This window comes from Saonia flava (assembly GCF_011927795.1).
Lineage (GTDB): Bacteria > Bacteroidota > Bacteroidia > Flavobacteriales > Flavobacteriaceae > Saonia > Saonia flava.
In genome coordinates, this window is sequence record NZ_JAATJJ010000001.1 from 2,012,432 (window position 1) to 2,070,102 (window position 57,671).

Sequence of the window (57,671 nt, forward strand, 5' to 3'; positions counted from 1 at the left end):
AGAACAATCTAAAAATCAAGAACAAAGTATAAAATACCAGTATACCTTTAAGGAAAGGCCCAGTTTTAATATACTCACCAAATCCGGTGTGTTATGGGGAACAAACAGGGAAAATGCACTTTCAAAAGGTAATACGCTCCACCATATCATGGGGCATATAGAAACCATAAAGGATGTGGACAAAGCTTTTGATTCTCTAGTCCAAAATGGAGATATAACAGAAGAGGAAATTAATTTTCTTAAAAACCAAGTATTCCAAATCATTCATCACCCACTATTGTCACCCTATTATGACATTGGTGTTCTAGTTAAAAATGAAACCGACATTATTATCAAAGATGGGAATATACTGCGACCGGATCGAGTTGTTTTTGAAAATAAGAACGCAACGGTAATTGATTATAAAACTGGTTTAAAAAACCCGAAGTACAAACAACAACTGTATTCATATTCAGATGCCTTGGAAGATATGGGGTTTTATGTTGAAAATAAGATTATTGTCTATATTAATGATACAATTACACCAGAATTCATTTGATTTTCTTCATCAATATAATTGATTCAACATTCACCCCTGATTCAATATTCGACAATGTTTTATGATAATAAAAGAGAAAAAATCGTTTAAATGCATCTTTTTTAGTATGAAATGCGTTAAAAAAAATGGGAAATTGATTTTGTTAATAATATTTAACAACTTACATTTGCAGCTAATAAACACTTAAAACTTAAATTTTTAAACATGAAACATCTTAGCAAATTATTAGTTGTTGCCTTACTTCTTGTAGGTTTTAGCAACGTACAAGCGCAAGACGAAAACAACCCATGGCAGATTAGCTTTGGTGTAAACGCAGTGGACGTTTATCCTACGAGTGATGTTAGTTCTTTTGGTAATGAGTTCTTTAATGCAACTGACCACTGGAATATCTTGCCATCTATTTCTTATGTTGGCTTATCTAAGTCTGTAGGTGATGGGTTTTCTGTAGGCGCTAGAGGTTCTTTAAACAGAATCAGCAAATGGGGCGATGTTGCAGTAGATGATTTATCATACTATGCCGTAGATGGTACCATTAAATACAATCTTCTAAAAAACACTGTAGTTGATCCATTTATTGAAATTGGTGGTGGTTACACTTGGATTGATGAAGTTGGTGCCGGTACTGTAAACGGTGGTGTAGGTCTTAACTTCTGGTTTTCAGAAAACATGGGTCTTACCTTACAAACTCAATACAAACATGCATTTGAGGACTATTTAGCTCCTCACTTCCAACACTTGGCTGGTCTTGCTATCAAATTTGGTGGTACTGATACAGATGGTGATGGTATTTATGACAAAGATGATGCTTGTCCAGAAGTTGCTGGTCTAGAAGCTTTCAACGGTTGTCCAGATGCTGACGGTGATGGTATTGAAGACAGCAAAGATGCTTGTCCAAATGCTGCAGGTTCAAAAGAAATGAACGGTTGTCCAGATGCTGACGGTGATGGTATTGCTGATAAAGATGATGCTTGTCCTAGCGAAGCTGGTTTGGCTGCCTTAGCTGGTTGTCCAGATGCTGACGGTGACGGCGTTGCTGATAAAGATGATGCTTGTCCTAGCGAAGCTGGTCCAGCTGAAAACAAAGGTTGTCCTTGGCCAGATGCTGACGGTGACGGAGTATTGGATAAAGATGATGCTTGTCCAGATGTTGCTGGTACTGTTGCCAACAAAGGTTGTCCAGAAGTAACTGAAGAAGTTCAAAAGCAATTGAATGATTATGCAAGAACTATCTTGTTTGATACTGGTAAATCTTCTATCAAAGCTGAGTCTACTTCAGTAATGGTTGATATCATCCAAATCTTAAGCGAGTATCCAACTGCTAAGTTTACTGTTGAAGGACATACTGATAGTGTTGGTAGTGCATCATTGAACCAGAAATTATCTGATTCTAGAGCCAATTCAGTTAGAGATTTCTTGATTAATGAAGGAATTTCTGCTGATAGATTGACTGCCATTGGATATGGTAAAGACAAGCCAATCGCTACAAATAATACAAGAGCTGGTAGGGCTCAAAACAGAAGGGTAGAAATCAACTTGATTAAATAAATCAAGTAAAACCTTTTTAATAAAATTAAAAGCTCCGCATAATGCGGAGCTTTTTTTATTTTTACCCATGCAAAGTTTTTTAGAAGAGGTAATAAGTAATATATGGGCCAAATACAAAAGCTTTGATAATGTAGTATTTATTCTTCCCAGTAAGCGCGCTGGTACTTTCCTAAAAAACAACTTGGCCAAAACGGCCAAGAAAACTTTTTTTTCTCCAAAGATATACTCCATTGAAAGTTTTGTGGAAAAGGTGTCTGGAATTTCGTATGCTTCCAATACACAACAACTCTTTGAGCTTTATAATAGTTATTTAAAAACATATAATGGTGAAAAAGATGAGTTCCATTCTTTTTCCAAATGGGGACAAACTCTTCTCCAAGATATTAATGAGATAGATCGCTATTTAGTTAACCCCCAACAAATATTCTCTTACCTATATGCCATTAAAGAATTGGATTATTGGGATAAAACAAAAATGATGAAAGCATACATTCATTTTTGGAAAAATTTGGAGCAACTGTATACCCATTTTAATTCAAATCTAATAGATAAAGGAATTGGGCATCAAGGATTGGTCTATAGAAAAGCCACCGCCAATATAGAAGACTATATTGCCGTAAATAGTAAACAGCATATATTTATAGGGTTTAATGCATTGAACAAAGCAGAAGACTACATTATACAAAAAATCCTTGAATATGGCATTGGAGATATTTATTGGGATATTGATTCCTATTTTCTAGAAGATCCTATCCATGATGCGGGTTATTTTATTAGACAACACAAAAAGAATTGGCCTTACTTTAGAGATAATCCTTTAAAAGGCTTCAGCAATATTTACCTTTCCCAAAAAAATATCCAAGTTATAGGAGTTCCCAAAAGTGTTTCGCAAGCAAAATATGTTGGTGGGCTTCTAAAAGATTTAAAAGAAAAAGATGGAGATTATATAAAAAATACCGCAGTAATATTAGGTGATGAAACCTTATTAAATCCAATTATCAATTCAATTCCAAAAGAAATTGAAGGCATAAACATTACAATGGGATATCCGCTACATAAAACACCAGTGGCGAGTTTGTTTTCCCAATTATTTGAACTCTATATAAGTACTAGTTCCAAAGGGTGGTATTTTAAAAATGTTATAGATGTTCTCTCCCATCCCTATGTTCAGATTCTACTATCTGTTGACGAGGAAAATTCCTCTTCCAAAATCAGCGAGGAAATAATCAAAAAAAATTGGGTCCATATTAACCTTCATAAAATGGGATTGGCATCACAAAAAAAGTCCAGCCCCCTATCGCTTTTATTTTACAAAAATCCAGACTCACCAATTGAATTTGTTGAGAAGAGCTTGCGCCTTATTGAAGGAATTAAAAACGTTTTTATTGAAAAAGGAAATTCTTTGGGTCTTGAATACCTGTACCGGTTTAATAGACTGTTCAATCAGTTAGATGAAGTTATTAAAAAACACTCATTTATTAAAGATTTAAAAACACTGTATGGGCTATACCAAGAACTTATTTCATCAGAAACTTTGGACTTTCAGGGAGAGCCATTAAAAGGTTTACAAGTAATGGGTATGTTAGAAAGTAGAAACTTGGACTTTGAAACAGTTATCATTACCTCGGTAAATGAAGGTATTTTACCCTCAGGAAAATCAAACAACTCTTTTATCCCCTTTGATGTTAAAAAGGAATATGACCTGCCAACCTATAAAGAAAAGGACGCTGTTTACACCTACCACTTCTATAGGCTGTTGCATAGAGCAAAAAATGTATATATACTCTATAATACAGAACCTGATGTCTTGGAAGGGGGAGAAAAAAGTAGGCTCATTACCCAATTATTGACTGATGAAAATAAAGCACAGGACATTATCCAAATCATTGCATCACCAGAAATACAGGCCGTTTCCAAAAATTTAGAGCAAGTCCAAAAGGGCGAAAACTTGATCAATGAAATAAAAAAATTAGCATCCAAAGGATTTTCTCCCTCATCTCTTTCCAATTACATTAGAAACCCAATTGATTTTTATAAACAAAGTATTCTTAAGATTAATGATGTTTTGGAGGTAGAAGAAAATGTAGCTGCCAATACATTCGGTACAATAGTCCATGACACTTTAGAGGAATTATATATGCCATTTGTTGGTTCTTTTTTGACCCAGGAAAACCTAATGGCCATAAAAACATCTATACCAAAAATTGTAACCTCTAATTTTAAAAAAACCTATTCCGATGGTGATATAACAAGTGGAAAAAATCTCATTGCATATAATGTTGTTCTAAAGTATATAGAAACATTTATACAAATGGAAATACATGAGGTGAAAAATCATCAAATCAAAATAATAGGACTGGAAGAAAAACTAGAGGTAAAACTAAATATTGCAGAACTAGATTTCCCTGTAATATTAAAAGGAAAACTAGACCGAATTGATGAAAAAGACGGGGTCATAAGAATTATTGATTACAAAACAGGAAAGGTTGAGGCGCGGGATGTTAAACTAACTGATTGGGAAGGATTAAATAATGATTACAAAAAAAACAAGGCTTTTCAACTATTATGCTACGCCTTGATGTATAATGAAAAAGAATCTTTTCAAACGATAGAGGCAGGAATCTATTCTTTTAAAAACTTAAAAAGCGGTCTACTAAAGTTTAAAGCTGAAAATGCTTATATCAATGAAGAAACCCTAACTAACTTTAAAGCCTCTTTAAAAGAACTCATACTGGAAATATGTAATCCAGAAATTTCCTTTCTTGAAAAAGAACTATGATTACTTTAAATCTGGCCTTGTGGGTCTTACTTCAATTTTACTGGGCAATGCTCTTGGGTGCATTTTAAGCAAATCCAAAACCAAATCACCAATATCTTCTGGCTGTATTTTCCATGCATCCGCATCAGAAGGCACATGGTCATTAAAATGGGTGGCAACTGACCCTGGCATAATAGTAGACACTTTTATTCCATATTTTCTTAAATCCAACATAACTGCTTGGGTAAACCCTACTACACCAAACTTGGTGGCATTGTATCCCGCTGCAGTTGGAAAAAAATTAGTGCCAGCCAAACTTGCCAAGGTTATGTAATAACCTTTGGACTTTTTCAATGCCTTTACCGAAGCTTTTAACGTGTGGAAAACACCATTAAGATTAGTATCTATCATTTGGTGCCAATCTTCAAAGGAAAGCTCATCAATTGGGGCAAAATGACCCACGCCAGCATTTGCCAAGACTACATCCAAGTGTCCCCATTTATCCATAATTGTCTTTATGGCCTTATTTTCATCTTCACTATTTGTTACATCAGAAGTAATTCCTAGGACATTGTCTCCAGCATTCAAGTATTTTATTGCCTCTTCCAAAGCTTTTGCACTTCTTCCGCTTATGGCAACTTTCATTCCCGCTTCCAATAATTTTCTTGCAACGCCCAGCCCAATTCCTTTAGAACCACCCGTAATATATACTACTTTGTCTTTTAAGTCCATTCCTATATATTATTTTAATACCCATTTAAAACCTTTCCTTTTGTAGTCCTTCATCCATACTACAACCATAAAATTAAACATCTATACTTACAAAACCTGATATTAATCATGTTTTATCTCAACAGCTTTTAAAACCTTTGCCATTGGTATAATGAGCAAATTTATGGATTCGTTAAAATGCTACCATTGTGGCGATGAATGTGGAACTCCCCCTGTTCATTTTGATAACAAAGATTTCTGTTGCAATGGCTGTAAAACTGTTTATGAGATTTTTTCCAGCAATGACCTTTCCTATTATTATGACTTGCAAACCTCCGCAGGGACCACGCCAAATTTGGTTGAAGGAAAATATAATTTTCTTGATGATGATTCTATCATTGAAAAATTGGTGGAGTTTAATGATGGAAACCTTCAAATAATTAATCTTTATATCCCGCACATTCATTGTAGTTCCTGTATATGGGTTTTGGAGAACCTTAATAAACTACATGGCTCCGTGGTAAGTTCATATGTAGATTTTCCCAAAAAGACCGTTCGCATCACCTTTAAGAGCCAATATCTTTCTTTGAAAGAACTAGTAATTTTATTGACAAAAATTGGGTACGAACCCTATATTTCTTTAGATGATTATGGTAAGACTAAAAAAAGGACAGACAATAATCTGTTATATAAGGTTGGAGTTGCTGGTTTTGCTTTTGGCAATGTAATGTTCTTATCTTTCCCTGAATACTTTCAAGTAAATGGTTTTTGGATAGACCAATACAAAACCTTGTTTCGATGGCTTATGTTTGCCTTTTCCCTGCCTGTAGTTTTTTATGCAGCCCAAGATTATTTCACCTCCGCTTTTAAGGGAATTAGGTCTAAAATTCTAAATATAGATGTTCCCATTGCACTAGGCATAATTGTTTTATTTATGCGTAGTACTATAGAGATTATATTTGATTGGGGTTCAGGGTTTTTTGATAGTCTAACGGGTCTTGTTTTTTTTCTACTTCTTGGCAAGTTCTTTCAACAAAAAACCTATTCCTTTCTTTCTTTTGAACGGGATTACAAATCTTATTTCCCTATTGCCATTACCCGTATCGGCAAAAATGGCAAAGAAGAGAATGCCCAGGTCTATGACATAAAAAAGGGAGACCAATTATTAATTAGAAACCAAGAATTAATTCCTGTGGATGGTATTCTAATTAGTGGGAATGCTCAAATTGACTATAGTTTTGTTACAGGGGAATCAGAACCTGTTAATTTAAATTCTGGTGACAAGGTATTCGCTGGAGGAAAACAGCTATCGGGCTCCATAGAAATTGGAGTTCTAAAAACCATTTCACAAAGTTATCTTACCCAGTTATGGAGTAATTCGGTTTTTCAAAAAAATAAGTCAGACAATTTCCAAACCTTAACAGATAGCATAGGTAGACGTTTTACGGTTGCAGTGCTTTCCATTGCCATATTGGCCACTGGTTTTTGGTTATTTTATGATAGTACTAAGGCCCTCAATGTCTTTACAGCTGTACTTATTATCGCATGTCCCTGTGCTATTGCTTTAGCAGCTCCGTTTACACTAGGTAATTTGCTTCGCATTTTTGGAAAAAACAAGTTCTACTTAAAGGACACAACCACTATAGAGCAACTGGCACAAATAGATACTGCAATTTTTGATAAAACAGGAACCATAACAACCTCGAAAAAAAGTACTGTCAGCTATGAAGGCCTAGAGCTAACCTCCGACGAGGAATCTCTTTTAAAAAATACTTTACGGGCATCAAATCATCCTCTAAGTAGAACCTTGTACAATATACTCCAGGAACAAGACATTATGACCTTGGACGATTATCAAGAATATCTTGGAAAGGGTATTGAAGCTTCTAAAGAATCCTCCCATATAAAAATTGGATCCGCTTCTTTTGTTGGTAAAACCTTGGAAAATAATCTTGAGAAAACCTCAGTACACATAAGTGCCAACAATATATATAAGGGACGGTTTGTTTTTCAAAATGAATATAGGGAAGGGGTTTCAAGGATCTTTAAATCCATGTCAAAAAAAATGGATGTGTCCATCCTATCGGGAGATAACAATGGGGAAAAATCTAGATTGGAATTACTCCTTCCAAAAGGAACACCTCTTTTTTTTAATCAACAACCCGAAGACAAACTTAACTTTATTAAATCTCTTCAAAGTCAAGGCAAAAAAGTGATGATGGTCGGTGATGGACTTAATGATGCTGGAGCATTGGCTCAAAGCGATGTTGGTATTGCCATATCCGAAAATGTAAATGTGTTCTCCCCTGCGTGCGATGGTATTATGGACGCATCAAAATTTAAAGAACTTTATAAGTATGTTCTCGCTTCTAAAAAAGCTATGAAAATAATAAAACTAAGCTTTATGCTTTCTTTGGCCTACAACATAGCTGGTCTGTATTTTGCCGTAACTGGACAATTGCAGCCTGTTATTGCAGCTATTTTAATGCCACTAAGTTCTATAAGTGTTGTTGTATTTACTACGGGTGCTACCAATATTATGGGAAGGAAATTAAAATAAATAAAAAGCTGACAAATGTCATATTTTAAGGAAATAGAGGGAGATAATTTTACAAAATAATTAAGGCTGGTATGAGTGTAATATATGTGTTGTTGGCAATTAGCATTGTTGTTGCTGTCATTTTTTTTGCAGCATTTATTGTGTCCGTAAAAAATGGTCAATATGATGATTCCTATACACCATCTGTACGCATGCTTTTTGAAGACGAATTAGTAAAAACAACCACTACAACAAAGAATAAAAAAAATCCAACTAAATAAAAGTCAAAAATTATAATTATGGAAGTACAACAGTTTTATTACGATAACAAAATCGTAAAGAAATTCCTATACGCTACGTTATTTTGGGGAATTATTGGGATGCTAGTAGGTTTGCTCCTAGCATTCATGTTTTTGTTTCCTAACGTAACCGATGGTATATCATGGCTTAGTTTTGGTCGTTTAAGACCATTACATACCAATGCTGTGATTTTTGCATTTGTAGGCAATGCCATTTTTGCTGGGGTCTATTATTCCACCCAACGATTGCTCAAAGCACGTATGTTTAGTGATGCATTGAGTAACTTCAATTTCTGGGGCTGGCAAGCTATTATAGTCGCAGCTGCTATTACACTGCCATTAGGGTATACTACCTCCAAGGAGTATGCAGAGTTGGAGTGGCCCATAGATTTAGCTATTGCACTGGTTTGGGTCGCTTTTGGCTGGAACCTTATTGGCACTATGATTAAAAGAAGGCAACGTCATCTATATGTTGCCATTTGGTTCTATTTGGCAACATTCGTGACTGTAGCTGTTCTACATATTTTTAACAGTTTGGAACTTCCAGTAAGCGCACTAAAAAGTTATTCCGTTTATGCGGGGGTGCAAGATGCTTTAGTTCAATGGTGGTATGGCCATAATGCCGTTGCATTTTTCTTAACAACCCCGTTCTTGGGCCTTATGTACTATTTTGTGCCCAAAGCGGCTAATAGACCGGTTTATTCCTATAAACTTTCCATTGTACACTTTTGGTCCCTGATTTTTATTTATATCTGGGCTGGACCTCATCACCTTCTATATTCCTCATTGCCAGACTGGGCGCAGAACCTAGGTGTTGCCTTCTCGATAATGTTGATTGCTCCTTCTTGGGGTGGTATGATCAACGGATTATTAACCTTAAGAGGTGCTTGGGACAAAGTACGAACCGATCCTACATTAAAATTTATGGTTGTGGCCATTACTGGGTACGGTATGGCAACCTTTGAAGGCCCCATGCTCTCCCTTAAAAATGTAAATGCAATAGCTCACTTTAGTGATTGGATTATTGCACACGTGCATGTTGGTGCATTGGCATGGAATGGCTTTTTAACTTTTGGCATGGTGTATTGGTTAGTACCAAAAATGTTTAAAACCAGATTGTTTTCTAAAGGTTTGGCCAACTTCCATTTTTGGATTGGCACATTAGGTATTATTCTTTATGCACTGCCAATGTACGTTGCAGGTTTTACCCAGGCTCTAATGTGGAAAGATTTTAATCCAGATGGAACTTTAGTTTATGGTAACTTTTTAGAGACAGTTGCTCAGATTATACCTATGTATTGGATGCGGGCAATTGGTGGTTCATTGTATATTGTTGGGTTTATTGTAATGCTCTACAATGTTGTACAAACTGTTCGTTCGGGCAGCAAAGTAGAAGATGAATTGGCCGAAGCTACTGCATTAACTAGAGTATCCAAAAAAAGAACGGCCGGGGAAACATTCCATACATGGTTGGAGCGTAAGCCTATACAGTTGACCATTTTAGCGACCATTGCTATTCTAATTGGTGGAGTCATTCAAATTGTGCCCACAATTTTGGTGAAATCCAATATTCCTACGATTACAAGTGTAAAACCTTATACTCCATTAGAACTGGAAGGAAGAGACCTATATATTCGAGAAGGTTGTGTGGGTTGTCATTCCCAAATGATTAGACCTTTCCGAAGTGAAGTAGAACGCTACGGTGAATATTCCAAAGCTGGGGAATATGTGTATGACCATCCCTTCCTTTGGGGAAGTAAACGTACGGGGCCCGATTTGTTTAGGGTTGGGGGCAAATATTCAGATAATTGGCATTTAAACCATATGTATGACCCACAAAGCACTTCATCTGGCTCTATTATGCCCGCCTACCAATGGTTGGTACGAAATGAGCATGATCGCGGTAATATTGAAGCAAAAATGAATGCCATGGTCTCATTAGGTGTGCCATACACCGAAACCGATATTGACAATGCAAAAGAAACCATGGACAAACAAGCTATACAAATAGAAAAAAACCTGTATACCAATCCAGATTTTGCAAAAAGCTATGAGCAAGATAAAAAGTATGCCCAGGAAAACGGAGAGCCTTTTGTAGAAATGAGAGACAGAGAGATTGTTGCACTAATTGCCTATCTACAGCGATTGGGCACGGATATTAAAATAAAGGAAACAGGAGAAACATTATCAAAAAATAATTAAGCCATGCTAAAATTTGTAAAAAACCATATGGAAAGTATTGATGGAATAGCAACCTATCCCATGATATCATTACTTATTTTCTTTGTCTTTTTTGCTCTACTATTTTGGTGGGTGTTTACAGCAAAGAAAGAATATATAAAAGAAGTCAGTGAACTTCCATTTGAAGATAACAACCAAATAAACAATCAATTATGAAAAATATAGGTCCTTGGTGGATTAGAATTCCGCTCATCTTTTTTATCATCTTTGGATTAATGGAGTACTTTATAGACTCTGGAGATAAACCCGCATTTATAGAATATCCCATAACCCAATATTTCCTTATTCTGGTGTTAATGATATTAATAGCCATAGAACTCATTGTGAAATCTATTGAAAATGTAATGTTCCAAACCCTTTCGCCTGAGGCCAAAGAAAGATATTTAGCTTCAAAAGCTGAAAAAAGGGAATGGACATGGGGCAAGAACATGTACAAAAAACTCACGGGTAATAAACCTATTGAGGAGGAGGGTGAAATTATACTAGACCACAATTATGATGGTATTAAGGAGTTGGACAATAAACTACCGCCATGGTGGGTATATATGTTCTATGCAACTATCATTTTTGGAGTTATCTATCTGGTTCGTTTTCATGTGTTTTATGATTATACCCAGAAACAGGAATATGAACAAGAGATGGCTGCAGCTAAAATTTCTGTAGAAGAGTATAAAAAGACGGCCAAGGATTTGGTAGATGTAAGCACAGTGGAGTTATTAACCGAAGCATCTGATTTAAAAACTGGGGAAAATGTTTTTACAGCCAACTGTGTTGCTTGTCATATGGCCGATGGCGGTGGTGGAATAGGTCCAAATCTAACCGATGAATATTGGATTCTCGGGGGAGGAATTAAAAATGTATTCAATACCATTTCTGAAGGAGGTAGAGACGGTAAGGGAATGATTGCCTGGAAGCAAAGTCTTAAACCCGCACAAATAGCACAAGTTGCCAGTTACATTTTGTCCATGCAAGGTACAACGCCCGCCAATCCAAAAGCAGCTGAAGGTGATATTTGGGTAGATGAAAATGCACCAGTATCTGAAGAAGCAATTGAGACTATGGAACAAGTAGTTGATTCTGTGGAAACAATAGTGGAAGAATAATAGGCTCTTATTTTCGAAGAAAAAGGAGATAAACAAAAAGTAATGGACGATAATTTTAGGGACTCAATAGGCACCATAAACCAAGAAGGGAAACGTGCTTGGGTATTCCCAAAAAAGCCCAGTGGCAAGTTTTACAACTATCGTAAATGGGTTAGTTACGGTCTTTTACTGTTTTTGATATTTGCTCCTTTTGTGAAAATCAATGGCAACCAATTTTTAATGTTCAATGTTCTAGAAAGACGTTTCAACATTTTTGGTTTCCCTTTTTGGCCACAAGATTTTCATCTATTTGTAATCTCAATGATTACCGGTGTTATTTTCATTACCCTCTTTACTGTAGCTTTTGGCCGTATTTTCTGTGGATGGATGTGTCCGCAAACCATTTTTTTGGAAATGGTCTTCCGCAGAATAGAATATTGGATAGATGGAGACCGTGGTGCTCAAATAAGATTGGACAGACAGCCATGGAATGCTGAAAAAATTAGAAAACGTGTCCTTAAATGGATAATCTTTTTTATTATTTCCTTTCTTATTGCCAATGTATTCCTTGCATATTTAATAGGCAGTGATAGGTTGATAACCTACATTACAGATGGGCCTCTACAGCATGTGAGCACACTTATTTCTCTGTTGATATTTACTGCGGTCTTCTATTTTATTTTTGCTTGGTTTAGGGAACAAGTGTGCATTATAGCCTGCCCTTATGGTAGGTTGCAAGGTGTACTGTTAGACAACAAATCAATAATCGTGGCCTATGACCACAAAAGAGGTGAAGGAGAAAAGGGACGTAAAAAATATAGAAAAAATGAAAATAGAACAGAACTTGGTTATGGAGATTGCATTGATTGCAACCAGTGTGTAAATGTATGTCCAACTGGTATAGATATTAGAAATGGTACACAACTAGAATGTGTAAACTGTACCGCCTGTATTGATGAATGTGATGCCATAATGGAAAAAGTTGATTTGCCAAAAGGATTGATTCGTTATGCAAGTGAAGATGAAATTCAGAAAAAAGAAAAATTCAAATTTACACCTAGGTTAAAAGGATACACTGCTGTACTGGTCATTCTTATAGGGGTTTTAGTGGGCATGCTGTTTTTAAGAAATGATCTGGAAGCTAATATTTTACGTTTACCTGGACAATTGTACGAACACAAAGAAGGGAACATTATCAGCAATGTATACACCTATAAATTAATGAATAAAACAACTAAAAATGTTGAAGACGTTAGTTTTAGGTTGTTATCCCATAAAGGAACAATAGAGCTGGTAACCCATCAAAATTTTGATGTCCCAGCTGAGGACTTGGCTGAGGGAACCTTGTTTATTGAAATTAATAATTCTGCTTTGAACGGAGATAAAGACAAACTAAGAATTGGGGTGTATAGCGGCGACAAATTAATTGAAACAACTACTGCGCGGTTTTTAGCGCCCAGAAGCTATAAATAAAAAATAGAAACAACATGAAAATAAACTGGGGAACAGGAATCGTATTATCATTTATAGCCTTTATTGGGTTTATTCTATTCTTTGTGGTAAAAATGAGCACTGATAACAAAGCCAACCATGATTTGGTTACAGAAGAATATTATAAGGCAGAGCTAGAATACCAAAAAGAAATTGATGCGGAAAAAAACAGCAATGCCCTATCGGAAAAAATTGAAATTGAAAAAACTTCAGAAGGTTTGGTCATTAAATTCCCCAAAGAAATAAATTATCAGCGGTTAAAAGGAACAATATCCTTATATAGGCCATCTAATAAGCACTTGGATTTTAACTTACCCATAAGTTTATCCACTACACATTTGCTCATACCTGACAAACGCTTATTGGATGGTCGTTGGGATATAAAAATTTCTTGGGAAGAAAATGGAAAAAGTTTTTTACATAAAGAAAGTATAACCTACTAAAATGTTTTTGGCAGCTATTATATTGGGATTAATGGGAAGCTTGCACTGTGTTGGCATGTGTGGCCCTATAGCATTTATGCTTCCAGTGGATAGAACCAATAATTTAAAAAAAGGCTCGCAAATACTTATATATCATTTTGGCAGGTTGCTTTCCTATGGAATAATAGGATTGGTCTTTGGGCTTTTGGGCAAAGGGCTTTTTGTTTTTGGAATGCAACAAAAACTATCAATATTTATAGGTGCTCTTATGATTGTGTCTGTTTTAATTCCCTTAAGAATTTTTAATAAATATAATCTCTCAAAACCAGTATATAAACTTATTTCAAAAGTTAAAAATAAATTGGGCAAGGAACTTAAAAAGAAAACTCCCGACACCTTCTTGACCATTGGTTTTTTAAATGGATTTTTACCTTGCGGTCTTGTCTATATGGCTCTTTTTGGTGCTATTGCTCTAGGCAACCCTTTAAATGGTTCTATCTATATGATATTATTCGGACTTGGAACTATTCCTCTAATGACCTCTGTTATATATTTTAGTGGATTTCTAAAAGGAGTTACACGTAAAAGGGTTCAAAAATTAATTCCAATCGTAGTAATTATTATTGGTGCTCTTTTTATACTAAGAGGCCTAGGTCTAGGGATTCCTTATATATCTCCACCTGTTCAATCGTTGGAAATCGCTACCAGTTCTATGGAATGTCATTAAATTATTACTGGACTATTATTTTGGCTTGAGGATATAAAAAGTGTACTTTTCAGTTACATACCAACTCAAACCCAATATTATGAACAACAATAAAACCAGAAGGTCTTTTTTAAAAAAAGCAGCACTAGGTTCTGCGGCAATAACGTCTACTCCTTATATATATGCATCTTCATATAAGGAAGAATTATTCCTAGAGAGGATATATGAAAAAAGGGAATATTCTGCAAATGACCAAATAAATCTGGCCCTAATAGGTTCGGGAATCCAAGGGATATATGATACGACCTCAGCTTTAAAAGTAAATGGTGTTAAGTTGGTTGCTGCCTGTGACTTATACACTGGTAGATTAGATCGTGCAAAAGAACTTTGGGGAGAAGGACTATTTGTAACTAGGGATTATCGCAAAATTCTTGATAGAAAGGATGTTGATGCCGTTATTGTTGCAGTGCCTGATCATTGGCACAAAAGAATTACCATTGATGCAATGAAAGCGGGTAAAGCTGTTTATTGTGAAAAGCCCATGGTCCAAAATTTTGAAGAGGGTCATGAAATTATTAAAGTTCAAAAAGATACTGGTATAATATGTCAAGTGGGTAGTCAAGGAATGTCCTCCCTTGGAAATGAAAAAGCCAAACAATTATATGAAGATGGAGCCATTGGAGAAATGGTCATGTTAGACATGTACAATGACCGTTATTCTTCTGAAGGTGCTTGGCAGTACCCCGTACCACCAGACGCCAACCCCAATACAATAGATTTTGATGCATTTTTGGGAAGAGCCCCTAAAGTGCCCTATGATGCAACACGTTTTTTTAGATGGAGAAACTATAAAGATTATGGCACAGGGGTTGCCGGTGATCTATTTGTCCATGCATTTTCTACATTAAATTTTATTCTTAGTTCCGATGGTCCCAACAGAGCTCTGTCCACAGGGGGGTTAAGATATTGGAAAGATGGTAGAGATGTACCAGATGTTACCCTTACTTTCTATGATTATCCAGAAACAAAAACGCATGCTGCCTTCAACGCATCCTTTAGAGTTAACTTTATTGCAGGTTCAGGTGGCGGAGGAGGTTTTCGTTTGGTTGGTACGGAAGGAGAAATGGAGGTAAGTTCCAATTCGGTAAAACTTACCCGTTCCAAATTGGGAATGACTCCAAGTAGCTATTCATTAATTGCATATACAGAAGAAAACCAAAAAAAGATTTTAAAAGCTCATTCCCTAGCCAATCCTGAAAATAGAAAATCTGAATTGAACATTGGGGAAACCACTTATAAAGCTCCTTCTGATTATAAAGGAGGGCACTACGACCACTTTTATAATTTCTTCCAAGGCATTCGTGGAAAAAAAGAAATCATTGAAAATCCAACGTTTGGATTAAGGGCTGCTGGAGCAGCTCTTTTGGCCAATGAAAGTTATTACCAAGGAAAACCTATTAACTGGGACCCAAAAAGTATGAAATTACTCTAACCAAGCATAAAGCTATTTATCTATCCCAGTAAAAAGGGGGTCAAAAGCATATGTTTTTGACCCCCTTTTTTCAATACAACTTATAAGCCTCCTTTCTTCCCGAAAAGGATCTTTTGTAACTTGTTATTTCCGAAAGTATAATACTATCATTTTTATCTGCTAGTTGATCTATATCATATGATTTTATATTAAAAATTTTGAGTTTTGTAACATTGGTTACTGTATACATTATTAATCAGTTATACCTTGAATACAGAAAAAACTTAAAAGCTTTAATCATGAAAATAGAACAAATTTATACAGGATGTTTGGCACATGCCGCCTACTATTTGGAAAGCAATGGCGAAGCAGCAATTTTTGACCCATTAAGAGAAGTGCAACCCTACATAAATAGGGCAAAAAAGGACAATGCAAAAATAAAATATGTTTTTGAAACCCATTTTCATGCCGATTTTGTTAGTGGGCATTTGGATTTAAAAGAAAAGACCGGGGCCAATATTATTTTTGGCCCAACAGCTAAACCAAGTTACGATGCCATAATCGCCAAAGACAACCAAATATTTGAGGTAGGCAACTACAAAGTTAAAGTAATTCATACCCCAGGGCATACCATGGAAAGTACTACTTATTTACTAATTGATGAAAAAGACAAAGAGCATGGTATTATTACGGGAGACACATTGTTTATTGGTGATGTAGGAAGACCAGACTTGGCGCAACATGTCGTTTCAGAACTTACAGAAGAAAAATTGGCGGGCCATCTTTTTGACTCTTTGAGAAATAAGATAATGCCGTTAAGTGATGATTTAATTGTATATCCTAACCATGGTGCTGGATCTGCTTGTGGTAAAATGATGAGTAAGGAAACTTCAGATACTTTGGGGCATCAGAAAAAAACCAATTATGCTCTTAGAGCAGATATGTCCAAAGAAGAATTTATAAAGGAGCTACTTACAGGTTTAACGGCTCCTCCAGGATACTTCCCTCAAAATGTTTTAATGAACATAAAAGGGTATGAAAGTTTAGATACTATTATGGAAAGAGGCGAAAAACCTTTGTCCGCGGAAGCTTTTGAAGCAGCATCAAATGAGACAAGGGCATTAATGCTTGATACCAGAGACGCTAAAGATTTTGCGAAGGGTTATGTTCCAAACAGCATTAATATTGGTCTAGACGGTAGTTTTGCCCAATGGGTTGGAGAAATGATTCCTGATATAAAACAAGAAATACTAATAATCACAGAACCCGGAAAAGAGGAAGAGACCATTACTAGATTATCAAGAGTTGGATATGATAAAACAATTGGTTTCCTAAAAGGTGGTTTTAAAAGTTGGCAAGAAGCTGGAAAAGAATTTGAAACCATTAATAGAATTACTGTAGCGGAATTTGAAAAAATGTATCAAAATGAAACTCCCCTTGTTTTTGATATAAGAAAGAAAAGCGAATTTGATTCTGAGCATATTATTGGGGCCATTAATGTTCCTCTAAATGAAATAAACCAACATTTATCACAATTTCCAAAAGACAAAGCCTTTGTTCTTCATTGCGCGGGCGGGTATAGAAGTATGATTGCGGCTTCTATATTAAAGCAAAGAGGTTGGGATAATTTTACCGATATGATTGGTGGTTTTGATGAAGCAAAAAAAGGTAAAATAGAATTATCAAAATATATAGAACCCACAACAATGTTATAATGAAAACACATCATCAAATTGTTATCATAGGAGGCGGTACCGCAGGAATAATGGTTGCAGCCCAAATGCAAAAAAAACACAAGAATTTAGACATAGCCATTATTGAACCATCTGACACCCATTATTATCAACCTGCTTGGACTTTGGTAGGCGCGGGCACTTATGATTTTAAGAAAACTGCTAGGCCTATGGAAAATCTTATTCCAAAAGGAGTGACATGGATAAAAGATTATGCCAATGGTTTTGAGCCAGAAAAGAATAGTGTTTCCACAAAATCAAGAGGTAACATTACCTATGACTACTTGGTAGTGGCCCCTGGACTGGTCATGGATTTATCCTTAATTGAAGGGCTTCCTGAAGCATTGGGCAAAGGTGTTGTATGTAGTAATTATACGGATCCAGAACATACCTGGGATGTCATAAAAAACTTTAAGGGCGGCAACGCTGTTTTTACCCAGCCCACTACTCCTATTAAATGTGGTGGAGCTCCGCAAAAAATTGCGTATTTGGCTGCTGATTATTTTAGAAAAAATGGTGTGGCAAACAAATCGAACGTCATTTTCGCTACCCCGGGAACCGTTATTTTTGGTGTAAAAGTTATAAAAGAAACCTTAATGAAGGTTATAGATCGTTATGGGATTCATTTTAAACCCTTCTACGCTCCGTATAAAATTGATGCTGATAAAAAAATTGTCTATTTTAAAAATACAGCTAAAGGCGAAAACCAGTGCGTAATTACTGAAGACAATACTTTAGGAGAGACCATGATGGGAGAAGCCATTATTGAGATGCCTTTTGATATGCTTCATTTGGCTCCCCCACAAACAGCTCCAAAATTTGTCAAAGAATCTGTTTTGGTAAATGAGGCCGGATGGTTGGATGTAGATCACCATTCCCTACAACACAATAAATACAATAACATTTTTGGCCTTGGGGACGTGGCCGCATTGCCAACTGCCAAAACAGGGGCTGCCATTAGAAAACAGGTTCCTGTGGTCGTAGATAACATTTTAAAATTGATGAAAAATAAGAAAGCAACCAATAAATCATATAATGGTTACTCTTCTTGTCCATTGGTTACAGCTTATGGAAAAATGGTGTTGGGAGAGTTTGACTATGACAATAACTTTACACCAGACCCCAAACTAAAACGAATGCTGGTGTTTAACAGTGCAAAGGAACATTGGCGTCTATGGATGCTGAAAAAATATGGCCTTCCTTATTTGTATTGGAACAAAATGATGAAGGGAAAAGATGTATAAATAAACAAGGGATGTCCCTTTTGGACATCCCTTGCTTCCTATTTACAACAATCTAAACAACTATATTTTAAAAGTGACCACAGGTATTTTAGAGTGGTTCGCAATATCCTCCCCAATACTGCCCATAAAGAAATGTGACAGTCCTTTTCGACCATGCGTAGGGATAGCGATTAAATCGGCATTTACCATATCACTATAATTAAGGATTCCTTTTTCTACAGTATAATCATTATAAATCTCTACAGCCTGACCAAGTCCGGCCCAATCCAAGAACTTGGTTATCTTTTTATATGCATCCGCTGTGCTCAAAAAATTATCTCCAGGGACATTAATATATACCAATTCCAACTTTGCAGAGAGAGCATTGGCAAAAGCTGAGGCTTTTTCGTATGCCATAAGATTCTCTTGGTCAAAGTTACTGGCAAAAACAATGTTCTTAATTTTAAAATTGGGCATATCCTCTTTTATTACCAAAACAGGAATATTAGAATGGCGTACCATTTTCTCCGTATTAGATCCAATAAAAATTTCCTTTAAACCATCTGTACCATGGGAACCCATAATTATCATATCTGCATTGTGCTTTTCAGCAATCTCATTTACCTCATTAAAGACCTTATAATGTTTTATAATGGGAGTTACTTCCACATCTTTTAAATATGGTTTGTCTAAAAAGGTTTCGAACTGCTTCTCCGCCAACTTCATAAAAAATACTGCCTGATCAACTTGCACTCCTTCGGCGGAAGAAATCATTGCTGTTGATAACTCCAGCATATGAAGGACTAAAATTTCAGCTTTGTGTTCCTTGGCAAGTGATGCCGCAATTTTTAATGCGTATTCTGATTGTTCAGAAAAATCGACTGGGACAATAATTGATTTCATAGTATAAAATATTTAGATTGTTTATTATATAGTCATGGAAAACAGCTTTTTTTCTGGCTGATTCTTATGTAATAACATATCAAAGGCCATGCATATATTTCTAATAAAAGGCCTTCCCTGCTCTCTGACTTCAATTTCCTTTTCTTGGATTTGTATTAGATTATCTTTTTCCATTTCCTTAAGCTTAAAAAGCACTTCTTCTAACTCAGGAAAAATTTCATTCGCTTGATACCAAGATGTTTTGAAGTTACACATCAAATTTAGAATATGGCTCCTAATTATCTGGTCATTATCCGTTAGGATATGCCCTCTATAAATGGGTATTATATTGTTATCCACCAAGTGATTGTATTCCTCCAAACCCTTTACATTTTGTGCAAAGCTGTACCAGCTATCACTAATACTGGAAACTCCCAACCCAACCATTAACCGTGTTCTGGAAGATGTATACCCCATAAAATTTCGGTGTAGATTACCTTCTTTCATGGATAGGTATAGTTCGTCGTTCTCTAGTGCAAAATGATCCATCCCTATTTCGTGGTAACCTGCCTGCAGCAATAATTCCTTGCCTTTCTCATACATATCCCTTTTCACCTTTGCTGATGGCAAATCTGCATCCCTATAGCCCCTTTGCCCATTCCCTTTTAACCAGGGGACATGGGCATAACTATAAAATGCCAAACGGTCTGGTTTTAGTTCTTTGGTTTTTGCCACGGTTTCCTGTATATGTTCCAATTTTTGAAAGGGAAGACCGTAAATTATATCATGCCCAACAGAGGTATAGCCAATTTCGTGAGCCCATTTTGAGACATTTTTTACATTAGCAAAAGGCTGTATTCTATGTATGGCTTTCTGGACTTCTTCATTGTAATCTTGGATTCCAAAACTTACTTTGGAAAATCCCACATTGTACAATGCCTGTAGGTGTGTTTTTGAAGTATTATTAGGGTGCCCCTCAAAACTGAAAACAGCATCTTTATCCTTGGTAGCGCGCTTAAAAATACCATCGATTAACATAACCAAGTTTTCAGGGGTAAAGAAAGTAGGAGTGCCTCCTCCAAGGTGAAGTTCTTTGATTCGTGGTTTACCATCAAAAAGATTACAATATAAACTCCATTCTTTCAGTACCGAATTTATATAAGGAACCTCAACTTCATGTCGTTTTGTAATTCTCTTATGACAACCACAAAAAGTGCATATACTCTCACAAAACGGCAAATGAATATATAGGCTTATACCATCCTTCCCATTGCTTTCCTTAAAACTTTGTTTTAAAGTTTCTTCCCATTTTTTACCAGAAAAGGTACTCATGTCCCAATAGGGAACAGTGGGGTAACTGGTATACCTAGGACCGGGAACATTATATTTTTGAACTAAATTGCACATGCATTTACATTTATCTTACACAAAGTAAGTTTCATGCAGACAAAAAAACTATGATAAAAATCATGTTCTCCATTCTGTATTTGCTGCTGGAATTATTTAAAAACTTGTGTTTAACACAAGAGCAATACGAAATCTATCATAATAGCTTGTAGCTAACTGGTTTTTTTAAGTATCCTGTTTCAATTTTTAAGTTTGATGAAAATTAATATCCCCATGGGCGTTCTCATAATACCCAATTAAGGTTTATATACAGACTATAATCCTTAATTAAACATGACCGTTGTTAACTATTGAAAAAGTGTTGGTTACTTCAGGTTTATATATTTATTACTATCAAAGGTTTTATTCCCAGATTTCCTGACATCTATCATATTTTACCTTGAAAATGGGTTTTAATTTTGGCCCAAGATCAACAACAATCAGTGTAACTTAAAAACAACATTCAACATGGAAAACATTTCAACAATATTAGTTCCCTTTGATTTTTCAGAAAGTGCTAACCAAGCTTTGGAGTATACGGTCGATTATATTGGAGACAGCAAAATAAAAATAGTGCTGGTCCATATAGCCCCTGATCCAAATTCTGTAAAAGATGAGGGTTTTAAGGTTTTAAATGAAAAATATGCCCGTAACTTAAAAATTCCAATGGAATGGTTGGTAAGCAAAAACTCATTGGCAGAAACCATAGTTGAAATCCAAAATAACAAAAAAGCAGATTTGGTCATTATGGGAACATCTGGTTCCAAAAACAAAATAGGTACAACAAATACTGCTGAACTTGTTTTGGCAACAGACTGTCCAGTTATAGTAGTTCCAAAAAATATAGAAAATTTTTCCATAAAAAATATCAGTTTAGTTCTTGGAGTAAATGAAATAGAAGACACTTCTGTACTTGCAACCTTATTGAACGTCACCAAAAGGTTCAATGCAAAAGTCCATGTGCTTACTGTCCAAAATGAGCCAGGAACATATGGTTATTCCAAGGCTGATGAAAAAAATGAAAATGCACTAATGTACTATCTAGAAGATTTTTATGCCGAGCATACCTTTATAGAAAATCAGGACATTCTGGAGGGTATCTTTTCTTATGTGGACAGCCATTCTATTGATATGATAGCTGTGATGCCAAGGAACCATACTAGCAAAAGTGCTCCCTCCAAAGGTCTTCTTACTAAAGAGCTTACTATGCGAAGTGCCGTTCCCGTTTTGGCCTTGGATTGATTCTTTAAAAATCCTCAAAATGTATATAACCATTGTTGTTTTGGTCATTACTATTGCTCTGTTCGTTTGGGGTAAATATCCGCCTGATGTAGTTGCCATAATGTCCATGCTATCATTATTCCTATTTGGCATTTTGGAACTTAAGGAAACTTTGGCGGGCTTTAGCAGCCCTACTGTTATAATGATTGCGGCTCTATTTGTTATTGGGGAAGGATTGTCCAGGACAGGATGGACCGCCCTCGCAGGAAGAAAGTTTGTTTCATGGGCAAGTAATAGCGTTCCCAAACTATTGGTTATTGTAACCTTGGGGTCTGGTATTCTTTCTGGTTTTGTAAGTAATACGGGGACAGTAGCTACCCTATTGCCCGTAACGGTTTCTGCTGCATGGAATGCCGCTACGTTACCCTCAAAATTATTGATGCCAGTTGCTTTTGGCTCAAATACCGGGGGATTATTGACCTTAACAGGTACCCCCCCAAACATCATAGTAAGTAATGTCCTAGTTGAAAAAGGGCTGGGTTCATTTTCGTTTTTTGAATTTAGTTTGATTGGCGTTCCTTTATTAATTATAACCATTCTATATTTTAGATATATAGGACATCGGTTGTTACCAAATAATAGAACCAACAATAAGCCTGTAAACATTGATTCAGAAATGCACAAATGGATAAAGGACTATAGCATTGGTAAGGATTTATACAGGTTTAGGATTCGCTCCATGTCGCCATTAATAGGAACAACATTAAGTGATTGGGAATTTGAAAAAGAATATAAAGTTTCCCTTGTACGTCTTCGTAGAAGACATCCAAACCTCTTGAAGGGAACACCTTCCTTTGTTGAATTTCCAAAATTAAATACCGATTTAAGATATCATGATATTATAACTGTAAAAGGCAAAGCCAAGTATATAAATAGGTTGATGTTAAAATTTAAGCTGGGTGTTATTCCCACCCCTTATACCAAAGATGAATTAAAAAATGAGTTTATAAATCATGAGGCTGGGTTGGCACAAATGCTCATTACTCCGGAATCAACTTTGATAGGCCGCACCATTCCATTGGGATATTATCTTGAAAAAACAGGCATTCAATTATTGGGAGGCTACAGGAACAATACCATATTGGACACTACAGATGTAAAAGTAAAAGCAGGTGATGCCTATATTATTCGGGGTTCATGGGAAAATATAGAATCATTACAAAACGTATATGAAAATGTGGTGATTTCTGGAAGTCCAGAAGCAATGTCCAAAAATGTGGACAAGCTTTCCATAAAATCATATATCGCATTGGGTACTTTGGTTTTAATGATATTATTATTAGTACTTAAAATAATTCCAGGGGCAATCGCTGCATTGATTTGTGCAGGGGTAATGATGCTTACTGGATGTGTTCCCATTTCCAAGGCATATAACGATATTAGTTGGACAAGCGTAGTAATGATTGCTGCCATGATTCCTATGGGCATGGCCTTGCAGAAAACTGGATTGGCGGCAATGGCAGCTAACAAGTTGGTCAATGTTTTAGGGGCCATTCATCCCATTGCATTACTGGGAGGCGTGTTTTTACTAACAACAGTGTTCAGCCAAACAATCAATAATTCCGCCACGGCAGTCCTTATGGCCCCAATAGCACTTATGGCAGCAGTATCACTGGGTGTATCGCCAAAACCCTATATGATTTGTGTGGCAATTAGTGCCTCCACAGCTTTTTTGACTCCTGTGGGTACAACCACAAATGCCATGGTCATGGCTGCTGGCAACTATAAGTTTATGGATTATTTTAAAGTTGGTGCGCCTCTTTTATTGTTTCTCTTTATAACAACAATGTTATTGGTGCCCATTATATGGCCATTTTAATTAATAAGTAATTTTTAACAAAGCGCAATTATGGAAAAAGTAGAAAAAGTAACTAAACGTGTAGATCTTAGCAAGTATGGACTTAAAGATGTAAAAGCCAATTGGAATTTGGACGCTGAAACACTTCAAAATATAACTATCCAACAAGGAATGGGCACAGAAACAGAAAATGGAACATTGTGCGTAAATACTGGAAAATTTACTGGACGCTCTCCAAAAGACAGGTTTCTGGTAAAAGATGAATACACTGTAGACAAAGTATGGTGGGGTCGCATAAACAAGGGTATATCACCGGAAAATTTTGATAAATTACATAAAGCAGTAGTTGGTTATCTTTCTGGCAAAGAACTTTATGTAAGGGATGCAGCGGTGTGTGCTGACCCTAGATATCAAATGAACGTAAGAACCATTACGGAATATCCATGGTCTAACTATTTCATAAAAAATATGTTCTTAAGATTAGACGAAAAAGAACTGGAGAATTTTGAAGAAGAATGGTTGGTTCTTTGTGCACCTGGATATATTTGTCCAGACCCTAAGGAATCTGGTATTTTAAGCGGCAACTTCTCTGTTTTAAATTTTACCAAAAAAATAGCCCTTGTAGGTGGTTCCGCATATACCGGCGAAATGAAAAAAGGGATTTTCTCTGCATTGAATCTCATCTTACCAACAGAAAAAGAAGTGTTACCAATGCACTGTTCTGCCAATGTTGGTGAAGCTGGGGATACAGCTATTTTCTTTGGCTTGTCCGGCACAGGGAAAACAACTTTATCCGCAGATCCAGAAAGAAAACTAATTGGAGATGACGAACATGGTTGGACAGCGGATAACACTATTTTTAACTTCGAGGGAGGCTGCTATGCCAAGGCCATAGACCTTACAGAAGAAAAAGAACCAGATATTTATAAAGCTATTAGACCAGGGGCTCTTTTAGAAAATATTGTTTTTAAAAAAGGCACAAAGGAGGTAGATTTCTTTGATAGTTCCATTACACAAAATACAAGGGTAAGTTATCCTATTGAGCATATAGACAACATTCAAGTTCCCTCCTTTGCCAAAAACCCTAAAAATATATTCTTCTTAACCTGTGATGCCTTTGGGGTATTGCCTCCAGTTTCTAAATTGACGCCAGGCCAAGCCGCTTATCATTTTATCTCTGGTTACACCGCTAAGGTTGCAGGTACAGAAGCTGGCATTACAGAGCCCGTGCCATCCTTTTCTGCCTGTTTTGGAGAACCCTTTATGCCCTTGCACCCCACTGTCTATGCAGAAATGTTGAGCAAAAAAATGACAGAGGCAGGAGTAAGTGTTTGGTTGATCAATACGGGTTGGAGTGGTGGCCCTTACGGGGTTGGTTCAAGAATAAAATTAAAATACACCAGAGCCATGATATCTGCAATTCTGGAAGGAGAACTAGATAGGGTGGAATATGATGCCCATCCTATTTTTGGGCTATATATGCCTAAATACTGTCCCGGTGTCCCTACCGAAATGTTGGACCCAATGAATACTTGGTTGCAAAAAGGAGCCTATATCAGTAAAACCATTCAATTGGCACATTCCTTCCATATTAATTTTGACAAATTTGCTAGCCAGGCCTCTGAAGAAATAATGGCTGGTGGTCCGTTAATTGATTCTCACCATGGCTTGGATGACCATTTTTAAAGGGTTGAGTAATTAAACCCTGGAACACATTTCAGTTCATTATTTAAATACTATGAAATGAACCAATACAATTCATAATACCAACCAAAATGTTAAATGGCAAATTACATCTGGCTAATAAAAACAATAAAATTTAAACAGATGAAAAAAAAGCACACTTTTAGGATTGATTCCATTGGGACTCCCACCGTAAAATCCCCATTGAAATTGGGACATGAAAAAGGGGATAAAATCTTTAACTTCATAAATAAAAGCAACAAATATGTTTTTGACCTTTCTTTTGAGGCATATCAACATTGTCTAAAAACAAAAGAAGAGCCTCAATTTTTGGAAAAAGCAGGTCCAAGAGAACGTATTTTTTTTAACCCAAAGAAGACCAAGGCTGCCATAGTCACATGTGGTGGTCTATGTCCTGGAATTAACAACGTAATTAGAAGCATAGTCATGGGGCTATATTATTTTTACGGAGTTAAAGATATTATTGGCATTCCTTATGGCTATGAAGGTCTTAATCCAGAAATGGGGCATAACTTTATTCCTTTGGTACCAGATAGAGTAAAGGATATTCATCAATTCGGGGGAACCATTTTAGGGTCTTCCAGAGGTGGGCAAGAACCTTCTGTAATGGTGAAAACATTAATACAAAATAATATAGACATTCTATTTACAATTGGTGGGGATGGCACTCTAAAGGGAGCAGCGGCAATCGCAGATGAAATAAAGGCAAGAGGGGCTAAAATAAGTGTGGTAGGTGTTCCCAAAACTATTGACAATGATATTGATATCATTGACAAATCCTTTGGTTTTGAAACTGCTTTTGATATTGCAAGTCCAATCTTAAGGGATGCGCACAATGAAGCCACCGGAGCTTATAACGGTATTTCCATTGTAAAGCTTATGGGTCGGGACAGTGGATTTATTGCAGCCTCTGCCGCATTGGCAATGCCCGTAGTAAATTTTGTGCTAATCCCAGAAATGAAGTTTAACCTCTACGGAGAAACAGGATTTCTAGAAATTTTAAAAAAACGCCTGAACAGGCAGCACCATGCCGTAATTTTGGTGGCCGAAGGAGCTGGGCAACATTTGTTTGAGGAAAAGCATGTGGTTAAAGATGCATCTGGCAATATTCAACACCAGGATATTGGTGCTTTTTTAAAAGACAGGATCAAGGAATATTTTACCGATATTCCAGTGACCATAAAGTATATTGACCCAAGCTATATTGTAAGGAGTGCTGCAGCGAATTCCAGTGATAGTGTTTTTTGTAGTAAACTTGCCTACCATGCCATACATGGGGCCATGGCCGGTAAAACAAAATTTGTTGTGGGCAAGGTTAATGGCAAATATGTGTACCTTCCCATACCAGAAGTGACAAAAAAAAGAAAGAAAGTGAACCTAGAAGGGGAATTTTGGTTCTCCGTCTTACAAAGTACAGGACAACCCTTTATTATTTAGACATGAAAAAAATTGTATTGATTTTGGGAATTTTATTAAGTAGCTGCGCATCCACTCAACTAATTAGCAATTGGAAAAATCCAGATACTGTATTGTTTCATGCAAACAAAGTGCTCATTGTGGGTATGACACAAAATGAAAGGGCACGATTGGATTTTGAAACCAAGCTAAAAAATGAATTTACCAAAAAAGATGTGGAGGCCTTTAGAAGCATAGATTTGTTTGATGTTGCCTTTATTGATTCTTCCAAGTCTGAAGAAGAACTTTCTGAAGTAGAGGAACAATTGCTCCAAAAAGATTTTGATGCAATCCTGTTTACAAAAGTGGTCGGGTCTAAAAATAGACAAACCTTTAAGACAAGATTATCAGAAATAAATAATCTTTATGGTAGTTTCAAGGATGATTACCTAAGTCATCAAAATATCTATTATGATGATGGGTATTACAATAATTATACTGTTTATAATTTAGAAACATCCCTTTATTGTATTTGCGTTGGTAAAGAAAGAGAACTAATATGGAGGGGTATTGTAGAGGTGGAAGACCCTGTAAATATTAATAAAACAGTAAAGGATTATGTAAAATTGGTCATTTCAGAAATGGAAGCACAAGATTTAGTTTTCTATGAAAATTAAATGGCATTCCATGTATTAATTGCATTACTTAAACTTTTTATAACAATCTAATAACCATTAAAAATTTACAAATAGTAATAAATAGTTGAATATTGCTTCTGTTTATTTAGTATTTGTAAATTAATATAGATTGTTCTTTGCGCCTCTCAAAAGAAAATATTAAAACCTTGACCATAGGGGCTTTTGCTGCCTTTGCCACATACTTCTGTATGTATGCTTTTCGCAAGCCTTTTGCCGTGGCAACATATGAAAACCTTTCCCTTTTTGGAATAGACTATAAAATTATATTGATTATCTCTCAGGTAATCGGGTACATGTTATCAAAGTTCATTGGCATTAAACTCGTCTCGGAACTTAAACCCAAAAATCGCTTTAGTTACCTCTTAGGGATGATTTTTTTAGCCCAAATCAGTTTAATTTTGTTCGGTCTTGTGGCTACTCCCTACAATTTTATTTTTATGTTCTTAAATGGCCTTCCTTTGGGTATGGTGTGGGGCATTGTGTTTTCATACTTGGAAGGGAGAAAGTTTACAGAAATCATGGGTGTTGTTCTATGTTCTAGTTTTATTGTTTCCAGTGGGATGGTCAAATCCGTGGGGCTATGGGTTATGAATGCATGGAACGTTTCCCAATTTTGGATGCCTGCAATTACTGGAGCTCTATTTTTAATCCCCTTTGCTTTTTTTTCATATCTACTTAATAAAACTCCTCCACCCAGCCAAGAAGACATGGAGCTTAGAAAAGAAAGATTGCCAATGAGCAAACAAGACCGCAAAAAGGTATTTAGGGTCTTCTTTTTTCCAATCGTTATTTTAATCTTGTTTTACACTTGTCTTACGGCACTTAGGGATTTTAGGGACAATTTTTCTAGAGAAATATGGGATACGGTAGGCTATGAGGGAGATGCCTCCATTTATACATTATCCGAGATTCCTGTAGCTTTCTCTGTTTTGGTCATCATTGGGCTTTTCGGTTTTGTAAAGAACAATTACAAAGCTTTTATCTCTTACCATGTGTTATTAATTGCAGGAGCCTTGGTAATTGGGATTGGTACATTTTTATTTCAGCTTCAATCTATTAGTGCACTTCTTTGGATGATTGGCATTGGTTTGGGGCTTTATATATGTTATGTTCCTTTCAATTGTATTTTTTTTGATAGAATGATTGCTACTTTTCGTATTAAGGGAAATGCGGGATACCTAATCTATTTGGCAGATGCCTTTGGCTATTTTGGAAGCATGGCAGTACTCTTGTACAAGAATTTTGGACAAAGCAACTTATCCTGGCTTAAGTTTATGATCAATGGTTGTTATTTTATTGCAGGGTTGGGGCTTATCATCTCTTTAATATCTCTAGGTTTTTTTAAAAGTAAGTATAAAAAAGAACAGCATAATTCCCCAAATCAAATACCCCTTACTAGCCTATGAATAACATATATGACCTCGTAGTTGTTGGAGGTGGCGCATTGGGAACGTTCCATGCCTACCATGCCATGCAAAAAGGCTTAAAAGTAGCTTTGGTGGAAAAAAACGAAAGACCTATGGGAGCCACAGTTCGTAATTTTGGCCAAGTAGTTCCCTCTGGAATGAACACCAAGTGGCAAGCATATGGAAGGGAAAGCCTTCATATATATAAAGAAATCCAGTCCAGGTTTGATATTTCTGTTCGGCAAGAAGGTTCTATTTATATAGCTTCCAATGAAGAGGAAATTCAACTTTTAGAAGAGTTAAAAAAAATTAATGTCCAGAATGGGTATCCCTCTTTATTATTGAACAAAAGGGAATGTTTAGGTTCTTACCCTGGTCTCAACCAAACCTATGTTAAAGCTGGGCTTTTTTTTCCTGAGGAAGTTACTGTTGAACCCCATACCATGATTAATAAACTACATTCCTACTTAAAGGAAATGGGACTCCACATTTTCAAAAATAAAAGTGTAGTGGAATGTGATTCTATTATTGACGGTGTAGTGGTAAATACGTCTAGCGGGCATGCCCTAACGGCATCCAAAGTGCTAATCTGCAATGGGAGCGATTTTAAAACACTCTATCCTTCCCTATTCAATGAAAGTGATCTAGAAGTCTGTAAGCTTCAAATGATGAGTACAGAACCACAAGAAAATCATACATTAAAAGGGTCGATACTTACCGGTCTTTCCATAAGAAGGTACGAGGCTTTCCATGAATGTCCATCTTATAAGGCAATTAAATCCAATGAAGACCCCAATAGTTTTGAAAAAAAATGGGGGATTCATATTTTATTTAAACAAGCCATGGATGGTTCTGTAATTATAGGGGATTCCCATGAATATGCAAATGTGTCCAACATGGATAATCTAGGTTTTGATTTAAATATGAAGATTGACCGTTTTATAATCGATGAGGCCAAAAAAATTATTAATCTTCCCAATTATAAAATTCATCATCGGTGGTTTGGGTTATATTCTCAAAGTAAAAATTCTGATATCTTTCAGCATACAATAGATAAAAACATTCATATAGTTACCGGTATTGGAGGTAAGGGTATGACAGGAAGCGCCGGATTTTCAAAAGAAAACATAAATAAAATTTTTAATTTTTAGTATGAGCAAAATAGAACTAGTTGTTTTTGATATGGCAGGGACTGTGGTAAATGAAGACAATGTGGTATACAAAACCCTACAAAAGGCCATAAATAAAGAAGGTTATCTACTAACCCTTGATTCTGTTTTGGAGCATGGTGCGGGTAAAGAAAAACACCAGGCCATAAAAGATATTCTTAAAATTTGCGAAGGCCATGAACAAGATACAATAGCGGCCAGTATTTTTGAAAATTTTAAAAAACTATTGGAAAATGCCTATCAAAATTTAAAAGTGGAAAGTTATCCGGGCGTAGAAAACCTAATACAGACATTAAGAGAAAAAAACATTATGGTTGCATTGAACACGGGCTATGATAAAAATACTGCCCAATTACTCTTGGATAAAATGAGCTGGAAGCTAGAGGAACAATATGATGCCTTGGTCACCGCTGATGATGTTATCCTCGGGCGACCAAATCCCGATATGATTTTTGAGGCTATGGACCTACTATCAATAAAAAATCCATCCACAGTTCTAAAAGCAGGTGATTCCATCATAGATATTGAAGAAGGTAAAAACGCCAAGTGCGGTATTACCGTTGGGGTCACTACTGGGGCACATACTAGAGAACAACTACTGAGTGCCAATCCCACCTATATTCTGGATTCATTAAACGAGCTCAAAAAGATTTTAATAGATTAATTCAATTTATATAAAAAAGTATACCACCAACATTTTTGATGAAGCTTGGCTTCTATTTATTGGTACATGTGGAATTCTACCATCAAAAAATATAGAGTCTCCTTCTTTTAACAACACTTCTTCTTCACCAATAAGATAGTAACACTCTCCCGATAATATATATTTAAACTCATAGGCATCCGTACTCACCTTTTCTCTTTTAGAATTTGGTTTTACCTCCAAAAGCACTGTTTCAAAACCTAAAGAAGAGATTTGCTTGCTAAATATATAGTTGTAGGTGAAGCCGATAGCTTCATCCTCTTTTTCAATAAGGCTGTTTTCCTCTTTTCTGGAAACAATAAAGTTTGCACCATTAACATGGGGTATACCACTAAAAAACTCAGTTACTTCAATATCCAAAGAATTGATAATTTTAAGAAAAACAGGAAGGGAAGGAATGGTTCGCCCATTCTCAATTCTAGAAATTAATCCACTGGTTACATCTGCTCCAGATGCTATATCACTAATCGTTCTATTGTTGCCTTTACGTATTTCTTTTATTCGTTTTCCAATACCAATAAGGTAATCTTCCATTGTTAACCTTTTATTTACTTCCTGTACCTTAAAAATAGGGTTTTTTCAAACTTACCAAAACCTTGGCTCTAACAATTCCATAATTAATCATCAAGAATACTGAAGCATTGGCAATATACCACATTTTTTGAGTATTTGTAAATAATATTGAGATAACAATTTAGTAATGTTTTTAATGTAAAAGTAGCAATGATTTAATATTAATAGTATAGTTTCTTAAACTTCTCCGCTGATATTTGTTTAATAATAATTAATCAAAGTTTACAAATACGAACAAAATGAAAAGAACACTACTAGTAACGGTATTTACTTTTTTAGTAGGTATTTTGGGGTATGCCCAAACCACTTTTGCCGGAAAAGTTTTAGATGAGAACAATGTACCCCTTCCTGGGGCATCTGTTGTTCTAAAGGGGAGTAACATTGGTGTTGCTGCCGATTTCGATGGAAACTTTGAAATTGAAATTCCATCAGACAACCAAGTTTTGGTAATATCCTATGTAGGGTATATGCCCACAGAATTTGATGCAACCAACCAAACAACCGCAGAAATTATTTTACAGCCGAATTCGCAAGAATTGGATGAGGTAGTTGTTACCGCATTGAACATTACAAGAGATGAAAAATCATTAGGGTATTCATTACAAAAGGTTGATGGGGATGATGTTTCCCAATCCACCAGTACCAACTTGGTGAGCACACTATCGGGTCGAACGGCCGGTGTGCAAGTGGTAACCAATGGAACAGGTCCTGGACAATCTTCTTCAGTGGTTATTAGAGGATACTCTTCCATGAACGGAGATAACCAACCTCTTTTTGTTGTGGACGGTATTCCTATTAATAATACCACTGATACCAGAACAAATACATTGGGAGGTGCCAGTAACATGAATATTGATTATGGTAACGGCGCTTCCGAAATAAATCCAGACGATGTAGAATCCATCTCGGTATTAAAAGGTGCAAATGCAACGGCCCTTTATGGTTCTAGAGCGGCCAATGGAGCTGTAATCATTACAACCAAGTCGGGAAGGGGAAAAAGAGGGTCTGGAGTTTCCTTTAGTTCTAAAACCACTTTTGAGACCATGCTCAAGGGCCCAGAATATCAAAGGGTATATGGGCAAGGAAAGAATTTTGATTTTCAATTCCAAGATGGATATGGAAACGGAACATTTGATGGTGTGGATGAATCTTGGGGTCCAAGACTAGATGGCACACCAAGAGCACAGCACGACTCGCCAACATCCAATGGGCTAAGAGGAGGCGATGTTCATGGGTTGGATTTTGTTCTTGGTTCATCTGGAGTGGATTTAGCCAGAAGAGGTACAATTACACCTACTCCATTTATAGACCCAGGAGATCCTGTTGAGAATTTTCTTGAAACTGGAAGAACACTGGTAAACAATATTTCCTTTTTTGGAGCAAATGATGATGGGAACTATCGTGTAAGTTACACCAATCTTGACAACCAGGGCATAGTGCCCAATACCGGTTTAAAAAGAAACACCATTTCTTTCTCAGGAGATTATGATTTGTCCGACAAGCTCCATGTTTCCTCAAAGGTGAATTATATAAGATCAGATTCTGATAACAGAGCTGTTAACGGATATGGAACAGAATCTGTTATGTATCTATTTATTTGGTGGGGTCAAAACGTAGATGTAAACAGCCTAAGAAATTATTGGCAAGATGGATTGGACGGTTTTCAGCAGTTCAACTATAATTACAACTACCATGACAACCCATACTTCACTATGTATGAAAATACAAACGGACTTGGCAAGGATAGAATCATTGGAAACCTATCAGCCACCTATGATATATCTGACAATTGGAAATTTATGTTAAGAGGTGGAAGGGATTTCTTTTCAGAATATAGATTCATAAAAAGAGCATATTCCACACAGCGTTTTCCAAATGGGCAATACAGAGAAGATAAAATCAATTTCCAGGAAACCAACTTGGACTTCTTGTTGACCTATGATAAAACCATAAAAGATGATTGGAATGTAAATGTAAACTTTGGTGGGAATAGAATGGTTCAAAAAAACCACTTTAATTCATTAATGGCCAACAAGCTTTTATTACCCGGTATTTATTCCTTTAACAACGCAGATGGTGCTTTGGTACAACGAATTGACAGACCAGAAAAGCAAATAAATTCCTTGTACGGTTTCGCTCAACTGGGGTGGCAGAATAAGGTGTATTTAGATTTAACAGCGCGTAATGACTGGTCCTCAACACTTCCAGAGCAGAACAACTCTTATTTCTATCCTTCTGCTTCATTAAGTGTTATTTTATCAGATTTAATGGGAACAACCAATAGCGACGCCCTTACTTTTGCCAAACTTAGAGCAGGTTGGGCGCAAGTTGGAAGTGATACTGCGCCCTTTAGATTATCAGATCCATATTTATTGGGAGCTCCAGTGGGAAGCAATCCTACTGCAAGCCCTTCTAATTCTTTACCCAATTATGATTTAAAACCAGAGATTCAGACTTCATGGGAAGTAGGTGCCGATTTAAGGTTTTTAAAAGACAGGGTTTCTTTAGATGCCACTTATTATCACACTATTTCAAAAAACCAGATTTTGGACATTGAGCTGCCCGTGACTTCAGGTAAAACATCCAGGGTAATCAACGCTGGGGAAATAGAAAACCAAGGTGTAGAATTACTGCTGGATATAATTCCATTTAAAACTGAAGATTTCCAATGGAACACCACTTTTAACTTTGGGTTGAACAGAAACAAAATTCTTGAGCTTTCTGAAGGTGTGGACAAGTATATTTATGGCGGAAACGGTATAGACCTTGTAGCAGAAAAAGGAGGTTCCTTGGGAGATATGTGGGGAACTGGTTTAAGAACTGTTGAAGATGAAAACAGTCAATATTTTGGTGAAGTCATCTTCAACGAAGGTTTAGTGCAACAAGACAATACCCTTAGAAAACTTGGTAATTTTAATCCTGACTTTTCCTTGGGCTGGAACAACAACATAACCTATAAAAACTTCTCTTTAAACTTTCTATTTGATTGGAGGCAAGGTGGTGAATTATTGTCTAGAACCCGTTTAATTGCAGCAACTTCTGGTAATGTTGTGGAAACTCTGTGGGGTCGTGATCCAGAATTTGGTGGAGCCCATCCAGGAATAAGCGATTCTGGTTTATCCTATACCAATGACAGCGGCACCCATACCGATGGCATCATAGGTGACGGGGTAAAACAATTGGAAGATGGCAGTTTTGTACCAAATGATGTTATTGTGGCAGCCAATGCATATCACAACAACAGATATAGAAGGGGCAATGAAACAGAAGGTATTTACGACGCCACTTTTATAAAACTAAGAGAAGCCAAACTTACGTATGCTTTACCCTCAAAAATGGTTGATAGACTAAACCTAGAAAGTATGTCCTTTTCTGTAATAGGCACCAATCTATGGTTATGGGCCAAAGACTTTAATCATGGTGATCCAGAATTACTTTCATTTGGAGGTGGTTCATATGTGCCAGGTGTGGAAAATGCCACTGTGCCAACAACCAAGAGCATTGGTTTTTCAATCAATTTACAATTCTAACAACACTCTTTTTCAATCTTGAAATTGAAGATTTTTAATAATAGAGACTAAAAACATTTAAAATGAAAAAAATAATTTTAACAGCGGTTGCTCTAATTACGGTCATGTTTATTGGCTGTGATAAGTTTGATGTTGACAATGATAACCCAGATGTGGCATTGGACATAAGTAATAATCCAGAATTATTGCTTACACAGTTACAGAGAAACTCAATTAGAGGTGCAGTTGGTGACTCTTGGAGCGAAGGAAACCTTATGGGACAATATGGTGCCCGTATTGTATTTACCTCTTTTGACCTTTTTGACTGGGGTTCACAATCTGGGTCATGGAACAACTATTTTACACGAATTAGAGATGCTAAAGAGTTGGAAAGAATAGCTATGGAAGAAGAAATTCCTAGTTATGTTGGTGCTTCTAAAATAATGCAGGTTTGGATGTTCAGCCTTCTAACGGACATGTGGGGGGATATTCCTTATTCCGAAGTTGCACAGGCCAATGATGAAAATTATTTTCCTGAATATGATACACAACAAGCTATTTATACAGATATGTTGGCTCAATTAAAATCAGCCAATGATATTTTAGCGGGTACGGATGCCTCTCTTAAGGGAGACCTGCTTTTTGATGGTGATTTATCTCTTTGGAGAAAATTTGCAAACTCTTTAAGATTACGTTTGGCCTTAAGGTTAAGCAATGTAGATGCTTCTATGGCTCAAAGTGTTATTGGTGAAATTTACGGAAACCCATCCCAATATCCAGTCATGACATCTAATGAGGATAATGCAACTATGCAATTCTTGTCCGCAAATCCAGATGCACATCCTATAACTGAAGAGTCCGTATATAGGGTTGGATCTTACAATGAATACAGAATTTCTGAGAATTTTGTAGGTCTATTGGAAAGTTTTGATGACCCAAGATTGAATTTCTTAGCAGACCCAACGGCAAATTCTGTGGAGAGCGGCACCCCAACTATAGAGGGAATGCAAAACGGAATAGTAGATGGTCCTGCATATGAATATAAAGGAGGGGATGCTTTTCTGTCCAAATTCAATATAGATTATTTCTATCTACAGGCCAATGCCAATGAAGCTCGGTTAATGACCTATTCAGAAGTTGCCTTTATTTTAGCAGAGGCGTCCCTAAGAGGATGGATTGGTGGGGATGACCAAGCCCTTTATGAAGAAGGCATTCAGGGAAATTTTGATTATTGGGATGTAGATATGCCCTCTGATTACTTAACGCGTGCCGGTGTTGCTTATAACGGAACTATAGAGACTATTATGAGCCAAAAATACATTGCTTTGTTTTATACTGATTACCAAGGATTCATAGAATTTAAGAGAACTGGTTTCCCAAATACTATTGCCCCTGGACCAGATGCATTTTACTCCACATATCCAAGCAGATTTGAATATCCTGGAGAAGAAGAGGCTTTAAATGCAGAAAATTACAATGCTGCTGTGTCAAGAATTGGAGGGGATGAAATTACTACCAAAGTATGGTGGGAAAACTAGAGTAACATGCCAAAAAAACCTATAGTTTTTTTAGCCATGACCATAGGGGTTTTATCCCTGTGGTCATGTGCTATTAAAGAAGAAAAGAAAAGTTTGGGAATAGAGCATGTAATTGTTATTGGTGTTGATGGGTTAAGTCCAGATGGCATTAAAACAGCATCAACACCAAATTTTGATACCATAATAAATCAAGGGGCACATACTTTTCATGCCAGAGCCATTTTACCATCGAGTTCTAGTTCTAACTGGTCATCCATGATAATGGGAGCCGGTCCGGAGCAACATGGCATTACTTCAAATGCATGGGAAAAAGACAATTTTGTGCTTCCTGCCATTACACAAAGTGAGGATTTCTTATTCCCTACTATTTTTAAATTGGTGGATAGTCAGATAGAGAATGCTGAAGTTGGATCTATTTATCATTGGGGAGGTTTTGGAAGACTTTTTGAAAAAAGTGCTGTGGATTATGACATAAATGGGGAAACCGAGGAGGTAACTGCAGAATTGGCTTCAGCCTATATAAAAGAAAAAAAACCAACATTTACATTTATTCATTTTGATCATGTGGACCATGCAGGGCATGAGTTTGGTCATGGAACCGAAGAGTATTATAAATCGGTGGTGAAGGCAGATGAACTTCTGGGAGAGGTCATGAATGCTATTAAAGATGCAGGAATGGTGAATAATACCTTGGTAATCATCAGTGCAGATCATGGAGGCATGGGAAAAGGACATGGAGGAGAAACTTTAGATGAAATTGAAATCCCGTTTATTCTTTGGGGCAAATCTGTTAAAAAAGGACATAAAATTAAATATCCTGTATATCAATATGATAATGCTGCCACCGTAGCTTTTGTGTTAGGTCTTAAAACTCCACATGCATGGATTGGGAAACCGGCCAAGATGGGATTTGAAGGGTATGACGTTTCAGATAATTATCCGATAACCGAAATGCTGGAACAGCCCACCATACTACCAAAAGCAGAATTTAATAAAAAAGCAGGCGGTCTATTTGATGATGAAGCCAGTATACAAATTGAAAACTCAAATCTGGAAGGAAACGTTCATTATACTTTGGATGGGACCATGCCCAATTCAAACTCTAAAAAATATACCGAACCAATCCAAATAGATGAAAATGTAGTTCTAAAGGCTGCAATAATTCTAGATGGAAAAATTCGCAGTACAGCGGTGGATGCATTTTTTAGAGTAAAACCTGAAAAATTTTTAGCTCCGATCGATTATAAATTATACTACCTTAATAATTTAACAAGTGTTCCCAATTTGGACAATCGCACACCAGATGTTAAGGGAACTTGTTTTGAATTCACGTCAGACGAAATAGAAGATAAAATCAAAGGGAATACCGCAGTAAAATTCAATTCTCAATTAGTAATTGAAAAAGAAGGAGCCTATGGTTTCTTCACTCGGTCAGATGATGGCAGCAAATTATGGATTGATGGGAAAGAAGTTGTGGATAATGATGGCGACCATGGGGTAAGGGAAAAAGGAGGTAAAATAGATTTAAAACCCGGTGTTCATGATATAGAGGTCATCTGGTTCAATGGTGGTGGTAGTGGATGGTTGGATGTTTATTATCAAAGCATATCTGTTCCCAAACAAATAATACCCACCACAATACTAAAATAAAATGTTTTTAAAACGAATCGTAACATATTGTCTATTTAGTTTTATTTCAGTCTCACTTCTCTTTTCCCAAGAGGAATTTCCTGCTTGGGAGGAAGGAGTGATGGAAATTCATCATATTAATACTGGACGAGGTGATGCAGCCTTTTTTATATTACCAGATGGCACAACTCTTTTGGTAGATGCCGGGGATACATCGGAAACCCATCCGAGGACACTCTCTGCAAGAAATGTGACCTTAACACCCAACAGAACCAAATCTGCCCCAGAGTGGATTGTGGACTACATCCATCAGTTCTTTCCAAAGGATAAACCAGTACAATTGGATTATGCTATGTTGACCCACTACCATGATGATCATTTTGGGGAATTGGACAGCACAAGGGTTTTGTTCAAAAAAGGGAACTACTATTTAACTGGCATTACAGAAGTGGGGCATCATATCCCCATTAAAATGTTATTGGATCGCGGAACTAACTTTCCGCTAAACCTAAAAAATACCTCTGTACAAGAAAGGTTGAATAAGAACGATGCCTATGGAATGATTCCGTCATTAAAAAACTACTGGGCATTTATTAACTACCAAAATAAAGAAAACGGTTTAGTAAATGAACCTTTAAAAGCAGGTTCAAAAAATCAAATGACATTAAAAAATATGCCAGGTAAATATCCTGGGTTTTCCGTTCAAAACATTTCAGTAAATGGCAAGATTTGGACTGGGGAAAAAGAGGAATACTTCAGTCTGTTTAAAGAAGGGGAATATCCGGGAGAAAACCCTTTGAGTACTTGTATCAAAATTTCATATGGAGAATTCGATTATTTCACTGGTGGTGATATTTCTGGAGTAAATGCATTGGGGGACTCAGATTTTAAAACCGTAGAAGCCAATATTGCTCCTGTAGCAGGTCCTGTAGATGTTGCTACACTAAACCATCATGGAAATAGGGATTCGCAAAATGCTTTTTATGTTAGAACCCTAAGACCAAGGGTTTGGATAGGGCAAACATGGTCATCCGACCATCCAGATAACAATGTATTAAGGAGATTGTTATCTAAAGAACTATATCCCGGGGAACGAGATTTATTTTCAACGGCTATGCTTCAAGCCAATAAGGATGTTATTGGAGGATTAATAAATAGATACAAAAGCCTTCATGGGCATATCGTGGTCAGGGTTTATGAAAAAGGTGCTAAATATGATGTCTTTGTCTTAAATGATGAATCAGAAAAAAGAGAAGTGCTAAAAAAATATGGACCATATGAATCAAGATAGCTTCGAAGTCGATTCATGTAAAAAGGTAGAGGGAGATGTTAACTTGACCATGGCAAGAAAGTCTTGGATGGAAAATGAATTGGATGAGCAAACAAAAACCCTATTAGAAAAAGATGCCAAATACTTTTTGCATCAATCCATGTCCACTCCATGTATGGATGTTTTGGAAAATTGCGAGGGAGCCTATATTGAAAGTATTACCGGTCATAAATACTTGGATTTTCATGGAAACAATGTACACCAAATTGGATATGCCAACCCCAAGTTAATTGAAAAAATAACGGAACAATTATGGAGCTTGTCTTTTTCGCCAAGACGTTATACCAATGAACCTGCCATACATTTTGCCGAAAAATTGGCGTCCTTATGTCCATCTGACCTAAATAGGGTTCTATTAACTCCAAGTGGAAGTTCCGCTATTGGGATTGCGCTAAAATTGGCCCGGGCAGTAACGGGAAAATACAAGGTAGTTTCCTTTTGGGATTCCTTTCATGGTGCATCCCTAGATGCAATAAGTGTTGGTGGCGAGGCTGTTTTTAAGGAACATATGGGCCCTATGATGCCAGGTATAGAGCACATTCCACCCCCCATTACCTATAGGGGGATTTTTGAAGGAAATGAAGAAAAGTCATTGGAGTATTTGGAATACGTACTATGCAAAGACAACCAAATAGGGGCTTTTTTGGCAGAGACCATAAGAAATACCGATGTACAAATACCATCAAAACATTATTGGCAAGAAGCTCGAAACCTTTGCACAAAACATGGCGTTCTTTTAATTCTGGATGAAATTCCGATTGCTTTGGGAAGAACGGGGAAAATGTTCGCTTTTGAGCATTATAACATAGAACCGGACATACTTTGTTTGGGCAAAGGCCTTGGAGGCGGTATTATTCCACAGGCTGGCATAGTTACTAGAGATGAATATAATCGGTTTGGGGATGTTTCCTTAGGGCACTATACCCATGAGAAAAGCCCTGTGGGATGTATAGCGGGCCTAACTACCATAGAAATTATTGAAAACACAAATCTTTTGGAAAAGGTAAAAAGCGATATGCTGTTCATGAAATCCTCCCTTAGGAAGCTTCAAAAAAAATATCCAATTATAGGAGATGTTAGGGGAACTGGTCTTTTGTGGGGCATAGAATTGGTGACCAATAAAGAAAGCAAAGCAAAAGCAATTGAAGAGGCAGAAGAAATAATGTACGAGTGCCTAAAAAAAGGGCTTAGCTTTAAGGTGTCTAACGGGAATGTTTTGCAACTATCCCCTGCTCTTACTATAACTAGGGAAGAATTAGAAAGTGCAATAAGTATATTAGACGAGATTTTTCTAAAAACTAGAACCATTGAATAACGAAAAACATTAAATGACCTTTAAGATGAAGTATACATTATTGGCCTTTATCGGAATTATTTTTTCCTTAAACAGCAATGCTCAAGAGTTCATTGTTGAACCTTATTTACAAAATGCATCGCCAAATTCCATGACCATCATGTGGGAAACTTCTTTTGGGGAAGAAAGTATTGTAGAATGGGGAACTACCCAAAAACTAGGAAGGAAAACAAACGGAAAAGCCTTTGATGTTAATTTTAGTGAATCAAGAATTCATGAAGTGCCTCTAGAAGACCTTAAAAGGTTTACAATCTATTATTATCGGGTAAAGACAGGAAAACTAACATCCGCTACTTATCAGTTTAAAACTCCCCCTTTTGCATCGGACAATGAGTCTTTTAATATGATAGCCATGAGCGACATGCAAATAGATTCCCAATACCCTGGCAAGTTTGGCGAAATTGTGCAAGAAGGCATTTTGGATTATTTAAAAGAGGAATACGGTGGTAATTTGCAAGATAATTTGGCCTTGGTCATGATTCCTGGGGATTTGGTTCAAGACGGAGCTAAATACCACCAATGGAATGAGCATTTCTTTAAACCTTCACACAAAATTTTCTCTCAAGTTCCAGTATATCCTGTTCTGGGAAACCACGAGAGAAATTCTGTTTTTTATTTCAAATATTTTAGTCTTCCCAAAAACGGAACTCCAGCATATTCCGAGCATTGGTGGTACAAAGATTATGGAAACACCCGTATCATTGGGCTAAATTCCAATGATGGATATAGAGATGCTCCCCATCAATATGAATGGTTAAAAAATCTTTTGGATGAAACTGAAAAAAACGAAGACATAGATTTTGTTTTTGCCCAGCTGCACCATCCACATAAATCGGAACTATGGATTCCTGGCGAGGTGGATTTTACAGGTAAGGTGGTAGAATTATTGGAAGGGTTTTCAACCAAGACCGGCAAACCAAGTCTTCATTTTTTTGGCCATACGCACGGATATTCAAGAGGGCAAAGTAAAGACCATAAACATTTATGGGTCAATGTCGCTTCTGCTGGAGGTGCTATTGACAATTGGGGAGAGTTTGAAGGAAGGGACTATGATGAATTTACAGTGACCCAAGATGAATATGGTTTTGTTATGGTAGAAGTAGATGGCTCTACAGAAGACCCAAAGTTCACCATCAAAAGAATAAGTAGGGGAAACAATATAAGGTCACGGGAAAATGAACTTACAGATAGCATTACCATATGGAAAAAAACGATGAAACCAGAAACTCCTGATTCCCAGCCTTCTATTAGTGAAGGATTGGAAACAGGTTTTGTTGTTTTAAAAGCAGGGGGATTTAAAAGTAATAGAAAAGAAGCCTTTCATGCGGCATCACATTGGCAAGTATCCTTAAAAGATGATTTTGAAAAGCTTGAATATAATAGTTGGAAACAATTTGAGAATTGGTATTATTTGGAGGACAGGCAAAAAGATGACGATTTGACTGATGAAACAACCAAAAAATTAAATCCTGATACCCTCTACTATTGGAGGGTGCGTTATAGAGATCAAAATTTAAATTGGAGTGACTGGTCCAAAATACAATCCTTTAAAACCACAAAAAAATGAAAAAAAATCTATGGATAACAAGTGCCCTTTTGTTGTTCCTTGTTGTAGGAAAAGCACAAGAAAATGAAACAAAAGTGGTGTTGATCACTTTAGATGGTTTTCGTTGGCAAGAACTCTTCACCGGTGCGGACAAAGCACTGGTTGCCAATAAAGAATATGTACATGATACCACCATGTTAAAAGCCTCTTTTTGGAAAGAAACACTAGAAGAAAGGCGCGAAACGCTCATGCCCTTCCTTTGGAAAGACGTTACAAAAATGGGTCAGTTGCATGGAAATAGAACTTTGGGAAGCAATGTAAACCTCACCAATAAAATGTGGTTTTCATACCCAGGGTACAATGAGATTTTAACTGGGCGGGCGGATGATAAAAGAATAACCAGCAATGATAAAATAGATAATCCCAATTTCACCATTTTAGAATTGGCAAACAATACCCCAAAATATAAAGGCAAAGTTGCCGCCTTTGGTAGTTGGGATGTATTTCCATATATCGTAAATGAGGAGCGGTCTGGTGTTCCGGTCAATGCTGGTTTTGAATTGGCAAAGGGAAATGCCTTAACTGAACGAGAAAAATTACTTAATGAAATGCAGCCCAAAGTTCCCAGCCCATGGAGTACAGTAAGGTTGGATGCCTTTACTCACTATTATGCTTTAGAGCATATGAAAAAAGAGCATCCCAGTTTAATCTATATCTCATATGGGGAGACAGATGATTTTGCTCATGATGGGGAATATGATTCTTATTTGAAATCGGCCAATGCCACAGATTCTATGATTAAAGAACTGTGGGAGTTTACCAAAAATGACGTTTTTTATAAGAATAACACTGTTTTTATTATTTCTACAGATCATGGCAGGGGAACAGAACCATTGGAAACATGGAAGCATCATGGAAATAAAATTCCAAATGCCGGGCAAGTATGGATGATTGCCTTTGGAAATGGCATTGAGGTTTTGGGAGAAGTAGATAAAAAAGAACAATTATATAGCAATCAAATTGCACCCTCTATTATGCGGATATTAGGTTTGGATGTTGATAAAAATACCATGAAAGGAAACCCTATTAAACTAATAAAGAACTAAAAGTACAGATGATTCATGTTTAAGTAAGTCAAGTGTGAGTTAGTTTTAAAACCGATGTATATGCATCGGTTTTTTTATTGTTGATAAAAGAGAATTCAAAATAGCAAATCAACAACCCTTTTTATAAATACATGCTAAAAAGTGAGGATATCTAAAATTAGCGCCAAAAAAGAGCCAAAATTTTTACTCCAAATTAGGTTCGTAAAAGAAATATCCCCGTTTACCCCTTAAAAATTACAGTTGGGTCATAACTATTTCTTCTCTTAAGTAAAACAGAACATCTTTGTATCATAATAAATAATAGTAAAACATATAATTATGAAAGCATCAAACAACAGAACAGCAACAGAATCAAAAACAGGTCAGTACTTCTCATCGTTCAAGAGTAGTAAAAGAGCACAATGGGCGCTTTACAGAAACTTTAATCGTTAAGTAACTTAATTACTCATGAAATCATTCATCAATCAATTTCCTTCAGATTCTAAAAGGTCCACTTTCTATTTAAATCTAAGTGATAGTAAAAGAATTCGTTGGGTACAATCAAGAACTCAACTTTCCTTTATACCTGGGGACATTCTTGGCTAAGAAAAAGTGAGGGTCCTAATCAAAGCTTGTTCTTTTTCTAAAAAAATAGAACGTGTGAATAACATGTATCTATAAAAAGCAAAAAAGCCTTCATTTTCATGAAGGCATTATTAATAAGAATGGAAACTAAGGTATTTATATCATAAATAATAGTTGTATTTGAATACTATTTACATTCTTCCTTAAATCGAAGACTGTCTGAATCTAAACTAAATTCAACCTTTTTCTTGCCGTTATCGGTAGGGTTACCCATTTCTTTTAACGTCCATGTCCCATTAAAATCGGGCAAGTTAGGAATATCAATTATCACATTTATATTGTTTCCGGACCCACTGGCTATCCATGTTCCAATAAAAGTATCGGTATCTGAAATAGCTCTAATTGTTCCATCCTCTTGAAAATCAAACAAAAAAGATTTGTAAATGGGCATAAGGTTTACCTTGTTTCGGTTGAGTTTATCAACTCTCCACTCAGAACAACTAGACCATAAGTTTGAAATATCATCAATAGTGCAGTCAGTACAATCCTCTTTAAAATCATTATTGTCATTTTCATCACAATCATCAGCATAAGTCTCTATTGTATCCTCCAATTGATCTAGGTCCGCTATTATGACCTCTTTGCCATCATTTAAAATTATGCTAATTGGAAAATTTATGGTAACCACAAGGTTATTGGCAAGATTTTCTATAAGTTCATACAATTCTTTATCATTCTCCAAAGAAATTTTATCTATTGCTCCACTATCAGAATTGAACAAGGAAACAACAACAGGGTATTTAATATCCACACATTCTATATCATCATCATCTTCATTTTCAGCACCACAGGCATCTACATAAACTTGCATCTCATCTGCATCCAATACTTCTACCTCTGAGAAATCTGTTAATATTAGAGTGGCAGGAAATATAATTTCCAAAACGTCCTCATCCTCATCGCTTTCTTCTAAAACATCTTCAACCGTATCAAAATCTTCGGTGCTGACCACTTCAATTTCTACGCTGTTTACAATTACAGTTATTGGAAGCTTAACAGATATACAACTGGCACCATCAATAATATTATCTCCAGACCCATCGTTCATTGCCGTTCTTAATAAAAGGTTTGCAACTGTAGAGCCCATTTGTAAAGTATCTTCCAAAGTGGAACCCTCCGATTGAAATTCTTCTTTTCTGCAAGAACTATTGAGGATTGTTAATGCCAGTAATAAAAAGCTTAATAATCCGTTAAATTTTTTCATGGCTATACTAATTATTGAATTGCGTTCGGTAATAGAACAACTCAACGGCAAAAATTCCTGAAAATTTTAAAAAAATTTAATTTTCCTACTTTTGAACTATAAAAATACTCCGTATTGAAAAAAGATTTATACCAAGGTATTTGTGATGAAACACTGTATGCCAATCTCTATAATAAGTATTCCAAAAGTCTTCATGACTTTCTATATTATAAATATGGTGAAAAATTAAATCCAGGGGATAAAGCCCAAGATGCCTTTATTAAATTATGGGAGAATTGTAAAAAAGTGTCTATGGAAAAGGCCAAATCTTTTCTATTTACAGTCGCCAATAATTTAATGTTAAATGAAGTCAAACACCAGAAAGTAGTTTTAAGCTACCAGAGTATAGCGCCTAAAGGACATACCAATGAAACTCCTGAATTTCTTTTAGAAAAAGAAGAATACTATAAAAAGTATCAAAATGCGCTTGCAAAACTATCCGAAGAACAACGGGTTGCTTTTATGTTAAATAAGGTAGAAGGGAAGAAACATGAAGAAATAGCACAAGTATTGGGAGTAACCAAAAAGGTGGTGGAGTACCGTATTTACTCGGCTTTTGACCAATTAAAAAAAGAATTGGAAAATTTTAAGATAAAATAATCAGGAGAATTGGCTTCTTAGTTGTTTTATAAAAAAGAGTTATACTCATGGACAAAAATAAGTTAATAGAGAAATGGCTGTCGGGCGAACTGACCGAAGAAGAAAGCAAGGCTTTTAGTACTTTGGAAGAAGCACCTTTCTATACCAATATTATAGAAGATGCATCCCAGTTCAAAGCTTCACATTTTTCTAGTATGCCAGATTTTGATGTTTTTAAAGAGCGTATTACTTCAGAAAAGACGTCTGTTAAAACCATAGATTGGTTTAAGCCTATGATGCGTATTGCAAGTGTTCTTATAATTGGAATTGGTATATACTCTATATTTTTCCTAAATAAAATGGTTGAGGTAGAGACCTTGGTTGCGGAAAAAACAACTATTGAATTGCCCGATGAATCACAAGTTGTATTGAACGCTCTTTCTGAGGTTAGATATAATAAAAAAGACTGGAAAACCAATAGAGAGATAGAATTAAAAGGAGAAGCCTTTTTTGATGTTGCAAAAGGAGCCAAATTTGATGTTGTTACGGAAACAGGAACAGTGAGTGTTTTGGGAACGGAATTTAACATAAAACATAGGGGAGACATTTTTGAAGTCAGCTGTTATGAAGGAACTGTTCGTGTGGTAACTTCAAAAAATACCCAGATATTGCAAGCTGGGGACAATTATAAATCCATAAATGGTGAAATGCTTACTGGTAAGCAAACAAACGAAATGCCAAAATGGATTAATAATATGAGCGAGTTTCAGCGGACACCAGTTTCGGAAGTGTTTGCAGAATTGGAAAGACAATATGGTGTTATCATTGAAACTGAAAAAATAAATACTGATCAGCTATTTACGGGTGGTTTTGCCCATGATAATCTACAAAGTGCCCTAAAAGCAATTTCAGAGCCATTAGGTATGGAATATAAAATAATAAAGCCAAACAAAGTACGTTTAAGTATGGGTGAGTAAGAATTTTATTATTTTATTATATGTATTTACGCTGCTGTTTTATGGTACAGATACAATTGCTCAAGAAGTACAGAAGCCTAAAGCATTAACCCAAGTTTTAAACGAATTACAAGAGCGATTTGGCATACAGTTTAATTACGCTTCAACTTTAGTTGATGGCGTTACTGTTTCTTCTCCAGATTTTTCATTACCCTTAAAGACTGCTGTTGCCAATTTAAGTATACAAAGCAATTTGGACTTTGTCTTTGTTACAGAAAGTATTGTCTCTATTAAAAAGAAGAAAAGCACCATATGTGGCTATCTAAAAGATAAGCTAACGGGAGAATTATTGCCTTATGTTACCGTTCAAAATGGCACTAAAGGCACCTTGACCAAGGAGGACGGGTATTTTGAACTTGATATAAACACCAATAGTGATGTTATACAGATAAGACATATAGGGCACGCAACCCTACGTAAAGAAGCAGCCTACTTTAATCTGTCCAACTCGTGTGAAATCTTATATCTAGTTCCAGATCAAGAACAGTTGGCAGAGATAGTCCTCTATGATTATTTAATCCGTGGGGTTGATAAACTGGACAACGGTTCTTTTCAAATAGATTTTAACAAGTTTACCATACTGCCAGGACTCATTGAAAGAGATGTATTACATTCTGTACAAGCGTTCCCGGGGGTTCAAAGTATTGATGAAACTGTTTCCAATATTAATATTAGGGGCGGTAGCAATGACCAAAATCTTATCTCTTGGGATGACATTAAAATGTACCAATCTGGACATTTTTTTGGTTTAATATCCATGTACAATCCAAATATCACCCATAAGGTAGAACTTCGAAAAAATGGGAGCAGCGCAGAAGAAACAGATGGAGTCTCTGGTACCATAGCCATGCAGACAGAAAAATATGTTAATTCTGATTTAAAGGGAAGTATTGGTATAAACCTCTTGGACGGCAATGGGTACATAGATGCTCCCCTTGGAAAAAAAGCCTCAATACAAGTTGCGGCCCGAAAATCTATCAGCGATTTTTTAGAAACCCCCACATATTCAGAATATTTTAAACGTATTACCCAAGAAACCGAAATAGCAAACAATTCCTTCTCGGTGACAAACTCCAACGTATCATTTGATTTTTATGATACCTCTTTTCGCTTACTTTTTAACCCTTCTGATAAAGATTATATTCGTTTAAATTTTATACATACAGCAAATCGGGTAAGTTTTAATGAGAGTGCGGAAGTGTCTGGGGTAGAGGAAATTCGTGAAAGCAACCTAAACCAAACCAGTATTGCCGGTGGAATACAGTATAAAAGAAATTGGACTCAAAACTTTGCCACCGAAGTGGGAATCTATGAAACCGATTACCAACTGAAAGGCAGCAACGCCAACATAATTGAAAACCAACGTTTTGAGCAGAAAAACACGGTGTCCGAAACTGGTTTAAGACTCAAAGCACAATTAAAAATAGGTCCACAAACAAAATTCACCAATGGATACCAATTTGTGGAAACCAAAGTATCTAATCTGGACGATGTAGATGACCCTAGGTACCTGCTCTTAGAGGCTGAAGTACTAAGGGTCCATGCCCTTTTTTCTGAAATTAAATTGTCTTCAAAAAATAGGGCTGCCCATTTAAATTTAGGTATGCGCCTAAATTATTTGGACAAGTTCAAAAAACAAATATGGGAGCCACGTCTTAGTTTTAACTATGGTTTTGGGCAACACTTCAATTTAGAAGTACTTGGAGAATTTAAACACCAAAATACATCGCAGGTCATTAATTTTCAAAATGATTTTTTGGGTATAGAAAAAAGGCGCTGGCAACTTTCCAACAACGAAACTATTCCTGTAATTACAAGTAAACAAGTGTCTATGGGGCTTAGTTACAACCAAAATGGCTGGCTAGCCAATGCAGTTTCTTTTTATAAAAAAATAAATGGTATTACAACCCAAAGCCAAGGTTTTCAAGGACGGTATGAGTTTACAAGACAAGCTGGAGCCTATGATGCCTATGGAGCTGATTTATTAATTAGAAAGCAATTACAGAACGGAAGTACATGGATTAGCTACTCTTACTTAAACAGTACATACTTTTTTAAGGAGTTGCCAGAGGCTAGTTTTCCAAGTAATTTTGATGTTAACCATGCCCTTACCGTGGGTGCAAACTATACTTTAAATAGATTCCTTTTTGCCTTAGGGTTAAATTGGCATTCTGGAAAACCATTCACAAAGCCTGTTGTTAACAATGAAGTAGTTGATGGAGATATTAATTTTGATCATGAAAATAGGAGTAGACAGGAAGATTATTTGCGTCTGGATTTTTCTGCTAGACATCAGTTTAATTGGGGGGAAAGTACAAGGCTCCAAATAGGATTCGCTCTTTGGAATGTCTTAAACCGAGACAATACACTTAACTCTTTTTACAGGTTGGATTCAACAGACAATATCCAGAAAGTTGAACAAAGTTCACTTGGTATTACTCCAAATGCCTTAATTAAACTAATTTTTAACTAGGTTTTCCCTATAAATAAATATAGGGAAAATGAGTATTAAAGAGTATAATAAGTAACAAGCATCAAAAACTGTGCGGAAGTAAATAACATAAGACCCTTTAAAAAGTAATCATGATTTTTAATTATCTTATCTATTTCTTCACTTTCTGTTCTTTTTTCGTGGATTGTGTTTAGTATAATCATAGTAGTCGTTTTTTAAAGTTTCTTTGTTTATATATAGAACAATCAAAAAACAAAAACTCCTGAAAAAAATTCTTTTTTTTTAATTTAAATATATATTTAAATTGTAAGTAATTGAAAATTAGACTTTTATGGCTTTTCTGGAAGCTTATAATTTTTCAAATTTTTTAAGATGTTTACATAATAGGCCATCAAATAGCGGTATCAGCCATAATCAAGTGATGGTATTTTAGCAGTCTTTTGATATAACTAGGCAACCCTAAAAAAACAGGAGTGTTACTAAATTATACCTTTTAGGAATTAAACTATATGGTATTCTATTAATAACAATGATATTTGCTATATCCCGTAACAAAGATTTCGACAATCCTATATTTAGAAAACAAATGGCTGATCATAATGTCGTTTTCCTGTTGCCTTATACAAGGCATTTGCCACTGCTGCAAAAATTGGAGGAAAAGTGGGTTCACCCAATCCAGTAGGATTTACATCACTTTCAACAAAATGGATTTCTATTTCCCTAGGTGATTCGCTCATTCGAATCATGCGATATTTGTCAAAGTTTCTTTTTTGTGGTACCCCATTAATAAAAGTCAGTTCCCCATACAGTGCATTACCAATACCATCGACAATACCTCCTTCACATAGATTGGTTGCAGCATCGGGATTTATTACAATACCACAGTCTATAGCACACGTAACCTTGTCTATTATGGGCTTATCATTTTCCCATCGCATATCTACCACCTGTGCTGCGTAGGAATTATGGCAAAAATAGGCCGATATTCCACGGTTAAGACTGGTATCCCCATTGCCCCAATTAGATTTTTCCTTTACCAATTGCAATACCCCTGCATAACGTTCGGCATCGTAATCGTTTCTTTCCCCCACTGGATTTTCTTTAGCCTTTTTCAAAAGTTCCAACCTAAAATCAATTGGGTCTTTACCGGCGGCTTCCGCTACTTCGTCCAAAAAAGATTGCTCTGCGCTGGCCATGAAGTTAGAGCGTGGCGCCCTAAATGATCCAATGGTAATGTTAGAATCAATGGACCAACTTTCTGCCAAGTAATTATCTACAGCTCCTGCCGGGAAACGATTCGCATACAACGGACTTTCTGGAATACCACCCGCATTTACATGAACTGCTGTTAGGTTGTTGTCCGCATCCAAGGCCGCTTTATAACTCACATGGTAGGTAGATCTATAGATACCGCCCGTCATATCATCCTCACGGGAATACACAAGTTTCACAGGGGCCTTCATTTTTTGGGAAATGAGTGCAGCCTCCATGACCCAATGAGCATAGGAACGTCTACCATATCCACCGCCTAGACGTGTAAGTTGTATATCAATATTCGATTCTGGAATACCCAATTGTGCGGCAACGGCATGTTCTGTTAGTTCTGCCTTTTGTAGGGGACCGATAAGTTGCGCACTGTTTTCCTTCACATTGGCAAAGAAATTCATAGGCTCCATACAATTATGGACTAAAAAGGGAGCGGTATAGGTACGTTCAACAACTTTGGCAGCTTTTTTAAAGGCTGTTTCCGGGTTACCATCCCTTCGGACTTCAGTTGCTTTTTTGGTGGCCATATCAGCCATTTTGGCCGTATGTACTTCCGAGTTTTCCAAGCCTGCAGGTATGGTCATTGTATATTGGGACCTGCCATAAGGAACGCGCTCTTCTGTATAAGTTTCAAAAGGTTCCCACGCTACTTGCAATGTTTTTTTTGCCTGCATTACCTCCCATGTAGTTTTACCTACAATGGCAACGACCTCAAGAAAAGTACAAGTGTCAAAATGTTGTCTCACATAATCATCTTTCAACACCTTTATAGGAAAAATATTCATGATTCCAGGCATACTTTTGGCCTCGGCATCATCCATAGATTTAAATTTGAGTCCAAATGCGGGTGGGTGTATGATCATTGCCGTAAGCATACCATCTTGGTAAGTGTCTATGCCAAATAACGGTTTACCGGTAACAATTTTAGTGCCGTCTACATTTTTACGGGAAGTGCCAATAATGTTAAAATCCTTAATCTCTTTTAAAGGAACCTCTTCGGGAACGGTGATTTGTGATGCTGCAGATGCCATTTCCCCATAGGATGCCGATTTATTACTGGTTTGATGTGTTATTATACCTCCAGAGGTGGTAATTTCTGCAACAGGTACCCCCCAAGCCATAGCAGCAGCTTCTTTCAGCATTTGACGTGCCGTTGCCCCGGCCATTCTAAGGCCGCTCCATCCAAACCTAATTGCGTTACTACCACCAATAAACTGACGCGTATACAAATCTGTGTTTAAGGGAGCCTGCTCCACAACTACATTTTTCCAATTCACATCTAGCTCATCTGCCACGATCATGGGCATGGATGTTTTTATATTCTGCCCACCTTCTGGGTTGGGAGACATAATGGTTACCAAGCCATTTTCTCCAATTTTAATATACCCGTTCATCTGAAACCATTCCTCTGGCATTTCCATAGCGGATAGCTTTTCGGCTTCTTTTGGCTTGCAGGAATTTAGCCAACTAAAACCCAAAACGAGTCCGCCACCGGCGAGACTGGTATTTTTGATGAAGGTACGTCTGTCTATTTTAGTCTTTACGGTATTCATGGTGTTTATATTTTTGTTCTGAATGACGTTTATTGGTCATTCCTACTTAGCTCAGCACAGATAGCTAAACAGCTTATAAGAGTGAACTATATGTCATAAATTACTAGCCTAGTATTTCTTTCTTGCCTAGGAACGGTTGGTGGTAATGTCTTCTACCAGTTGCTTTGTACAAAGCATTGGCCAAAGCGCCCATAACCGGAGGAAAAGGAGGTTCACCAAGCCCTGTGGGGTCAATTTCGTTTTTAACAAAATGCACTTCAATGTTTTTAGGGGCCTCGTTATGACGAATCATTTTATAAGTGTCAAAATTGGTCTGTTCCGTTCTACCGTCCTTAAAGGTTAGTGAACCGTACATGGCATTGCCAACACCATCTATTATAGCTCCTTCGGCCATATTGGAGGCGGCATCTGGATTTACCACAATACCACAATCAATGGCACATACAACATTATTTACTTTTGGTGTTTCGCCATCCATTACAATATCCAACACATGGGCAGCGTAACTGTTATGACAGAAATAGGCAGAAACACCACGATGTGCACCGGGAGCGGAATTCGCCCAGTTAGATTTTTCACGTGCCAATTTTAGTACACCTGCCAATCGGTCTGGTTCGTAATCGTTGTTTTCCCCAACCGGATTATTTTTTGCCCTTTCCAATAGTTCCAATCTAAAATCAATTGGGTCCTTGTCAGCTGCCTCGGCAACCTCATCCAAAAATGCCTGTTCTACACCAGCCATAAAGTTGGATCGAGGCGCCCTAAAAGCACCAATGGTTATATTGGAATTAATTTCCCATTGTTCTGCTAAATAATTATCAACTGCGCCAGCAGGGAAACGGTTAGCAAATAATGGTGTTTCTGGCACACCACCTGCCTTTACATGAAAAGCAACTAAATTATTATTTTCATCAAGTGCCGCACGATAGGTAGCATGATAGGAGGGTCTGTAAATACCAAAGGTCATATCATCTTCCCTAGTGTAAACCAGTTTTACGGGTGATTTCGCCTGTTTTGAAATTAATGCGGCCTCAATGGCATAATGGGCGTATGCCCTTCTACCAAAACCACCACCCATACGGGTCATTTCTATATCAATTTTTTCTGCCGGCAATCCTAGCCTAGTGGATAGTGTAGTTTCCGCTAAGGCAGGTGCTTGTAAAGGTCCTGCTAAATGTGCATCTGTATCGGTGACATTTGCAAAAAAGTTCATGGGCTCCATACAATTGTGTGCCAAAAAGGGACAACTGTAAGAACGCTCAATGACCTTGGCAGCATTTTTAAATACCGCTTCCGGGTTACCGTCCTTTCTCGCCACAGTACCCGGTTTTGATGCCATTTCAGTCATTTGGGCATAATGGCCATCGGTGCTTTCCAATCCCTTTGGAACTGTCACTTCCACCTCGGTACCAAATCGGTCCATCTTAAAATTATAATCGGTAATAGGTTCCCATTCCGCTTGTAATTGTTTTTTTGCATTCATTACCTCCCAAGTAGATTTTCCAACAATGGCTACCAAGTCTGTAAATGCATTGGTGTCAAAATACCCCCGTGTCATATCATCGGTAAGTGTATTTATTTGAAACACATCCACAATTCCAGGCATGGAACGGACATTGCTATCATCAAAAGATTTTAGTTTTAAACCAAATGCCGGTGGATGTACCGCCATGGCAATCAACGCTCCTTCATATTGATAATCAATGCCAAAAAGTGGTTTGCCCGTAATAATTTTCTGTGTTTCCACATCTTTTTTAGAGTGGCCTATAATGGTAAAATTCTTGACTTCTTTTAAGGTAACTTCTTCTGGAACTTCTAGCTGCGCTGCTGCTGCTGCCATTTCCGCATAGCCAGCAGATTTTCCTGAAGTTTTGTGCGCTAATACGCCTTCAGTCGTTTCAATTTCACCTACCGGAACCTGCCAAGCATTGGCTGCCGCTTGCTTTAACATGTGCCTTGCTGTGGCCCCTGCCATTCGTAAGCCTTCCCAACGGCGACGGATACCCTGACTACCGCCTGTAAACTGCCATCCGTATTTTTCGGCATTGAAGGGTGCTTGTTCCACTAACACATCTTCCCAAATAATATCTAGCTCATCGGCTACGATCATGGGCATGGAGGTCATTACGCCTTGTCCAAATTCTGGGTTGGGACATTGGATAGTGACCAAACCATTATCGCCAATTTTTAAGTATGCATTTATCTCAAACCACTCTTTGGGCATCTCCCTGACCGCAATTTTCTCAACATCCTTGGGTTTGCATGAGTTTAAAATACTAAACCCTAGAACAAGTCCGCCACTAGCCAAACTGGTATTTTTGATAAAAGCGCGTCTTCCTATTTTTGTTTTTATAGAAGCCATTTGTGTGATTTTTTTTGATTAAGATTCAGCTGCTGTTTTAACCGCTGTTTTAATACGGGTATACGTACCACAGCGACAAATATTTCCGTTCATGGCAGTCTCGATTTCGGTGTCAGAAGGATGGGGATTTCTCTTCAACAATGCCGAAGCGGTCATGATTTGTCCCGCTTGGCAATAGCCACATTGTGGCACATCTATTTCCAACCAAGCCTTTTGCACTGGATGGTCACCATTTTCTGAAAGGCCTTCTATAGTGGTGATTTCTTGCTCACCAACGGCCGAAACAGGTAATTGACATGAACGAACCGCATTGTCACCTAAATGAATTGTACAAGCACCACACTGCGCAATGCCACAACCGTATTTGGTGCCAACCAGTTTAATGTGGTCGCGCAGCACCCAAAGCATTGGGGTACTTGGGTCAACGTCTATTTCTTTTGTTTCCCCATTGATTTTTAAATTGAAAGTTGCCATTAGCTAATCTTTTTTTTAATTAAGTAAATGATATTTTTTGATTTTAGTGTTGTGAAAACTCTAAAATATGCGTTTCGTTTTATTAACCCAACACCTGTTTTTCTGTAATAAAGGGTTGATGATAGTGACGCTGGCCTGTAGCCTTATACAAGGCATTTGCCAAAGCCCCCATGATTGGAGGAAAAGGTGGTTCGCCCAAGCCCGTGGGGTCAATGTCATTTTGCACAAAATGGGTTTCGATGGATTTTGGGGCCTCACTATGTCGTATTAAACGATACTTATCGAAATTTTTCTGTTCTGGTGCCCCATCTTTAAAAGTAATTGCACTATACATGGCATGACCAATACCGTCTACAACCCCACCTTCGGCCAAGTTGGTTGCCGCATCCGGGTTTATCACAATACCGCAATCAATGGCAGTAGTGACTTTTTGAACCACAGGTTTATCTTTTTCCATAGCAATATCCAATACTTGGGCCACATAGCTGTCGTGGCAAAAATACGCCGAAACTCCACGGTTCATACCTTGGTTGCCCGACTCCCAATTTGATTTTTCCTTTACCAATTCCAACACTCCGGCATATCTGGCAGCATCATAGTCGTTTCTCTCTCCAACCGGATTTTCTTGAGCTCGTTTTAACAACTCTAATCGAAGTTCAATAGGGTCTTTACCTGCTGCTTCTGCAACTTCGTCCAAGAAAGATTGTTCGGCACCGGCAATAAAATTGGATCTAGGAGCCCTAAAAGCTCCTGTAGTAATATTGGATTCAATCGTCCAATCCTCCGCTAAGTAATTATCCAAGGCCCCTGCCGGAAAGCGGTTGGCAAATAATGGGCTTTCTGGAATTCCCCCAGTCTTTACATGAAGAGCGGTCAAATTATTATCAGCATCCAATGCTGCGCGGTAAGTAGCATAGTATGAAGGTCTATATATTCCTTGAGACATATCATCTTCGCGGCTATAGACTAATTTTACAGGTGCTTTTACCTTTTGCGAAATTGCCGCTACCTCTACCATAAAATGACCATATAACCTTCGTCCAAACCCTCCACCCTGGCGGGTCATCATAATATCGACCTTTTCTATAGGTAGACCTAGACGTTCCGCTATTGCAGGTTCCATCCATTCCGGTGTTTGGGTAGGTCCCAATAATTCTGCATGATCATCAGTTACATTGGCGAAGAAGTTCATGGGCTCCATTGTATTGTGGGCCAAGAAAGGTGCACTATAGCTTCGTTCTATTACTTTGGATGCATTTTTAAATGCCGCCTCAGGATTTCCATCTTTACGCACTACCTTTCCCTTGCGAGCATTCAATTCTTCCATTTTTAAACGGTGGTTGGTTGAATTTTCTAAGCCAGCAGGAAAATTAACCTTCATTTCATTCCCAAACATGGACATGCCTACAGAGACTTCGGGCGCATTTTCCCATTCAACTTTAAGTGCTTTTTTTGCTTGCATCACCTGCCAAGTACTTTCTCCCAATACTACAATCACCTCATTGAAGGCCGTATGATGAAAAGCACTACGCTTAAAATCATCATCGTAAATTTTTAATGAGAATACATCTTTTATGCCAGGCATTTGCTTTGCGGAATCAGCATCAAAAGACTTCAATTGCATACCAAATGCGGGTGGATGTGCCAAAGTAGCGATCAACATACCTTCTCGCTGAACATCAAGTCCAAATAATGGCTGTCCGGTAACTATTTTTCTGCCGTCCACATTTTTTCGAGAAGTTCCTATAATAGAAAACTCCGAACGTTCCTTTAAATCGACTTCTTCGGGTACTGCTATCTGTGATGCTGCAGATGCCATATCGCCGTAACCTGCTGAGTTGCCACTAACCTCATGTGTAAGTTTACCAGCTACCGCGCTGATTTCACCAACTGGAACTTGCCATGCTTTTGCCGCGGCTTCCTTCAACATTTGACGAGCAGTGGCACCAGCCATTCTTAAACTTTGCCAAGAACTACTGATAGATCTACTGCCACCAGCCACTTGCCAGCTATACAAATCAGTGTTCAAGGGCGCCTGCTCCACTAGTACATCTTTCCAGTCAATTTCAAGCTCGTCGGCAACAATCATGGGCATGGATGTTCTCACATTTTGTCCTATTTCAGGATTGGGAGAAAGAATAGTCACCAAACCATTGTCACCGATTTTTAGATAACCATTGATTTCAAACCATTCTTTAGGCATTTCTTGAACCGCCATTTCCGCTACTTGCTTAGGTTTACAAGAATTTAAAAAACTAAACCCTAGAACGAGTCCGCCACTTGCCAAACTGGTATTTTTGATAAAAGCGCGTCTTCCTATTTTTGTTTTTATAGAA

At 37.0% G+C, this 57,671-nt stretch carries 42 protein-coding genes (2 of these 42 running past the window's edge); 33 read left to right on the forward strand and 9 right to left on the reverse strand.

Annotated elements, in window-relative coordinates:
- The 3 genes from GGR42_RS08830 to GGR42_RS08840 form a co-directional block, all read left to right on the forward strand.
- Nucleotides 1-538, forward strand: partial view of a UvrD-helicase domain-containing protein gene (locus tag GGR42_RS08830; RefSeq protein WP_209023942.1) — the end only. It extends 2,603 nt beyond the left edge of the window; 538 of the gene's 3,141 nt are visible here — the last part of the coding sequence; its start codon lies beyond the left edge, outside the window; its stop codon occupies nucleotides 536-538.
- 204 nt (nucleotides 539-742) lie between these two features.
- Nucleotides 743-2,083 (forward strand): OmpA family protein, encoded by a 1,341-nt coding sequence (locus GGR42_RS08835; protein WP_167962961.1) that lies wholly within the window; start codon nucleotides 743-745, stop codon nucleotides 2,081-2,083.
- Nucleotides 2,084-2,150: 67 nt separating this feature from the next.
- On the forward strand, nucleotides 2,151-4,862 hold the full coding sequence (locus GGR42_RS08840) for a PD-(D/E)XK nuclease family protein (protein ID WP_167962963.1): 2,712 nt from the start codon (nucleotides 2,151-2,153) through the stop codon (nucleotides 4,860-4,862).
- Here the strand turns inward: GGR42_RS08840 and GGR42_RS08845 are convergent, their stop codons facing one another.
- Nucleotides 4,863-5,573 carry an SDR family oxidoreductase gene (locus GGR42_RS08845; protein WP_167962965.1) on the reverse strand — a complete coding sequence of 237 codons (711 nt, stop codon included), beginning with the start codon at nucleotides 5,571-5,573 and terminating at the stop codon, nucleotides 4,863-4,865. It lies immediately after the preceding gene.
- Nucleotides 5,574-5,736: 163 nt separating this feature from the next.
- Here GGR42_RS08845 and GGR42_RS08850 point away from each other — a divergent pair, with 163 nt between their 5' ends.
- From GGR42_RS08850 to GGR42_RS08900, 11 genes are all read left to right on the forward strand, one after another.
- Complete coding sequence (locus GGR42_RS08850) at nucleotides 5,737-8,112, forward strand: heavy metal translocating P-type ATPase (protein ID WP_167962967.1); 2,376 nt, start codon at nucleotides 5,737-5,739, stop codon at nucleotides 8,110-8,112.
- Nucleotides 8,113-8,183: 71 nt separating this feature from the next.
- Nucleotides 8,184-8,372, forward strand: coding sequence for a cbb3-type cytochrome oxidase assembly protein CcoS (gene ccoS / locus GGR42_RS08855; RefSeq protein ID WP_167962969.1), 189 nt, complete (start codon nucleotides 8,184-8,186; stop codon nucleotides 8,370-8,372).
- 18 nt (nucleotides 8,373-8,390) lie between these two features.
- Complete coding sequence (gene ccoN, locus GGR42_RS08860; protein WP_167962971.1) at nucleotides 8,391-10,592, forward strand: cytochrome-c oxidase, cbb3-type subunit I; 2,202 nt, start codon at nucleotides 8,391-8,393, stop codon at nucleotides 10,590-10,592.
- A 3-nt stretch (nucleotides 10,593-10,595) separates the two neighbouring features.
- Entirely contained in the window at nucleotides 10,596-10,787 is a 192-nt protein-coding gene (locus GGR42_RS08865; RefSeq protein WP_167962973.1) for a CcoQ/FixQ family Cbb3-type cytochrome c oxidase assembly chaperone, read from the forward strand.
- Nucleotides 10,784-11,734: a cbb3-type cytochrome c oxidase N-terminal domain-containing protein gene (locus GGR42_RS08870; RefSeq protein ID WP_167962976.1), complete on the forward strand. Its 951-nt coding sequence runs from the start codon at nucleotides 10,784-10,786 to the stop codon at nucleotides 11,732-11,734. The genes GGR42_RS08865 and GGR42_RS08870 overlap by 4 nt, the downstream gene beginning before the upstream one ends.
- Before the next feature lie 42 nt (nucleotides 11,735-11,776).
- Entirely contained in the window at nucleotides 11,777-13,186 is a 1,410-nt protein-coding gene (ccoG, locus tag GGR42_RS08875) for a cytochrome c oxidase accessory protein CcoG (RefSeq protein WP_167962978.1), read from the forward strand.
- Between the two features lie 14 nt (nucleotides 13,187-13,200).
- Complete coding sequence (locus GGR42_RS08880; protein WP_167962980.1) at nucleotides 13,201-13,647, forward strand: FixH family protein; 447 nt, start codon at nucleotides 13,201-13,203, stop codon at nucleotides 13,645-13,647.
- Between the two features lies 1 nt (nucleotide 13,648).
- Nucleotides 13,649-14,353: a sulfite exporter TauE/SafE family protein gene (locus tag GGR42_RS08885; protein WP_167962982.1), complete on the forward strand. Its 705-nt coding sequence runs from the start codon at nucleotides 13,649-13,651 to the stop codon at nucleotides 14,351-14,353.
- A gap of 79 nt (nucleotides 14,354-14,432) precedes the next feature.
- Nucleotides 14,433-15,824 carry a Gfo/Idh/MocA family protein gene (locus GGR42_RS08890; protein WP_167962984.1) on the forward strand — a complete coding sequence of 464 codons (1,392 nt, stop codon included), beginning with the start codon at nucleotides 14,433-14,435 and terminating at the stop codon, nucleotides 15,822-15,824.
- A gap of 278 nt (nucleotides 15,825-16,102) precedes the next feature.
- The gene (locus tag GGR42_RS08895; protein WP_167962986.1) at nucleotides 16,103-17,518 is read left to right on the forward strand and encodes an MBL fold metallo-hydrolase; all 1,416 of its coding nucleotides are present in this window, start codon (nucleotides 16,103-16,105) and stop codon (nucleotides 17,516-17,518) included.
- Nucleotides 17,518-18,780, forward strand: coding sequence for an NAD(P)/FAD-dependent oxidoreductase (locus GGR42_RS08900; RefSeq protein ID WP_167962988.1), 1,263 nt, complete (start codon nucleotides 17,518-17,520; stop codon nucleotides 18,778-18,780). Before GGR42_RS08895 ends, GGR42_RS08900 begins: the two co-directional genes overlap by 1 nt.
- 60 nt (nucleotides 18,781-18,840) lie before the next feature.
- Here the strand turns inward: GGR42_RS08900 and GGR42_RS08905 are convergent, their stop codons facing one another.
- Nucleotides 18,841-19,662 (reverse strand): universal stress protein, encoded by an 822-nt coding sequence (locus tag GGR42_RS08905; RefSeq protein WP_167962990.1) that lies wholly within the window; start codon nucleotides 19,660-19,662, stop codon nucleotides 18,841-18,843.
- 24 nt (nucleotides 19,663-19,686) lie between these two features.
- Nucleotides 19,687-21,048: an oxygen-independent coproporphyrinogen III oxidase gene (gene hemN, locus GGR42_RS08910; RefSeq protein ID WP_167962992.1), complete on the reverse strand. Its 1,362-nt coding sequence runs from the start codon at nucleotides 21,046-21,048 to the stop codon at nucleotides 19,687-19,689.
- A gap of 447 nt (nucleotides 21,049-21,495) precedes the next feature.
- Here hemN and GGR42_RS08915 point away from each other — a divergent pair, with 447 nt between their 5' ends.
- The 8 genes from GGR42_RS08915 (at nucleotide 21,496) to GGR42_RS08950 (ending at nucleotide 31,142) form a co-directional block, all read left to right on the forward strand.
- Nucleotides 21,496-22,269, forward strand: a complete 774-nt coding sequence (locus GGR42_RS08915) for a universal stress protein (RefSeq protein WP_167962994.1) — start codon at nucleotides 21,496-21,498, stop codon at nucleotides 22,267-22,269.
- Nucleotides 22,270-22,288: 19 nt separating this feature from the next.
- Nucleotides 22,289-24,127, forward strand: a complete 1,839-nt coding sequence (locus GGR42_RS08920) for an SLC13 family permease (RefSeq protein WP_167962996.1) — start codon at nucleotides 22,289-22,291, stop codon at nucleotides 24,125-24,127.
- Nucleotides 24,128-24,157: 30 nt separating this feature from the next.
- Nucleotides 24,158-25,792: a phosphoenolpyruvate carboxykinase (ATP) gene (gene pckA / locus GGR42_RS08925; RefSeq protein ID WP_167962998.1), complete on the forward strand. Its 1,635-nt coding sequence runs from the start codon at nucleotides 24,158-24,160 to the stop codon at nucleotides 25,790-25,792.
- A 141-nt stretch (nucleotides 25,793-25,933) separates the two neighbouring features.
- The gene (locus GGR42_RS08930) at nucleotides 25,934-27,247 is read left to right on the forward strand and encodes an ATP-dependent 6-phosphofructokinase (protein WP_167963000.1); all 1,314 of its coding nucleotides are present in this window, start codon (nucleotides 25,934-25,936) and stop codon (nucleotides 27,245-27,247) included.
- 2 nt (nucleotides 27,248-27,249) lie between these two features.
- Nucleotides 27,250-27,882 (forward strand): hypothetical protein, encoded by a 633-nt coding sequence (locus GGR42_RS08935; protein WP_167963002.1) that lies wholly within the window; start codon nucleotides 27,250-27,252, stop codon nucleotides 27,880-27,882.
- Nucleotides 27,883-28,019: 137 nt separating this feature from the next.
- Nucleotides 28,020-29,309 (forward strand): DUF5690 family protein, encoded by a 1,290-nt coding sequence (locus GGR42_RS08940; RefSeq protein WP_167963004.1) that lies wholly within the window; start codon nucleotides 28,020-28,022, stop codon nucleotides 29,307-29,309.
- Nucleotides 29,306-30,460, forward strand: coding sequence for a TIGR03364 family FAD-dependent oxidoreductase (locus GGR42_RS08945; RefSeq protein ID WP_167963006.1), 1,155 nt, complete (start codon nucleotides 29,306-29,308; stop codon nucleotides 30,458-30,460). Before GGR42_RS08940 ends, GGR42_RS08945 begins: the two co-directional genes overlap by 4 nt.
- A 1-nt stretch (nucleotide 30,461) precedes the next feature.
- Nucleotides 30,462-31,142: a phosphonatase-like hydrolase gene (locus tag GGR42_RS08950; RefSeq protein WP_167963008.1), complete on the forward strand. Its 681-nt coding sequence runs from the start codon at nucleotides 30,462-30,464 to the stop codon at nucleotides 31,140-31,142.
- 6 nt (nucleotides 31,143-31,148) lie between these two features.
- On the opposite strand, the gene GGR42_RS08955 is transcribed toward GGR42_RS08950, so the two are convergent.
- Nucleotides 31,149-31,715, reverse strand: coding sequence for a helix-turn-helix domain-containing protein (locus GGR42_RS08955; protein ID WP_167963010.1), 567 nt, complete (start codon nucleotides 31,713-31,715; stop codon nucleotides 31,149-31,151).
- 278 nt (nucleotides 31,716-31,993) lie between these two features.
- On the opposite strand from GGR42_RS08955, the gene GGR42_RS08960 reads away from it, so the two are divergent.
- The 8 genes from GGR42_RS08960 (at nucleotide 31,994) to GGR42_RS08995 (ending at nucleotide 44,351) form a co-directional block, all read left to right on the forward strand.
- Nucleotides 31,994-35,284 carry a SusC/RagA family TonB-linked outer membrane protein gene (locus GGR42_RS08960; RefSeq protein WP_167963012.1) on the forward strand — a complete coding sequence of 1,097 codons (3,291 nt, stop codon included), beginning with the start codon at nucleotides 31,994-31,996 and terminating at the stop codon, nucleotides 35,282-35,284.
- Between the two features lie 62 nt (nucleotides 35,285-35,346).
- Nucleotides 35,347-36,801 carry a SusD/RagB family nutrient-binding outer membrane lipoprotein gene (locus GGR42_RS08965; protein ID WP_167963014.1) on the forward strand — a complete coding sequence of 485 codons (1,455 nt, stop codon included), beginning with the start codon at nucleotides 35,347-35,349 and terminating at the stop codon, nucleotides 36,799-36,801.
- A gap of 6 nt (nucleotides 36,802-36,807) precedes the next feature.
- A complete protein-coding gene (locus tag GGR42_RS08970) occupies nucleotides 36,808-38,451 on the forward strand; it encodes an alkaline phosphatase family protein (RefSeq protein WP_167963016.1) in 1,644 nt (547 codons plus the stop codon).
- A gap of 1 nt (nucleotide 38,452) precedes the next feature.
- Nucleotides 38,453-39,721, forward strand: a complete 1,269-nt coding sequence (locus GGR42_RS08975; protein WP_167963018.1) for a ComEC/Rec2 family competence protein — start codon at nucleotides 38,453-38,455, stop codon at nucleotides 39,719-39,721.
- Complete coding sequence (gene pbfA, locus GGR42_RS08980) at nucleotides 39,708-41,075, forward strand: (R)-1-hydroxy-2-aminoethylphosphonate ammonia-lyase (RefSeq protein ID WP_245201419.1); 1,368 nt, start codon at nucleotides 39,708-39,710, stop codon at nucleotides 41,073-41,075. Before GGR42_RS08975 ends, pbfA begins: the two co-directional genes overlap by 14 nt.
- A gap of 25 nt (nucleotides 41,076-41,100) precedes the next feature.
- On the forward strand, nucleotides 41,101-42,681 hold the full coding sequence (locus tag GGR42_RS08985; protein WP_167963022.1) for a fibronectin type III domain-containing protein: 1,581 nt from the start codon (nucleotides 41,101-41,103) through the stop codon (nucleotides 42,679-42,681).
- Nucleotides 42,678-43,766, forward strand: a complete 1,089-nt coding sequence (locus GGR42_RS08990) for an alkaline phosphatase family protein (RefSeq protein ID WP_167963024.1) — start codon at nucleotides 42,678-42,680, stop codon at nucleotides 43,764-43,766. The genes GGR42_RS08985 and GGR42_RS08990 overlap by 4 nt, the downstream gene beginning before the upstream one ends.
- A gap of 447 nt (nucleotides 43,767-44,213) precedes the next feature.
- The gene (locus GGR42_RS08995) at nucleotides 44,214-44,351 is read left to right on the forward strand and encodes a hypothetical protein (RefSeq protein ID WP_167963026.1); all 138 of its coding nucleotides are present in this window, start codon (nucleotides 44,214-44,216) and stop codon (nucleotides 44,349-44,351) included.
- Between the two features lie 166 nt (nucleotides 44,352-44,517).
- Here the strand turns inward: GGR42_RS08995 and GGR42_RS09000 are convergent, their stop codons facing one another.
- A complete protein-coding gene (locus tag GGR42_RS09000; protein WP_167963028.1) occupies nucleotides 44,518-45,594 on the reverse strand; it encodes a hypothetical protein in 1,077 nt (358 codons plus the stop codon).
- 114 nt (nucleotides 45,595-45,708) lie between these two features.
- Here GGR42_RS09000 and GGR42_RS09005 point away from each other — a divergent pair, with 114 nt between their 5' ends.
- From GGR42_RS09005 to GGR42_RS09015, 3 genes are read left to right on the forward strand one after another with little or no spacing between them, the layout of a single operon-like run.
- Entirely contained in the window at nucleotides 45,709-46,233 is a 525-nt protein-coding gene (locus tag GGR42_RS09005; RefSeq protein ID WP_167963030.1) for an RNA polymerase sigma factor, read from the forward strand.
- Between the two features lie 47 nt (nucleotides 46,234-46,280).
- On the forward strand, nucleotides 46,281-47,189 hold the full coding sequence (locus GGR42_RS09010) for a FecR family protein (protein WP_167963032.1): 909 nt from the start codon (nucleotides 46,281-46,283) through the stop codon (nucleotides 47,187-47,189).
- Complete coding sequence (locus GGR42_RS09015; RefSeq protein ID WP_167963035.1) at nucleotides 47,182-49,701, forward strand: TonB-dependent receptor; 2,520 nt, start codon at nucleotides 47,182-47,184, stop codon at nucleotides 49,699-49,701. Before GGR42_RS09010 ends, GGR42_RS09015 begins: the two co-directional genes overlap by 8 nt.
- A 554-nt stretch (nucleotides 49,702-50,255) precedes the next feature.
- Here the strand turns inward: GGR42_RS09015 and GGR42_RS09020 are convergent.
- From GGR42_RS09020 to GGR42_RS09035, 4 genes are all read right to left on the reverse strand, one after another.
- Entirely contained in the window at nucleotides 50,256-52,499 is a 2,244-nt protein-coding gene (locus GGR42_RS09020; RefSeq protein WP_167963037.1) for a xanthine dehydrogenase family protein molybdopterin-binding subunit, read from the reverse strand.
- Nucleotides 52,500-52,602: 103 nt separating this feature from the next.
- Entirely contained in the window at nucleotides 52,603-54,861 is a 2,259-nt protein-coding gene (locus tag GGR42_RS09025; protein WP_167963039.1) for a xanthine dehydrogenase family protein molybdopterin-binding subunit, read from the reverse strand.
- An 18-nt stretch (nucleotides 54,862-54,879) separates the two neighbouring features.
- Nucleotides 54,880-55,335, reverse strand: a complete 456-nt coding sequence (locus GGR42_RS09030; RefSeq protein ID WP_167963041.1) for a (2Fe-2S)-binding protein — start codon at nucleotides 55,333-55,335, stop codon at nucleotides 54,880-54,882.
- 82 nt (nucleotides 55,336-55,417) lie between these two features.
- Nucleotides 55,418-57,671 carry the 3' portion of a xanthine dehydrogenase family protein molybdopterin-binding subunit gene (locus GGR42_RS09035; RefSeq protein ID WP_167963043.1) on the reverse strand. The gene runs 5 nt beyond the window's last position, so the window shows 2,254 of its 2,259 coding nt (coding positions 6-2,259); its start codon lies off the right edge, out of view; the stop codon is at nucleotides 55,418-55,420.

What these genes read in the sequence shown, in the direction of transcription:
- GGR42_RS08950 (WP_167963008.1), top strand. Translation starts at nt 30,462, where the DNA reads ATGAGCAAAATAGAACTAGTTGTTTTTGATATGGCAGGGACTGTGGTA.
- GGR42_RS08880 (WP_167962980.1), top strand. Translation starts at nt 13,201, where the DNA reads ATGAAAATAAACTGGGGAACAGGAATCGTATTATCATTTATAGCCTTT.
- GGR42_RS08865 (WP_167962973.1), top strand. Translation starts at nt 10,596, where the DNA reads ATGCTAAAATTTGTAAAAAACCATATGGAAAGTATTGATGGAATAGCA.
- GGR42_RS08885 (WP_167962982.1), top strand. Translation starts at nt 13,649, where the DNA reads ATGTTTTTGGCAGCTATTATATTGGGATTAATGGGAAGCTTGCACTGT.
- GGR42_RS08970 (WP_167963016.1), top strand. Translation starts at nt 36,808, where the DNA reads ATGCCAAAAAAACCTATAGTTTTTTTAGCCATGACCATAGGGGTTTTA.
- GGR42_RS08930 (WP_167963000.1), top strand. Translation starts at nt 25,934, where the DNA reads ATGAAAAAAAAGCACACTTTTAGGATTGATTCCATTGGGACTCCCACC.
- GGR42_RS08920 (WP_167962996.1), top strand. Translation starts at nt 22,289, where the DNA reads ATGTATATAACCATTGTTGTTTTGGTCATTACTATTGCTCTGTTCGTT.
- GGR42_RS08975 (WP_167963018.1), top strand. Translation starts at nt 38,453, where the DNA reads ATGTTTTTAAAACGAATCGTAACATATTGTCTATTTAGTTTTATTTCA.
- pbfA (WP_245201419.1), top strand. Translation starts at nt 39,708, where the DNA reads ATGAATCAAGATAGCTTCGAAGTCGATTCATGTAAAAAGGTAGAGGGA.
- GGR42_RS08895 (WP_167962986.1), top strand. Translation starts at nt 16,103, where the DNA reads ATGAAAATAGAACAAATTTATACAGGATGTTTGGCACATGCCGCCTAC.
- GGR42_RS08990 (WP_167963024.1), top strand. Translation starts at nt 42,678, where the DNA reads ATGAAAAAAAATCTATGGATAACAAGTGCCCTTTTGTTGTTCCTTGTT.
- GGR42_RS08985 (WP_167963022.1), top strand. Translation starts at nt 41,101, where the DNA reads ATGAAGTATACATTATTGGCCTTTATCGGAATTATTTTTTCCTTAAAC.
- GGR42_RS08955 (WP_167963010.1), bottom strand. Translation starts at nt 31,715, where the DNA reads ATGGAAGATTACCTTATTGGTATTGGAAAACGAATAAAAGAAATACGT.
- ccoN (WP_167962971.1), top strand. Translation starts at nt 8,391, where the DNA reads ATGGAAGTACAACAGTTTTATTACGATAACAAAATCGTAAAGAAATTC.
- GGR42_RS08835 (WP_167962961.1), top strand. Translation starts at nt 743, where the DNA reads ATGAAACATCTTAGCAAATTATTAGTTGTTGCCTTACTTCTTGTAGGT.
- GGR42_RS08935 (WP_167963002.1), top strand. Translation starts at nt 27,250, where the DNA reads ATGAAAAAAATTGTATTGATTTTGGGAATTTTATTAAGTAGCTGCGCA.
- GGR42_RS08900 (WP_167962988.1), top strand. Translation starts at nt 17,518, where the DNA reads ATGAAAACACATCATCAAATTGTTATCATAGGAGGCGGTACCGCAGGA.
- pckA (WP_167962998.1), top strand. Translation starts at nt 24,158, where the DNA reads ATGGAAAAAGTAGAAAAAGTAACTAAACGTGTAGATCTTAGCAAGTAT.
- ccoS (WP_167962969.1), top strand. Translation starts at nt 8,184, where the DNA reads ATGAGTGTAATATATGTGTTGTTGGCAATTAGCATTGTTGTTGCTGTC.
- GGR42_RS08905 (WP_167962990.1), bottom strand. Translation starts at nt 19,662, where the DNA reads ATGAAATCAATTATTGTCCCAGTCGATTTTTCTGAACAATCAGAATAC.
- GGR42_RS08995 (WP_167963026.1), top strand. Translation starts at nt 44,214, where the DNA reads ATGAAATCATTCATCAATCAATTTCCTTCAGATTCTAAAAGGTCCACT.
- GGR42_RS09000 (WP_167963028.1), bottom strand. Translation starts at nt 45,594, where the DNA reads ATGAAAAAATTTAACGGATTATTAAGCTTTTTATTACTGGCATTAACA.
- GGR42_RS08960 (WP_167963012.1), top strand. Translation starts at nt 31,994, where the DNA reads ATGAAAAGAACACTACTAGTAACGGTATTTACTTTTTTAGTAGGTATT.
- GGR42_RS08890 (WP_167962984.1), top strand. Translation starts at nt 14,433, where the DNA reads ATGAACAACAATAAAACCAGAAGGTCTTTTTTAAAAAAAGCAGCACTA.
- GGR42_RS09020 (WP_167963037.1), bottom strand. Translation starts at nt 52,499, where the DNA reads ATGAATACCGTAAAGACTAAAATAGACAGACGTACCTTCATCAAAAAT.
- GGR42_RS09030 (WP_167963041.1), bottom strand. Translation starts at nt 55,335, where the DNA reads ATGGCAACTTTCAATTTAAAAATCAATGGGGAAACAAAAGAAATAGAC.
- GGR42_RS08965 (WP_167963014.1), top strand. Translation starts at nt 35,347, where the DNA reads ATGAAAAAAATAATTTTAACAGCGGTTGCTCTAATTACGGTCATGTTT.
- GGR42_RS09025 (WP_167963039.1), bottom strand. Translation starts at nt 54,861, where the DNA reads ATGGCTTCTATAAAAACAAAAATAGGAAGACGCGCTTTTATCAAAAAT.
- GGR42_RS09010 (WP_167963032.1), top strand. Translation starts at nt 46,281, where the DNA reads ATGGACAAAAATAAGTTAATAGAGAAATGGCTGTCGGGCGAACTGACC.
- GGR42_RS08845 (WP_167962965.1), bottom strand. Translation starts at nt 5,573, where the DNA reads ATGGACTTAAAAGACAAAGTAGTATATATTACGGGTGGTTCTAAAGGA.
- GGR42_RS08850 (WP_167962967.1), top strand. Translation starts at nt 5,737, where the DNA reads ATGGATTCGTTAAAATGCTACCATTGTGGCGATGAATGTGGAACTCCC.
- GGR42_RS08945 (WP_167963006.1), top strand. Translation starts at nt 29,306, where the DNA reads ATGAATAACATATATGACCTCGTAGTTGTTGGAGGTGGCGCATTGGGA.
- hemN (WP_167962992.1), bottom strand. Translation starts at nt 21,048, where the DNA reads ATGTGCAATTTAGTTCAAAAATATAATGTTCCCGGTCCTAGGTATACC.
- ccoG (WP_167962978.1), top strand. Translation starts at nt 11,777, where the DNA reads ATGGACGATAATTTTAGGGACTCAATAGGCACCATAAACCAAGAAGGG.
- GGR42_RS08840 (WP_167962963.1), top strand. Translation starts at nt 2,151, where the DNA reads ATGCAAAGTTTTTTAGAAGAGGTAATAAGTAATATATGGGCCAAATAC.
- GGR42_RS08915 (WP_167962994.1), top strand. Translation starts at nt 21,496, where the DNA reads ATGGAAAACATTTCAACAATATTAGTTCCCTTTGATTTTTCAGAAAGT.
- GGR42_RS08870 (WP_167962976.1), top strand. Translation starts at nt 10,784, where the DNA reads ATGAAAAATATAGGTCCTTGGTGGATTAGAATTCCGCTCATCTTTTTT.